Below are 54,672 nucleotides of genomic sequence, written 5' to 3'. Positions count from 1 at the left end.
CCGGCCACCAGACCTGGTTCCGCCTGCCCAGCGCCTGGACGCGGGTGAATGTAGCCGGGGCGGGCGAGCCTGATGTGCAGGCCCATCTCACCGCCATGGGCAAGACGCTGATTATTGGCGCCATGCTGTCGCCCAAAGAGCGCGAGGGCCTGGCCGCCGCCGTGCGTGAAGCGCTGGAGGCGGCGCGCCGCCCCGATATTGTCCCGGACGCGCAAGAATCAGGTGGCGGCGCCCCGGCCTGACGGGCAGTTTGCCGCCATGAGCGATTCCCGTGCCCACTTCCGCCCAGACGCGCCCGCCCCGCTGGACGAGCGGGCGCGCGACTATCCGCGCATTGTCGCGGCGCTGGATTTTCTCAGCGCCCACTGGCGCGACCAGCCGGACCTGGCTGCCGCGGCTGCCGCCGCGGGCCTGTCGCCCGGCCATTTCCAGCGCGTCTTCACCCGGTGGACCGGGGCGAGCCCCAAGCGCTTCGTCCAGGCCCTGACCCATGCCAGCGCGCGGCGCCTGCTGGTGGACGGGGCCAGCGTGCTGGATGCAGCGCTGGAGACCGGCCTGTCCGGCCCGTCGCGCCTGCATGACGTGTTCATCGCCGAAGAGGCCGTGACGCCGGGCGAGGCCAAGGCGGGCGGGACCGGCCTGAGTTTTCGCTGGGGGCAGGCGCTGACGCCGTTCGGAGCGGGCGTGTTTCTCATCGCGCCGCGCGGCCTGTCGGCGCTGGCCTTTGCGTCGCCGGACGGGACGGACGACGCTTTCGCCGATCTGGCGGCGCGCTATCCCGGCGCACGGTTTGAACGTGATGACGCGCTGGCTGCCGACTGGGCGGGGCGGATATTCGATGCGCGGGCGGGTGAGGCGGCCCTGCCGCTGGCGCTCTATGGCACGCCCTGGCGCCGTCAGGTCTGGCGCGCGCTGCTGCGCATCCCGTCCGGGTGCACGGTGAGCTATGGCGATATCGCCCGCGAGGTCTGCACGCCAGCCGCCAGCCGGGCGGTGGGCGCGGCGGTGGGGGCCAATCCGGTCAGCTGGCTGATCCCGTGTCACCGGGTGCTGGCGGGCGATGGGCGCCTGACAGGCTATCACTGGGGGATCGAGCGCAAGCGCGCCATGCTCGCCTATGAGGCCGCAAGGCGCTAAAACGCCCCCATGACCGATATCAATCCCGGACTGCTCTTCATCGCCGCCGCCATTGCGGTCTTCATCCTTGTGTGTCTCGTGCGCTGGGGTCTGGCCGTGCGCGCCCTCGCCGCTGATGCCCGGGCCGAATATGCCGGGCGCCTGCGCGACAGGCCGGGCAGCGTGGCGGGCCTGAGCGAGGCGGACTTTACATCGCTGTATGTCACCAGCTTCCAGCCGCGCTGGGCGCTCTACGCCGCCATTGCAGCGGGCGCCGCGCTGGTGGTGACGCCCGTGGCGCTGACCATATCAGGCTCGGCCTATGAGTTGGTCTGGCGCGCGCTCGGGGCGCCCGAATGGGGCGGGCCCATCGGCTATGTCTATCAGTTCTCGCTGTTCTTCGGGGCCATCGCCATTCTTGCGGTGATCGCCGGGGCGGTGGCGCGCGCCTATTGGCGCCGGGCGCCGGAACCCTGGACCCATGCGCTGGCCCGGGCGCGGGGCGAGCCGATCCCGGAAGAGACCGGCTGGCGGCGCCGGCCCAAATGGGCGCGCCGCGCCCGGCCCGATGATTATGAAGCCGGTGACGACGGCGATGAAGACAGCCGGACGGACGCAGCCCGCTAGAGGAGATGGATATGGAATACCTGCACGCCATGGTGCGCATCCGTGATGTGGATGCGTCCCTGCATTTTTATTGCGACGGGCTGGGCCTCAAGGAAGTGCGCCGCAAGGAGAGCGAGGCCGGGCGTTTCACGCTGATCTTCCTGGCGTCGGCGGACGATATCGCCCGCGCCGGGCCGGTGGACCTGACCGAAGGGCCGGTGCCCGCCGGCATTCCGATGATCGAGCTCACCCATAACTGGGACGCTGAAGACTATAAAGGCGGGCGCAATTTCGGCCATCTGGCCTTCCGCGTGGCGGATATCTATGCGCTGTGCGCCCGGCTGCAGAGCCTGGGCTATGTCATCAGCCGCCCCCCGCGCGACGGGCATATGGCCTTTGTGCGCAGCCCCGACGGCATCTCCATCGAGCTTCTCCAGCGCGGCGAGAAGCTGGCGCCGGCCGAGCCCTGGGCGAGCATGGAAAACAGCGGGTCCTGGTAAGGCGTTCCGGGCGCGCGGGCGAAGGGCGAAAACCGGAACATTAAAGGAACATCCTTGACAGGCGGCCATGTTCCGCCTATGTTCTGCTCATGGAAGGAGCAGAACCATGCGCTACGCCCCTCATACCAATGGTTACGCCCGCAATGCCGGCACGCGCTGGCGAGGCGAGGATCTCGCCAGGCTGCGCACGCTGGCGCGCGACGGCGCCCCCGTCCGCCTGATCAGCCTGCGCCTCGGCCGCCCTGACAGCGCCATCCGCGCCAAGGCAAGCGAGCTGGGCCTGACCCTGTCCAACGCCGAGCCCGTGGTGGCGCCGCCGCCCGTGCGCACGTTGACCCGCACGCCCCGTGCGTCCGCGCCGCAAGGTGATCTGTTCGCCCATGCCTGACGGCAAGCCGTGCCAGGGCGCTTGCGGGCGCCGCTCGCGCATTGCCCCGGCAAGCGGCGGGGCCTAGCTTGGCGGCTCTCATGCAAGAGCCAGCCGGAGCCTGACCATGGCCGTGACCCGCCCCGTTGACGCCCAGTCCCATGTCTATCTGGTGGACGGGTCGGGGTTCATCTTCCGCGCCTATCACGCCCTGCCCGCCCTGACCCGCACCGACGGCCTGCCCGTGGGGGCGGTGCAGGGCTTTTGCGCCATGGTGTGGAAGCTTCTGAATGATCTGCGCGGCGAGGATGCGCCCACCCATCTGGCGGTGATTTTCGATCATTCGGCCACCACGTTCCGCAATGCGCTCTATGACGGCTACAAGGCCAACCGGCCCGAACCGCCCGAGGATCTGGTCCCGCAATTTGCGTTGATCCGCGAGGCCACGCAGGCGTTCAGCCTGCCCTCCATCGAGATGGACGGGTTCGAGGCCGACGATCTCATCGCCACCTATGCCCGCCTCGCTGCCGAAGCCGGCGCGCGCGTCACCGTGGCCTCGTCCGACAAGGATCTGATGCAGCTGGTCAATGACCAGGTGACGATGCTGGACCCCATGAAGGTGCGCCGCATCGGGCGCGAAGAAGTGATCGAGAAATTCGGTGTGCCGCCGGAAAAGGTCATCGATGTGCAATCGCTGGCCGGCGACAGCGTGGACAATGTGCCCGGCGTGCCGGGGATCGGCATCAAGACCGCCGCCCAGCTGATCGAAGAATACGGAGATCTCGACACGCTGCTGGCGCGCGCCGAAGAGATCAAACAGCCCAAGCGCCGCGAATCCCTGATCGAGCATGCCGACAATGCCCGCCTGTCGCGCGAGCTGGTGACGCTTAAAGTCGATGTGGATGTGGAGACAGGCCTGGATGCCTTCGGCGCCGCCGAGCCCGATGGCGAGCGCCTGCTGAGCTTCCTGCGCACCATGGAGTTCCGCACGCTGACCCGCCGGATCGAGGAAGCGCTGGGCGCCGGCCCCGCCGACGAAACCGGTGACGCCACCGCGCCGATCAATCGTTCGTCCTACAAAACCGTCCAGACTGTTGAAGAGCTCGACACCTGGATCGCCAGAGCCCGCGCCGCCCGTGTCATCGCCGTAGACGTGGAGACCGATGCGCTGTCCGCCAGCGCGGCCCGGCTGGTGGGCATCTCGCTGGCGGTGCGGCCGGGTGAAGCCTGCTACATCCCGCTGAACCATCTGGGCGGCGACCTCGCAGACGGCGGCGGGCGCCCAAAACAACTCTCTGAAGCCGATGCGCTGGGGCGGCTCAAGCCTCTGCTGGAAGACCCCGCCATCCTGAAAGTCGGCCAGAACTTCAAATACGATCTGGCGGTGTTCGCGCGCTATGGCGTGTTCCCGTCGCCGATCGACGACACGATGCTTCTGTCCTACGTCCAGCATAGCGGGCTGCACGGCCACGGCATGGACGAACTGTCCGAGCTGCATCTCGGCCATAAGCCCATGAGCTTCAAGGAGGTGTGCGGGACCGGCAAGGCGCAGAAATCCTTCGCCGATATCGATCTGAAAACCGCCACGCAGTACGCCGCCGAGGACGCGGACGTGACCTTGCGCCTGTGGGAGATTCTCAAACCCGCCCTGGCCACGGGCGGTCTCGCCACTGTGTATGAAACCCTGGAGCGGCCCCTGCCGGCGGTGCTGGCGCGCATGGAGCTTCACGGCGTCAAGGTGGATGTGGCCCAGCTCTCGCGCCTCTCCTCGGTGTTCGCCCAGAAAATGGCCGAGGCTGAAGACGCGGCGTTTGAGGCGGCGGGCACGCGCTTCAATCCCGGCAGCCCCAAGCAGATCGGCGATATTTTGTTCGGCGATATGGGCCTGCCCGGGGGCAAAAAGACCAAATCCGGCGCCTGGTCCACCGACGCCGCCGTGCTCGAAGAGCTGGCCGCCGCCGGTCACGCCTTGCCGCGCGCGCTCTTGACCTGGCGTCAGTTCGCCAAGCTGAAATCCACCTATTCCGATGCGCTGAAAGAGGCGATCAACCCGGTCACAGGCCGGGTGCACACCAGCTTCTCGTTGGCGGCGACCTCCACCGGGCGATTGTCGAGCTCGGAGCCCAATCTGCAGAACATCCCGATCCGCACCGAGGAGGGCCGCAAGATCCGCGAGGCCTTTGTGGCCGAGCCCGGCCATGTGATCGTGGCGGCGGATTATTCCCAGATCGAGCTCAGGCTGCTCGCCCATATCGCCGGGGTGGAGGCGCTGAAAGACGCGTTCCGGGCCGGGCAGGACATCCACGCCATGACCGCGTCGGAAATGTTCGGCGTGCCCATCGAGGGCATGGACCCGATGGTGCGGCGCAATGCCAAGGCCATCAATTTCGGCATTATCTATGGCATTTCCGCCTTTGGCCTCGCCAATAATCTGGGCATTTCGCGCGACGAGGCGAAGACCTATATCGACAGCTATTTCAAGAAGTTCCCCGGCATCGCCGACTATATGGAGGCGATGAAGCGCGAGGCGCGCGACCGCGCCTATGTGGAGACCTTGTTTGGCCGCCGCATCCACCTGCCCGGCATTCGCGACAAGAACCCGGCCATGCGCCAGTTCGCCGAGCGTCAGGCCATCAACGCGCCCATTCAGGGCGCCGCCGCCGACATCATCCGCCGGGCCATGGCGCGCATGGACGCCGCCATCGCGCAGGCGGGCCTGAGCGCCCGCATGCTGCTGCAGGTCCATGACGAGCTGGTGTTCGAGGTCCCGGAGAGCGAAGCCGGAGCCCTGATCGCGCTGGCGGGCCAGGTCATGAGCCAGGCCGCCGCGCCCGCCGTGGTGCTGTCCGTGCCGCTGGAGGTCGACGCACGCGCGGGCGCCACCTGGGGTCAGGCGCACTGACGCCAGCGGGCGCCGCTCAGGCGGGGCTTGTCCAGGCGATTGCGCCTGACCGCCATCATGCCTAATTGAGAGCCATGACCGGGTTTCCTCCCACCCACACCACGTCTCTGGCCGAGCTCGACGCCCGCTCGCGTGATATTTTCCGCGAGCTGGTCGAGGCGTATCTGGACACCGGGGAGCCGGTAGGCTCGCGCACCTTGTCCAAGCGCTCGGCCCTGAACCTGTCGCCGGCCTCGATCCGCAACACGCTGGCCGATCTGGCCAGCGCCGGGCTCCTGTCGGCGCCTCACACCTCGGCCGGGCGCATGCCCACCCATGCGGGCCTGCGCCTGTTCGTGGATGGCCTCCTGCAGATCGGCGATCTCGACTCCGATGACCGCAAGGAGATTGACGACCGGGTAGCCGCCGTCGGCCGGCGCACCGAGGACGTGCTCAGCGAAGCCTCCACCCTGTTGTCAGGGCTGGCGGGCGGCGCCGGGCTGGTGGCGGCCACGGCCAGTGAAGCCGCCCTGCGGCACGTGGAATTCGTCGCCCTCTCCCCCGGCGAGGTGCTGGCCGTGCTGGTCAGCGAAAATGGCTCGGTGGAGAACCGGCTGATGCGCGCCCCGGTGGGCATGCCGCCGGCGGCGCTGATCGAGGCGGGCAATTTCCTGTCGGCGCGTCTGCGCGGCCGCACGCTGGCCCAGGCGCTGAGCGAGATCCAGACCGAAATCGCCGAACGCCGCGCCCAGCTGGATGAGGCCGCGTCCGAGCTGGTGCGTCAGGGTGTGGCCGACTGGACCGGGCCGGAGACCCGCCAGCTCATCGTGCGCGGCCAGGCGCGCCTGCTGGAATCGGTCCAGGCGGTGGAGGATATCGAACGCATCCGCATGCTGTTTGATGATATCGAGCGCAAGGAAGGCCTTCTGGCCCTGCTGGACGAGGCCCGCGCCGGCCAGGGGGTGCGCCTGTTCATCGGCTCGGAGAACCCGCTGTTCTCTCTGTCCGGCTCCAGCGTGATCGTCTCGCCCTACCGCAACAGCGATAACCGCATCATTGGCGCCATCGGCGTCATCGGCCCCACCCGGCTCAATTACGCGCGGGTGATTCCGCTGGTCGACTACACCGCCCAGGTGGTCGGCCGGCTGCTCGGCGCGCGCTGAGGCGAAACCTTGACCTTGATCCAAGCTGACGTGAAGACCTGACCCATGACCGATAAAGACCAGACCCATTCCGACGACGACGCGCGCCTCAATGAGGCCGCGCAGGCCGAATTTGACGCGGCTCAGGCCGAGGCTGATGAGTCCCGCACCGAAGCGGACGCCCAGATATCGCCCGAAGCGGTGATCGAGGGCCTGCGCGATCAGCTCCTGCGCGCCCTGGCCGAACAGGAAAATACCCGCAAGCGCGCCCAGCGCGATGTGAAGGATGCGCGCGACTATGCCGTCACCGGCTTTGCGCGCGACATGCTGGACGTGGCCGACAACCTGGCCCGTGCGCTGGCCGCCGTCAGCGACGAGGCGCGCGCCTCGGCCGGGCCGGCGCTGGCCAATCTCCTGGAAGGCGTGGAGCTGACCGAACGCCGCCTGGCCGCCACGCTGGAGCGTCACGGAGTGAAGAAGCTGTCGCCCGCGCCCGGCGATCCGCTCGACCCCAACCGCCATCAGGCCGCCGCACAAGTCCCCGCCCCCCAGCCCAAGGGCTCAATCGCTCATGTGATGCAGCCGGGCTACGTGATCGGCGAGCGCACCTTGCGCGCCGCCATGGTGGTGGTCAGCGCAGGCCCGGCTGACGGCGCGGGGCCCGACAGCGCGGCGGCCAAGCCGCAAGCCAATAACGGCGCCGCAAAGCCGGGCAGCGGTCTGGACGTCGAGGCCTGAAATCCTGCGTCCGGGCCCTGTCCGCGCGTCAATACCGATTGCCGGAATGACCCGCCGGGCGTAAGGATTCACGCGCCGCCCCGCGGCTTATCGCGCGTGCGGTTTTCAGGAGATTATCCCCATGTTCACCCGCATCGCTGCCGGCGTGTTCGCATCTGCCTGCCTCGTTCTCGCGCCCGCCTATGCCGAGGACATCAACTACGCGCTCCACAACGAGACATCGTATGTGGTCACCGAGTTCTACACCTCGCCCGCCAATGACAATGAGTGGGGCGGCGACCTGCTCGGCAACGGCGTCCTGGGCGCCGGCGAGAGCGCCAGCGTGACCATCGCCGATGGCAGCGACCAGTGCGTCTACGATTTCCGCTTCGTCTTTGAAGATGGCGATGTCGTGGAAGATTTCGGCGTCGATATCTGCGAGCTGGCAGAATACACGCTGACCGAATAGGCCGGCCCATACCGGTTGCAATAAAAAGGGCGGCCCGGATGGGCCGCCCTTTCCTGTTCAGCCTGACCCTAAAGCCTAGCGGCGGCGCGGCGCGGTGCGCGGCTCGCCGTTCTGCCAGTAGGTCGCGCCGGTCTCGTAGTCTTCGTACCAGTAGCGGCCCGAATACTGGTCGTAATACAGCTCGGAATGGCGGTTATTGTTCGGGTTGTGACGGCAGCCGCCCGCGCGGTTGCAGGCGATGGCTGCGCCGGCCAAAGCGCCGCCAATGCCGCCGATGATGGCGCCGGTGCGCGCGTCGCCGCTGCCGGTGTTATTGCCGATGATGGCGCCGCCGACGGCGCCGGCCGCGGCGCCGGCCGCTGCGCCGCCCACAGCCGGGGACGTGGTGGCGCAGGCGGCGAGGGCGAAGGGGGCGATGACGGCGAGAGCAAATGTGCGGATCATGATGTGGACCCTTTCCATTGAATGGTTGTCTGGCTCGACCGGATGCGCCCGGCCTGTGTCTCACACTGTAGCACTCGGAAGGCTGAATTGAGGCTGAACGAGATCAGCCTATTCAATGTTTCCACAGGCGATCGGTTCCCCGGGCCTCAATTCACGCGGCGCAGGGTGAGATTGATCCGCCCCGGCCGCCAGGCGTCGGGCAGCAGGCGCGAGGCGCCGGGATAAATGCGGTCCACGCCATGAAAACAGCGCCGCGCCGGACCGCTGAGCACCACCACATCGCCTGAACCAAGCTTCAACGATCCCGAGGGATCCCCGCGCTGTGGCCCGCCGATCCGGAAGCGGGCGGGATCGCCCAGAGAGACCGAGACCACCGGCGCGTCGCGCGCCGATTCATCGGCGTCCACATGCAGACCCATGCGGCTCGTCTCGCGATAGAAATTGATCAGGCAGGCCTGCGGCGGCTGCGGCCAGCCCGACACCGCCTCCCACAGCGCCAGCAAAGCCTCGGGCATCGCCGGCCAGGGCCGGCCCGTCACCGGATGGGCCGGCTCATAGCGATAACCGCGATCCTTGTCGGTCACCCAGCCCAGCGGCCCGCAATTGGTCATGGTCACGCTCAAAGGCGCGCCGGTGCGCGGCATGCACGGCTGGTAGAAGGGGGCCTGCGCCTCGATGGCGCCTACGGCGTCGATCAAAGCACGCTGGGCGTCCGGGCTGAACCAGCCGGGCAGGACGCGAAAGCCCTCTGGCGCGGTGAAGGGCTGGCGGGGGCGGGGCGTGGTGGCGGAAACCATGACGTTCCGATCAGCGCGGTGTCTGGAGGACAGTCGGCATGCTCGCCCGCCGCGCGCCCTGCGGCAAGCGCGCCTGTGTGCTGGCGACGCCGAATCACGCCTGCGCCCTTGCGCCCACCGCCGCGCCTCCCTAAATCGCCGCATGACGCGCATGGGTATCACACCACTGTGAGCTCAGGCGCTGTAACACCAAACGCGAGCCCAACCGGGGGGTGGCTCCCGGCCGGCCGAGAGCGCTTCGGGCTCTCGTAACCGGCGCCACCCCGCCGCAACAATCAGGAGATACGCACGCGATGAGCAAGGTAATCGGCATTGACCTCGGCACCACCAATTCCTGTGTGGCGGTCATGGAGGGCGGACAGGCCAAGGTGATCGAGAACGCCGAGGGCATGCGCACCACCCCGTCCGTGGTGGCCTTCAGCGAGGATGGCGAGCGCCTGATCGGCCAGCCCGCCAAGCGCCAGGCCGTGACCAACCCTGATCACACCTTCTTCGCCATCAAGCGCCTGATCGGGCGCAATATGGCCGACCCCATGGTCAAGAAGGACAAGGACATGGTGCCCTACGCGATCGTGGAGGGCTCCAATGGCGACGCCTGGGTGAAGGGCCGCGACAAGAATTATTCCCCGTCCGAAGTCTCCGCCTTCATCCTGCAGAAGATGAAAGAGACCGCCGAGAGCTATCTGGGCGAGAAGGTCGAAAAAGCCGTCATCACGGTGCCCGCCTATTTCAACGACGCCCAGCGCCAGGCCACCAAGGACGCGGGCAAGATCGCCGGCCTTGAAGTCCTGCGCATCATCAACGAGCCCACAGCCGCTGCGCTGGCCTATGGCCTGGACAAGGACGTGAACAAGACCATCGCGGTCTATGATCTGGGCGGCGGCACGTTCGATGTGTCAATCCTGGAGATTGGCGACGGCGTGTTCGAGGTGAAGGCCACCAATGGCGACACCTTCCTGGGCGGCGAAGACTTTGACCTGCGCATCGTGGATTATCTCGCCGACGAGTTCAAAAAGGACAACGGCATTGATCTGCGCAAGGACAAGCTGGCCCTGCAGCGCCTGAAGGAAGAGGCCGAAAAGGCCAAGAAGGAGCTGTCGAGCGCCACGTCCTACGAGGTCAACCTGCCCTTCATCACCGCCGACGCGTCGGGCCCCAAACACCTGACCATGAAGCTGTCGCGCGCCAAGCTGGAAAGCCTGGTCGAAGACCTGATCAAGCGCACCATCGACCCGTGCAAGGCCGCGCTGAAAGACGCCGGCCTGTCGCCGAGCCAGATCGACGAAGTTGTGCTGGTCGGCGGCATGACCCGCATGCCCAAGGTGCAGGAGGCGGTGAAAGCCTTCTTCGGCAAGGAGCCGCACAAGGGCGTGAACCCGGACGAGGTGGTCGCCATGGGCGCGGCCATCCAGGCCGGCGTGCTGCAGGGTGATGTGAAGGACGTGCTGCTGCTCGACGTGACCCCGCTCTCGCTGGGCATCGAGACGCTGGGCGGTGTGTTCACCCGCCTCATCGACCGCAACACCACCATCCCGACCAAGAAGGGCCAGACCTTCTCCACCGCCGATGACAACCAGACTGCGGTGACCATCCGCGTGTTCCAGGGCGAGCGGGAAATGGCGGCGGACAACAAGCTCCTGGGCCAGTTCGATCTGGTGGGCATCCCGCCCGCCCCGCGCGGCATGCCGCAGATCGAGGTCACGTTCGACATCGACGCCAACGGCATCGTGAACGTGTCGGCGCGCGACCAGGCCACCGGCAAGGAGCATGCGATCCGCATCCAGGCTTCGGGCGGTCTGTCGGACGCCGATATCGAGAAGATGGTGAAAGACGCCGAGGCCAATGCCGACGCCGACAAGAAGCGCCGTGCGCTGGTCGACGCCCGCAACAATGCCGAGGCCCTCGCCCACCAGACCCGCAAGCAGGTCGAGGAGTTCGGCGACAAGGTCTCGGCCGAGGACAAGGGCGCGATTGAAACCGCCCTGACCGATCTGGAAAGCGTCAAGGATGGCGAGGACGTGGAAGCCATCCAGCAGAAGACCCAGGCCCTGATGCAGGCCGCCATGAAGCTGGGCGAGGCCATGTACGCCGCCCAGCAGCCGGGCGCCGGCGATGACAGTGACGGCGGCGGCCCGTCCAAGACCGAAGACGGCGTGGTCGACGCCGAGTTCACCGAGGTCAAGGACGACGACGAAAAGAAGAGCGCGTAAGCGCGGTATCGAGCCGAGGAACGCGGCCCCGTCCCTTCTGGGGCGGGGCCGCACCCTTTCAGTCGCCGGTTTGAGCGGACGGATTTATGAGCAAGCGTGATTATTACGAGGTTCTGGGCGTGGCCCGGGATGCCGATGCCAAGGCGATCAAGAGCGCCTATCGCAAGCTGGCCATGCAGCATCACCCCGACCAGAACCCCGGCAATCCCGAGGCCGAAGCCAAGTTCAAGGAAGTCGGCGAGGCCTATGCCGTCCTGTCCGACGCCGACAAGCGCGCCGCCTATGACCGCATGGGCCATGCCGCCTTCCAGAATGGCGGCGGCGGACGCGGGCCCTTCGGCGCCGGCGCCGGGTCGGCGGCGGATTTTGCCGATATCTTCGAGCAGGTGTTCGGCGACGCCTTCGGCATGGGCCGCCGCGGCGGCGGTGGCGGGGCGCGGCGCGGCGGTCCCGCGCGCGGCTCGGACCTGCGCTATGACATGGAAATCACGCTGGAGGACTCCTTCCACGGCAAGGACGCCATGATCCGCGTGCCCACCACCGTGACCTGCGAGCGCTGCGAGGGATCGGGCGCCGAGCCCGGCACCGGCGTCACCAATTGCGAGACCTGCTCCGGCACGGGCCGTATCCGGCGCACCCAGGGCTTCTTCACCATGGAGCAGACCTGCCCCACCTGCGGCGGGCGCGGCGCCTATGTGGAATCGCCCTGCCAGGCCTGCGACGGCGCGGGCCGCGTGCGCCAGATGCGCGATCTGCGCGTCCAGATCCCGGCGGGCGTGGAGGACGGCATGCGCATCCGCCTGTCCGGCGAGGGCGAGGCGGGATCCCAGGGCGGGCCGCGCGGCGATCTCTACATCTTCGTCTCGGTGCGCCCCCACGATATTTTCGAGCGCGACGGACCCAATCTCTATTGCCGCGCGGCTGTGCCCATGGTCACGGCGGCGCTGGGCGGCACGATCGATGCGCCCACCATTGATGGCGGCAAGGTGCAGATCAAAATTCCCGAAGGCGCCCAGACCGGCGAGCGCATGCGCCTGAAACAGAAGGGCATGGTGCGCCTCAATGGCGGCGGCGCGCGCGGCGACATGTATGTGGAAGTGTTTGTCGAGACCCCGCGCAAGCTCACCGAACGCCAGAAGGAAATCCTGCGGGAGTTCTGCGACATTTCCGGCGAAGGCTGCAATCCCGAAAGCGACGGCTTCTTCCGCAAGGTCCGCCGCTTCTGGGACGAAGTGCGCGGCGACGATCACCCGGACGGGCCGCGCCCGGGGGCGTGAGGCAGCACGTGAGGCCGGACGGGATACGGTTTCTTCACCGTATCGGCGCATGAACGCGCTCTGGACCAAAGAGGGCCGCCATGTCTGATACGCCATTGAAAGTCTGCGTCGCCGGGGTGTCGGGCCGGCTGGGCCGGACCATCGCCCATGAGCTGCTGCGCCGCCTCGATACCGCGCTGACCGGTGCACTGGTCAGCGCCGATTCCGTTCACCTCGGCGCGGACGCCGGCGAGATCGCCGGGCGCGGCTATATCGGGCTGGAAGCCGGCGTGTCGCTGGAAGCGGCCTGCGCCGGCGCCGATATGGTGATCGATTCCAGCCAGCCCGCCTTCACCGCCGCCATGGCTGAACGCCTCGCCGCCGCCGGCGGGCCGGGCCTGGTCACCGGCGTCACGGGGCTTTCAGGCGAGCAGCAACAGGCCGTCGAAGCCGCAGCGCGCTCGATCCCGGTGCTGCAGGCGAGTAATTTCTCCCTGGGCGTGGCCGTGCTGGAGCGCCTGGTGGCGCAGGCGGCGCGGCTCTTGCCCGAGGGCGAGTTCGATCTGGAAATTGCCGAGACCCATCACCGGTCCAAACCCGACGCCCCGTCGGGCACCGCCCTGTCGCTGGGACGCGCGGCGGCGCGCGCCCGGGGCGTGGAGTTCGATGCAGCGGCCGCCTTCAGCCGGCCGCGTACAGGCGGCGTGCGTCCCGCCGGCCAGATCGGGTTCAGCGCCGTGCGCGGCGGCGGCGTGGTGGGCGAGCATGAGGCGCGCTTTCTGGCCGCGTTCGAGGAGATCAGCGTGAGCCACCGGGCCTTTGACCGTTTCATCTTCGCGCGCGGCGCCGTGACCGCCGCCCTCTGGCTGCGCGGCCGCCCCGCCGGGCTCTATTCCATGCAGGATGTGTTGGGGGCGTCGTGACCGGACGGCTGCGCCTCTATCATTTCGCGCTCGATCCCGGCTCGCGCCAGGTGCGTCTGGCGCTGGCGGAAAAATCAATCGCCTTTGACCTGATGGACGCCTCGCCCTGGGACCCGGACGGGCCGCTGGCCTCGCGCAATCCGTCCGGCCTGCCGCCCGTGCTGGAGCTGGCGGACGACAAAGGCGTGCGCGTAATCGCCTGCGGCGCCCGCCCGATCCTGGAATATCTCGAAGAAGTCAGCCCCGACCCGGCGCTTCTGCCGGGCGGTCCCGTCGAGCGGGCCGAGGCGCGCCGGCTGATGGACTGGTTCGACACGATTTTTGATTCCGAAGTGAACGCCTTCCTGCTCCACGAGAAGATCGAGAAGCGCCTGCAGGGGCTGGGGCCGCCGGAGCCGGTGAATATCCGCGCCGGGCGCGAGGCGTTGCGCTGGCATCTGGCCCATATCGACGCCCTGCTGGACGCGCGCGAGGGGCTGGCGGGGCCGCGCTTTTCGCTGGCCGATATCGCGGCGGCGGCGCATCTGTCGTGCGTGGATTATATTGGCGAGGCGTCCTGGGAGTCGCACCCGGCGGCCAAGGCGTGGTATCAGCGCATCAAATGCCGCCCCTCCTTCCGCGCCATCCTGGCCGACCGCCTGCCCGGCCTGCCGCCCTTGGACGGCTATCAGGATCTGGATTTCTGACCCGTCCCCTTGTTTTCCCGGAATGGGCGCAGCCCATATCCGGGAGCCATCCCGGCGCATCTCCACCGCTCCGGCGGCGGAGCGTTTCGGGGGATGGATCCCGGGTCTCGCTCCGCTCGCCCGGGAAGACAGATCGGGTTGATTTCAGTGACGCCCATGACCGCTGACCCTCAATCCCTCGCCGCCCGCGCCCGCGCCCTCGCGCTGGAGGCCGGCTTCTCCACCGCCCATATCGCGCGGGCGGACGAGCCGTGGGATGCCGGCGACCATTTGCGCGCCTTTGTCGAGGCGGACCGGCACGGCACCATGGACTGGATGGAAGAGACGCTGGAGCGGCGCGTCCACCCCACCGCCATGTGGCCCGGGGCGAAATCATCGGTGGTGGTGGGGCTCGATTACGGCCCGGACAGCGATCCGCTCGAGGCGCTCGCCCGCACCCGCGAACCGGCGATCTCGGTCTATGCCCAGAACCGCGATTATCATGATGTCATGAAAAAGCGCCTCAAGGCGCTGGCGCGCGCCTTCCACGCCGAGACCGGCTCAGCCGTGAAAGTGTTTGTCGACACCGCGCCGCTGATGGAAAAGCCGCTGGCCGGGCGGTCGGGGCTGGGTTGGCAGGGCAAGCACACCAATCTGGTCAGCCGGAGTTTCGGCTCCTGGCTGTTTCTCGGCGTCATGTTGACCGAGGCCGATCTGGCGCCCGACGCGCCCGAGGCCGATCATTGCGGGTCGTGCCGGGCCTGCCTCGATATCTGCCCCACCCACGCCTTCCCCGCGCCCTATCAGATCGATGCCCGGCGCTGCATCTCCTACCTCACCATCGAGCACAAGGGCCCGGTGGCGCGCGATCTGCGGCCCCTCATGGGCAATCGTATCTATGGCTGTGATGACTGCCTGGCGGTGTGCCCGTGGAACAAGTTCGCGCAGGCCAGCGCCGAGATCGCCTTCCATCCGCGCGACAGCCTGACGGGACTGACGCTGGCCGGGCTGAGCCAACTGGATGACGCGGCGTTTCGCGCCCTGTTCACAGCCTCGCCGGTCAAGCGGATCGGGCGGGATCGCTTTGTGCGTAATGTGCTCTACGCGCTGGGCAATTCCGGCGCGCGCGATCTGGCCCGGGCGGCGGTGGAGCGGCTTGAGGATGACAGCGCGCTGGTGCGCGGGGCGGCGGTGTGGGCGCTGGCAAGGCTGGACCCGGCCCGGTTCGAGGCCGAACGCGACGAACGCGCTGCGTCAGAGCCCGACCCGGATGTGCGCGAAGACTGGGCGCTGGGCGCGTCTCCAGGCCCTCAGTGCGCCTGATCAGCTCGGTCCGGTGCGGTCCATCCGGCGCGGCGGGGGCGCATCATCGAACTGGTCCGGCGCGGGCGAGATCACCCGGAACTGACCGCTCTGGATGGTGTAAACCGACAGCGCCCGCTCGATCGTGCCGTCGGGGCGGAAGCGGAACAGCCCGTCCACGCCAAAAAACCCGCCCGGCTGCTCGATGAAGCGCTGCGCATCGCCGCGTCCCGGCTCGCGCGCCAGCATCGCGGCCAGCGCCACCGCGTCATAGGCCAGACCCGCCAGGCGCGAGGGCGAGTCGCGGTAGACGCCCTCATAGGCCTGTTCGAAGCGTCCCCGGGCGCCCGGCTCCGCGCTGGCGAACCAGCCATGGGCCAGCGCGGGCTCGCGCGCCAGGCTGCCGTCACGCCACAGGCCGGTGCCGATGAATTTCACCAGCAGCGGGTCGATATCTTCATACAACAGAACCGGCGCCAGCATGCGCAGCCGGTCGCCGCCTTCGGGCAGCAGCACCACCTGGAAAGGCGAGCCCGGCGAGGGCTGCCAGTTGGCGCCGTTCATGGTCGCCGCCTCGCGCGGGTCAAGTGTTTCCACCCCAAGGCGCGCCAGGCGCCGCGCCGCCTGGGTCATGGAATCCACGCCGCCGTCATAGGTCTCGCTGCCCACCAGACCGGTGCGGAAGCTGCGCTCTACCGTGCGCGGCGCCGTTCCTTCGGGCGCGCCGTCCGGCACGGGCAATTGCACAGACGAGACTTCGGGCAGCGGATCAAACCCCAGCCGCGCGCCAAGGGTCGCCGCATAGGTGTCGCGCGCCAGCTGGCCATAGGCGCTGTCCGGCGTGATGGCGGCAAAGCGCGTGGCGCCCTGATCGAGCGCATATTCCGTCACGCGGCGCACTTCTTCCTCGGGCGGGAAGCTCAACAGATAGAGCCCGTCCCCGGCGACCGCGGCGTCGGTGGAAAACGCGATGACCGGGATGCGCGCCGCGCGGGCGATCTCGCCCACCGCGTCTGCGGCGGCGCTGAACAGGGGTCCGATGATCAGGTCCGCGCCGTCCGCCACGGCCGATTCCGCCGCCTCGCGCCCGCCTTCCGCCGTGCCGCCGGTATCCTTGGGCAGCAGCAACATGGTGGCGTCGCCCTGATCGAACAGGGCGAGCTCGGCGGCGCGCAGGAGGTGGGACGCCTCGGCGCGGGCGCCGGCATTGCGCGCCCCGAAGGGCAGAAGCAGGCCGACCCGCACCAGCTCGCGTTCGCGGCCGGCCAAATGCGCGGGCGTATAGACGCGCTGGCTCATATCCGCCGCGGCCGTCGCCGGTTCGGGCGGATCGCCGACCACCGGGCGCGACGGCCCGGTGGGGATCTGGCTGGAGGGCGTGGTGGCGCCGCAGGCCGACAGCGCGAGCGCGGCGATCGTGACCAGCGCGCCGGCAAGGCTTGGCCGCAGGCGCGCTGTGATGGAAACTGGCGCTGTCATGATGCTTGATCCGTCCTGTCTGTCCGCCCGCCTGACGGCGCGCCCCTCGCGGCTCGAAACTACCCGCGCGGCGCGGGCGGGGCAACCGTTCGCGCGCGGGGAGGGCGGGTTTTGAGCCGTACCCGCCGCCGCGCCGCCGAGCGCCGGGGCCGCCGGGCCGAGGCGGTGGCCGCGCTGTGGCTGCAGCTGTCCGGCTGGCGCATTCTCGATCGCCGCGCACGCACGGCGGCGGGCGAGCTCGATCTGGTGGCGCGGCGCGGGGAGGTGCTCGCCTTCATCGAGGTCAAGGAGCGCGCCAGCCTGGAAGCCGGTCTGGAAGCTGTCAGCCCGCGCCAGCGCATCCGCCTGATCCGCGCCGGTTCGCTCTGGCAGGGCCGCCGCGCCGATCTGGCGCATCTGCAGCCGCGCCATGATCTCATCGTCATCACGCCCTGGCGCTGGCCGGTCCGGCAGGCCGGGGCGTTCGACGCGGACGCGCCGGGCCTGCGCAATTTGCTGTGAGAGGGCGCATGGTCAACAGGGCGTTAACGGGTTTTTGGCGAAACCTGCGGCAAGGTCCTTGGCGGGGGGCGTGCGCCATGCCCCCGAAAAGGTCTGATCACCATGACGCTTCGCCAGCTTTGTGTCTTCGCCGCCTGCCTTGTCGCTCTGCCGGCCTGCGCCGCCACCCAGGACCAGCGCGCCGTCGGGCGCCAGATCGACGACACCAACGCTTCCATCTCGGTCAAGGCGGCCATGCTGCGCGCCGAAGGCTTTGATCTGTCCGGGGTGGATGTGGAGATCACCGAAGGCGTCGCCCTTCTGGTCGGCACGGCGCCACGCGATATCGACCGTCAGTATGCTGAATGTCTCGCCTGGTCGGCGCCCGCCGTGCGCAGCGTCGCCAATCATATCGAGGTGGGCGACCGACGCGGCATGCGCGACGGCGCTGGCGATGTCTGGATCACCCAGCGCGTGCGCGCGAGGCTGGCCGGCGACCGCTCGGTGCGTTCGGTGAACTATAATATCGAGACCCATAGCGGCGTGGTTTACCTGCTGGGCTTCGCCCGCGACGCCAATGAGCGCGCGCGCGCCGCCCAGCATGCCGCCTTGGTCAATGGTGTGGAGCGCGTGGTGGTGCTGGTGCGCACGGGCGGCGAGGCGCCCGATCTGCCCCCGCGCGGAGAGCGGCGCGCAGAGTTGTGCGACGCCGTCGCCCGCGGCGAGCCGGTTCCGGACGATCCGCAGATCGCCCCACAGGATGATCGTTAGGAAACTTACGCCTGATGGTTGACGGCGCGCCGCTCTTGTTCCAATAATGTTCCTGCTTTGATCGCCCTTCGTCGGGCGGGCTGTGGATATCTGCCCTTGCGCAGATGGCTGGAGGCAGGTGCGTCATGAGTTTCAAGACCTATTCAGCGGCGTTTGAGGGCGCGGTCGCCCGTCCTGTGGATGTGCAGGTGCAGATTGCGGGCGGGCAGGCGAATTTTTCCGTTGTGGGGCTCGGCGACAAGGCGGTGGCTGAAAGCCGCGAGCGCATCCGCGCCGCCTTCGCCGCCATCGGGCTGGCCCTGCCGCACAAGCGCCTCATCGTCAATCTCGCCCCGGCGGACCGGCCCAAGGAGGGCGCCCATTACGATCTGCCCATCGCCATGGGGCTGATGGCCGCCGTAGGCGTGCTGCCCCGCGACGTGCTGGAGGGACATCTGGTGATGGGGGAGCTGGGGCTCGACGGCTCCATCGCGCCCTGTCCCGGCGCCTTGCCGGCGGCCATGCTGGCCAGCGAGATGGATCTGGCCTTCATCTGCCCGGAAGCCTGCGGGCCGGAAGCGGCCTGGGCGGGGGGCGATCTGGCGATCCTGGCGCCGGCCTCGCTCATTCAGCTGGTCAATCATTTCAAGGGCGGGCAGGTGATCGCGAGGCCTGCGCCCGGCGATCTCATCGAGGGCGGCCCGGTCCCGGACCTGCGCGATGTGCGCGGACAGGAAACCGCCAAGCGGGCATTGGAGATCGCGGCGGCGGGCGGGCATAACCTCCTCATGATCGGCCCGCCCGGCGCAGGCAAATCCATGCTGGCGGCGCGCGCGCCGGGCCTGTTGCCGCCGCTGGATGCGCGCGAGCTCCTTGAAGTGTCCATGATCCAGTCCGTCGCCGGTCTGGTAGAGCGGGGACGGCTCTCGCGCACGCGGCCGTTCCGGGCGCCGCATCATTCGGCCTCCATGGCCGCCATGGTGGGCGGCGGCTCGCGCATCAAGCCGGGCGAGGCCTCGCTGGCCCATCATGGCGTGCTCTTCCTCGACGAGCTGCCCGAATTCCACCCCCAGGTCCTCGACAGCCTGCGCCAGCCGCTGGAGACCGGAGAGATCGCCGTGGCCCGCGCCAATCAGCGCGTCACCTTCCCCGCCCGGTTCCAGCTCATCGCCGCGATGAATCCCTGCCGCTGCGGCTGGGCCGGGCAGAATGGCCAGGCCTGCGGGCGCGGTCCGCGCTGCGTGGACAGCTATCAGGCGCGGGTGTCGGGACCGATGATGGACCGCATCGATCTTCAGATCGACGTGCCCCCCGTCACGCCCGCCGACCTCGCCTTGCCGCCGGCGCCCGAGGGCACGGCGGAGGCTGCGGCCCGGGTGGCCCGGGCCCGCGCCGCCCAGACCGCACGCGGCGGGCTCAATGCCCGCCTGTCGGGCGACCGGCTGGACAGCGCCACAGCGCCCGATGCGGCCGGGCGCGATCTGCTGGCGCGGGCGGCCGAGGCCATGGGCCTCACGGCGCGAGCCTATCACCGCATCTTGCGCGTGGCGCGCACCATCGCCGATCTCGACGGGGCGGACGCTGTGCGCCGCATCCATGTGGCCGAAGCGCTCAGCGCCCGCCGGGTGCGCGCCGCCACCGAAGCGGTGTCACGCCCCGGCGCGCGCAGCGCCTCGTCCGCCCTCGGGCTGGGCTAGCGTCGGGGCCCGGGAGCAGGCGGACGCTATGGAGGCAGTGTGGTCAAAGGCAGGCTCACAAGCGGCGTCAAAGGCAGCGATACACTGCTTCGATCAGCGCCTGGGCGCGGGCGTCGCCGACCAGAACGTCCATCTGCCGGTTCATCACATAGGCGCCAGACAGGCCGCGCACCGGATCGGCGAACACGCAGCTGCCGCCAAAGCCGTAATGGCCCACTGTGCGCGGTTCCGGCCCAAACGCGCCGTTGTCGCGGTTGATCATGACGCCGGCGGCGAAGCTCAGATCAAAGGGCAGCACCCGGTCGGGTCCCGCGGTGCGGGGCTTCAGGGCGGCGGCGAGCGTGTCGCGCCCTAGAAACGCCTCGCCATCCAGCCGGCCGTCACAGGCAAACGGCGCCATGAGCCGCGCCAGCGCCGGGGCGGTTGCGTGGGCGTTGGCCGCGGGCAGCTCGGCGCTGCGCCAGGCCGCGGCGCCCTTGCGCCCCGGGGAAGAGCCGGGATTGAGGAAGGCGGCTTTCGTCTCCGGCGTGATGGTCCCGAGATCCGGTGCGCGCGGCGGCAGGACATGCTCGGCGGCGCGGGCGTGCTCGGCGTCCGGCAGGCCGATATGGCAGTCAATCCCGCGCGGACCCGCGATCTCCTCGCGCAGGATTCCGCCCACGGAACGATGTTTCACATCGGCCCGCCGGGCGAGGGCGTCGGCGATCACGCCAAAGCTCAGCGGGTGGTAGCCGGACCCGTCTCCGGGCGTCCACATCGGCGCCATGGCGGCGAAATGGGCTTCCATTTTGTCCCGGTCAAACCAGTCAGCGGGCTCGATCCCCGACACAGGCCCCGGTACGCCGGCCTGATGGGACAGGGCCTGCGCAATGGTCACATCGCCTTTGCCATGCGCGGCGAACTCCGGCCACAGCGCGCTCACCGGCGCGTCATACTCAAGCCGGCCCTGATCGGCGAGCCAGGCCATGACCAGCGCCGTCACCGCCTTGCCGCTGGAGAACACCGGGACCAGCGTGTCTTCGCCCCACGCCCTTGTGCGCGCCCGGTCGGCCCAGCCGGCACGGAGGTCGCACAGCACCTCGCCATCGCGGATCAGCGCAAACGCCGCGCCCAGCTCGCCGCGTTCGGCGAAATTCCCTTCGAAGGCTTCACGCACCGGCTCGAAGCCGGGCGCCAGCGCGCCATGGATGTCGATGCTCATGGGGCCGGGCTAGCGCGCCCGCGCGCCCAGCGCAAGCAGGTGTGCAAGCGCTCTTACGCCCAGATCGCCATGCGCAGACCCCGCCCGTCGCGCGGCGGGTCGTCCGGCAGGCACAGCGCCGTCCCCGCCGCAATGCGCTGTGCCGTGAGGAGGCACAGTCCAGCGTCGATGAGGTCATCGGGCAAAGCCACGCCTCTCTTGAACGGATGCGGTTCGAACAGCGCCTCCGCCAAGCCGTGGGCTGCCAGCAGCGTCAGCCGCTCCGCCCGGCCTTCAGATGTCTTCTTGTTGTGGGCGGCCGGCGCACCGGTGAGGGCGGCGATGATGGTCTCGGGATGGGTCTCGAACACGCACCCGTCCAGCATCGGCGTCATCGCCGCGTCGATCTCGAGAATCTTTCTGAACAGGGCGAAGGACTGGGCGGCCACGCCCTTGCCCCCGGCGGCGCGGCTCAGGGCATCGGCCTCGGCGCGGGTGCGCCCGTCAAACGCCGCGCGCAGGGGCGTTGGAAAGATGGCGCTGCGCCGCGCGCCCAGCATCGCCTTGGCCGCCCGCTCGCAGGCGCGCCCGCCCGGACCCACAGGATCGGGCCGTTCAGGAAGACCGATAGGCATGTCCACGGCGATGATCTGGGCGTCGGTGGCCAGCGCCTCGGCGAAATGGGCGAAAATCTCCACCCGTGGCGGCTTGATTGCGTTGAGATCGACCATCACCGCGATCCAGCCGCCCGGGCAACCATCCAGCCCCATGGCCCAGGCGGGCCTGCGTGCCCCCGCGCGACCGGTCTGCACGGCGGGCGCGGGCATGAAGGGAGCCGCGCCTGTCAAACTGCCCTGCGAAATCGCCAGCGCCGTCGCGCCCGTCGCGGTTCGGCTCAGCACATGGCTGACCCGCCCGGCGGCGTCACGGGCGGCCTGCGCCCAGCGGGCGCCGGACAGGCGCGCCGCCAGCGCACTCGCCGCGAACAGATCGCCCGTGCCGTTCGGTGTGCGCGCACCCCCGCCCAGACGCGCCGTCTCGAAGCTCGCCGGAGGCTGGCCGCCATCCAGCACCAGCACGCCCAGCCGGTCTTGTCCGGCGGGCGCCGAGGTGACCAGGGCCGCCGGCGCCAGCCCGCGCGCGGCCGCCTCGGCGTCCTGCATGGTGGTGATGGATCGCCCGGCGAGCCAGGCGAGTTCGAACAGATTGGGCGTGATCACGTCGGCCAGCGGAATCAGGCGCGTGGCGATTCCCATGGCCGTGGCGCGCGGCACATACAGCCCGCCATCGCCTCCGTCCGGGGCGCCGTCGCCCAGAATCGGGTCCACCATGACCAGAAGGCCGGGGTTCGCCGACCGCGCCGCCGCGATGAAGCGCGCCGCCGCCTCCACCTGTCCCGCGCTGGCCATATAGCCGGTCAGGATGGCGCGGGCTGCGCCCGGCGCCCCGGTGGCGGCCAGGGCGTCGAGCAGGCTGGCGAAATCACCATCGACCAACGCGCCGCCGCCCGTGGGGCCCAGTCCGGGATGACGGCCAAAATTGACCGTGGGCGCCAGGCAGGTCTCGATCCCCGCCCCATGCAGCACCCGCACGCTCAGCGTCCCGCCCACCTGGCTGCCGGCCAGCTGGGAGCTGATCACGATCACCGGGCCGGTGCCGTGACGGGCGGGGGCGGGCTGAGGCGGGCGGCTGGCGCGGGTCATCTGTGTCTTGTAAGGCTTGGAGCCATGACTGGCGAGCGATCATCCGTTCTTCATCCGCGGCCATTGCGCTCGGCGCTGTACACGCCCGGCGACCGTCCGCGCGCCATCGCGAAAGCCGCGGAGCTGAACGCCGACGCCCTGATTCTCGATCTGGAAGACGCCGTGGCGCCCGATCGCAAGGCCGCCGCCCGCGCGGCCGCGCCGGACGCCCTCGCCGCGTTTCGTGAAGCCGGGCGCTATGGCGTGCTGCGCATCCACGCGCCGGGCGAAACGGAGACGCTCAGCGATCTGCCCTGCGTAGGCGCAGGCCAGCCTGACGCCGTGCTGGTGGCCAAGGCCGAAGACACCGGCGCGCTGGCCGGTCTGCGTTCAGGCCTGACATCCGCCGGCTGGTCCGGCCCGCTCTGGCTGATGATTGAAACCCCGCGCGGCGTGTTCCTGGCCGAGCAATTGGCCACAGCGCCGGGCCTGGCGCAGGCGCTGGGCGTGGCGGTGCTGGTGGCGGGCGGCAATGATCTGGCCGAAGGCCTGCGCCTGCCGCCGGGACCGCACCGGCGCGCCGGCCTGACGCCGTATCTGGCCCGGCTGGTGCTGGCGGCGCGGGCGGCGGGCCTGGCCGTGCTGGACGGGGTGTACAACGCCCATACCGACGCGGCGGGTTTCACCGCGGAGGCGCAAGAAGCGCGCTTGCTGGGTTTTGACGGCAAGACGCTGATCCATCCCGCCCAGATCGATCCGTGCCACGCAGCGTTTAGGCCCGGCGAAGTTGAAATCGCGCACGCGCGCGCCATCATCGCCGCCTTTGACGATCCGGCGCATGCCGGGCGCGGCGCTATCGCGGTGGATGGCGTGATGGCCGAGCGCCTGCATCTGGACGCCGCCCGCGCGACGCTGGCTGCGGCGCAACTCGGCGAGAAAGGCTGATAACCCATGGAAATCTGGCACAATCCGCGCTGCTCGAAATCGCGTCAGGCGCTGGCGATCCTGCGTGAAAACCGCATTGAGCCGGACGTGCGCCTCTATCTCGACCGGCCGCCCACCGCGGCGGAACTGGACTCCGTCATCGCCGCGCTGGGGCTGGCGTCCGCCCATGACCTCATCCGCACCTGCGAGCCCGAGTACAAAGACGCGGGCCTGTCGCGCAATACCCGTGAATCTGCGCTGATCGCCGCCATGGCCGCCCACCCCAAACTCATCGAGCGCCCGGTGGTGATCGATGGCGGCCGCGCCGTCATCGGCCGCCCGCCGGAACGGGTGCTGGAGCTGGTTTAGGCTCGCTCCTGGCAGGCCGGGAAACCAATACGTTTGTTTTCCCGGCCGACCGCAGGGAGCGCCGGGACCCATCCACCGATCATCTCCCCTTGTCGAGGCGGCTCAATCCTGTGGGGATGGGTCCCGGGTCGGCTGCGCCGCCCGGGAAAACAGGATTGCAGCGAACAGGAGCAGCCCCCTCACCCCGTCCCGCACGCCTTGCAGCCCGGATCGCGTTGCACCCGCACCGTCCGCGCCCGGCCTGACAGGCCGTCATAAATCACCAGCCGCCCCACCAGCGCCTCCCCCGCGCCGGTGATCAGCTTGATGGCTTCCAGCGCCATCAGCGACCCGATAACGCCCGTCAGCGCCCCGACAATCCCGGTCTCAGCGCAGGTTTCGGCATCGGGCGGAATGTCCGGAACCCAGCATTGATAGCACGGCGCATCCGGCCCCAGATGCGGTGCAAACACGCCAACCTGCCCGTCCCAGCGCCCCACCGCGCCAGACACCAGCGGGATGCGCGCGGCCAGGGCGGCGCGGTTCACGGCAAAGCGCGTGGCGAAATCATCGCACCCGTCCAGCACCAGATCAGCGCCATCCAGCAGGCCGGGCAGAGAGGCGTCATCGGCGGCGAGGACGCGCGCCTCAATGTCCAGCGACGGGTCCAGGGCGGTCAGCGCCTCAGCGGCGCGCTCGGCCTTGGGCCGCCCCACATCTTGCGTGCGGTAGAGGATCTGGCGCTGGAGATTATCGAGGCTCACCACATCGGGCTCGGCGATGCGGATGGCGCCCACGCCTGCTGCGGCCAGATACAGCGCCGCTGGCGCGCCCAGCCCGCCTGCGCCGATGATCACGACCCGCGCACGCGACAGGCGCTGCTGGCCGGGCCCGCCGATGTCTTTGAGCAGGATATGGCGGGCGTGGCGCACGGGATCGACGGTCAATGTGTGTCTCCTGACAGGGCCGGGCGCCAGTCAGCTTGGGTTCAGCCTTGCTGTCTAGGCTCATGATGGCGATAACATAGTCCATAGCCTTCAGGAGAGGTCCCATGCGTCACATTCTGATCCTCGCGGCGAGCGCGCTGGCGCTGGCAGGCTGCGCAACCTCGGAAGGCTACCGCCAGCAGACCGAGCAGTTTCTGGGCGCCCATTCCGACACGCTGGTCCTGGAATACGGCTCGCCGCGCTCGCGCGACCGGCTGTCGGACGGGTCGGAAGTGTGGACCTATCTGTCGCGCGAACAGCGCTATCAGTCGGGCGGCTACCGCTCCATCCCGCGCGAGCGGCGCGTCACCTATCGCGACTCCGAAGGCCGCGTGCGTGAGCGTATCGAGCAATACACCGAGACGGTCTACGAGCCGCCGCGCGAATGGACTGTCCAGTGCGAAACCCGCTTCGTAATCGCCCCTGACCGCCGCGTGGTGGATTTCCGCTTCCAGGGCGATGGCTGCATCGCGCCGGAGATTTACTGAAGGCCTTCGCCACCTTTGGGGCGTCCGGCGGGACGGGCCGCGCGCTGCGCCCCGGCCCGCCGCGTGCGGTCAGAGCGCATCCACCGGGATTTTCAGATAGGTAAGGCCGTTATCGTCCGCCGGCGGGAAGTGGCCGGCGCGCATATTGACCTGCACCGAGGGCAGGATCAGCACCGGCATGGCCAGGGTGGCGTCGCGCGTCGTGCGCATCTTCACGAACGCCTCTTCGCTGACACCTTCATGCACATGGATATTGCCCGCCTTCTGGGCGCCGACTGTGGTTTCCCAGCGGTAATCCTCGCGCCCCTCAGGCAGGTAGTCGTGGCACAGGAAGAGGCGCGTCTCGTCAGGCAGGGCGTAGATTTTCCGGATCGACCGGTAGAGCACATGGGCGTCGCCGCCGGGGAAGTCGCAGCGCGCGGTGCCATAGTCCGGCATGAACAGCGTGTCGCCCACAAAGCCCGCATCGCCGATTACATAGGTCATGCAGGCGGGCGTGTGGCCGGGCGTGTGGATGGCATGGGCCTCGATGGAGCCGAGCTGGAAGGACTCGCCATCCTCGAACAGGCGGTCGAACTGTGAGCCGTCGCGCGCAAACTCGGTTCCGGCGTTGAACACCTTGCCGAACACGTCCTGCACGGTGCGGATATTGGAGCCGATGGCCAGCGTCCCGCCGACGATTTCCTTCAGATACGGCGCGGCGGAGAGGTGGTCGGCGTGGACATGGGTCTCCAGGATCCACTGCACCGAGAAGCCCTGCTCGCGCACATAGGCGATAACGGCGTCGGCGCTGGCCTTCGAGGTGCGCCCCGATTTGGGGTCATAGTCGAGCACGGAGTCCACGATGGCGGCCTGCCTGGTCTGCGGGTCGGAGACCACATAGCTCACCGTGTTGGTGGCCGGGTCGAAGAAAGCTTTGACGTCCGGTTTCTGGGTCATGATCAGAGGTCCTTTTGGTGGGGGGAGGGTGTCTTCAAATCAGAGGCAAAGGCCGCGCACAGGGCGGGCATCAGGAGCGCGATGCGCGAATCCTTCAGGCGGTAATGCACCGCCTTGCCGTCGCGGCGCGTCGCCACGAGGCCGGCGGCGCGCAGGCGGGCCAGATCGCGCGACAGATTGGGCTGGCGCACGCCGGTGCGCTGCTCGATCTGGCTGACATTGCGCTCGCCATCCATAAGCTCGCAGGCGATCAGCAGGCGGCCGGGATTGGCCAGCAGCTTCAAGAGCCCGCTCACCTCTCCGGCGCGCATGCGCAATTGCGCAATGTCGATTCCGGGAGATGGGGCCGCGTCCGGCGCCGCCTCGTGCGGGGTCAGTGTCTGGGCTCGGTCCATGTCAGCCTCTTCGTGCTCCGGCCTCGCATCTGCGAAGCCCCTTGCGTTTCGTCTTCATATATATCATTTATCAAAACTGATAATCAAGAGGGCGCAGCGTGGCGGGATGTCTCATCCGCTCCGCCCCCTGACGCAACACGGTCCCGCTCCAGGAAAGGATTGCCCATGGACGCTGTCACCCCCTTCACCCCGGTCTCCGCCCTGATCGGCGGCGCGCTGATCGGCCTGTCGGCCATCTGGCTGATGGCCGCCAACGGCCGCATTGCCGGGATTTCCGGCATTGCCGGCGGGCTGATCGGCCCGTCTGTGCCCGACCGGCTCTGGCGCCTGGCCTTTGTGGCCGGCCTGATCGCCGCGCCGCTGATCGTGATGCTCGCCGCCGGACCGGTGGCTGTGACCATCGAGGCGGGCCCCCTGACCCTGATCGCCGCCGGCTTGCTGGTGGGCGTGGGCACGCAGATGGGATCGGGCTGCACCTCGGGCCACGGCGTGTGCGGGCTCAGCCTGTTCTCCCCGCGCAGCCTGGTCTCCGTGGCCGTGTTCATGGCCGCGGGCGCCGTCACCGTCTTCATCACCCGCCATCTGATCGCATGAGGCCCGCCATGACCGACACACACACCACCCGCCCCGCGCCCTCCGCGCCCGCCCCGTCCGCCGCTCTGGCCCTGCCGCTGGCTGCGCTGGGGGCCGGCCTGCTGTTCGGGCTGGGCCTGGTCATCTCCGACATGATCAACCCGGCCAAGGTGCTCAACTTCCTGGATGTGGCCGGAACATGGGACCCGTCTCTGGCCTTCGTCATGGGCGGCGCCATGGGGGTGACCGCCATCGGCTACCGCCTCATCCTGCCGCGCGGCAAGCCGCTGTTCGCCGGCAGCTTCTCCCTGCCCACCGCCCGGCAGCTGGACCCGCGCCTGATCGGCGGCGCAGCCCTGTTCGGCGCAGGCTGGGGGCTCGCCGGCTTCTGCCCCGGCCCGGCCTTGTCCGCGGCGGCGCTCGGGATGGGCGAGGTGTATATCTTCCTCATCGCCATGCTCGCCGGCATGGGCGGGTGGCGGTGGCTGGTGAGGTAGGGGATTGGTGCTGCCGCGTTCAAGGATAAGTTAATCCACACACGCCCCCCAAACCCCATGCCGAGTCTCCCGCAAGGCGTCTCCGGCGCGTCAAGGCTGACCGAGCTTCGCTCGGTCACCGCATGCGGCGCCCCGGATTAAATCCGGGGCGGCCTTGACCCGCCGGAGCGCTTGCGACAATGCGCTTTCATGGGGTTGAGGGGAGTTCCTGGCATACGATCGGGCTGGGTCCCGGACATGGGCTGCGCCCATTCCGGGAAAACAAGAAATCCGCGCAGCACCACCCCTCACCACTTCCCCCCGCGACATCGCCGCCCCGCCCCGCTAGGCTCCACCCGACACTCACCGCCTGACCCGGAGCCGCCATGTCCGCCTTTGCCTTGCTGGCCGCCAACGCCGCCATCGTGATCGTTCTGTTCGCCGCGCTCTGGCTCGCCGCCCAGCGCACGCGCGACCCCAGCTTCGTGGATGCGTTCTGGGCGCTGGGCATCACGCTGATGGCGGTGACGAGCTTTGTGATGGCCGATGGCTGGGAAACTCGCCAGCTGGTGATCACCGGCCTCGCATTGGTCTGGGGCTTGCGCCTGGGCGGGTATCTGTTCTGGCGCTGGCGCCATGAGGGCGCTGACAAGCGCTACGCCGCGCTGGTGCGCCATGCCGAGGAGAAACGCGGCTGGGGCTTTGGCAAGACCACCGCCCTGTTCGTGTTCGGGCCGCAGGCGGGCCTCCTGTTCATCGCCAGCCTGCCCGTGCAGCTGGGCCAGGTCGCGGCCCAGCCTGCGGCCTTCGGCGCCCTCGCCTTCATCGGCATGGCGCTCGCCGTGTTCGGCATCGGGTATGAGACCATCGCCGACATCCAGCTCACCCGCTTCAAGGCCGACCCGGCCAAAAAGGGCAAGGTGCTCGATACCGGCGTGTGGGGCTGGAGCCGCCATCCCAATTATTTCGGTGAGGCCTGCGCCTGGTGGGGCATCTGGCTCATCGCAGCGGAAACCACGCCCGGCCTGTTCGCCGTGATCGGCCCGCTGTTCGTCACCTGGACCCTGATGCGCTGGTCCGGCGCGCCTCTCCTGGAGCGCGGCCTGAAGAAATCGCGCCCCGGATACGAGGCGTATGTGGCGCGGGTGTCGGCGTTTGTGCCCCTGCCGCCGAAGCGGGGGTGAGGGGGGTCTCATCCTCCACCCAACCCCTGTTCTCCCGGAAACCGCGAAGCGGTTATCCGGGACCTATCCCCCAATTTTTGAACCGCTTATGCGGTGGAGAGGTAGGGTGGATGGGTCCCGGTTCGCCCCGCCTCACGGCCGGGGCGCCCGGGAAAACAGCTATCAATTCACCCCTCATTCATCCCCGCCCCGCCAGCCTTCCCCCGTCATTCGCGACAAAGGAGGCGGGGATGCTCATGGGCGGCCTCAACACGCTGGCGGCGCTGGCGCTGGCGTCTGCGAACACCCACGGACACGGGGCGGACCTCGCCCCGGACTGCACCTATAACGGCCAGGCGCTGCAGGGCCGGGTGAAAGTGGTCACGAGCTTTCCCGATATCCGCGTCCAGATGGTCACCAGCTTCCCGGACCTGCGCGTGCAATGGGTGGACAGCTTCCCTGACGCGTGCGGCCGCTGGCGCGAGGTGGACAGCTTCCCCGACTTCACCATCCAGTACGTGACAAGCTTCCCTGATCTGCGGGTGCAGGCGGTGGAGAGTTTTCCAGGGTTGAGGTGACCTGACGGCGGGGCTCACCGCGCCCCCCCCCGTGTTTTCCCGGAAACCGCGAAGCGGTTATCCGGGACCCATCCCGACACAGTTGACCCGCCGTGACAGCGGAAAGCATCGGTGGATGGGTCCCGGGTCGGCTGCGCCGCCCGGGAAAGCAAGGAGCGGGTGATTTACCTCCCCTACCCCCCCTACGCCTCCACCTTCGCCGGTAAATTCGACGCCGCAGGCCGCTTGAGCAGCACGCGCAACAGATTGCCCAGCGTTTTGGGCAGGTCCTTGCGGGGGACGACCTTGTCCACCATGCCTTTGGCCAGGAGGTATTCGGAGCGCTGGAAGCCTTCGGGGAGTTTTTCGCGGATGGTTTGTTCGATCACGCGCTGGCCGGCGAAGCCGATGAGGGCGCCCGGTTCGGCGATATGGACATCGCCCAGCATGGCGTAGCTGGCCGTCACCCCGCCCGTGGTGGGGTCGGTGAGCACGACGATATAGGGCAGGCGCGCGTCTTTCAGCATTTCCACGCCCAGCGTGGTGCGCGGCATCTGCATCAGGGAGAGGCAGCCCTCCTGCATGCGGGCGCCCCCCGCGGCGGTGAACACCACCAGCGGCGTGCGCCGGGCGACGGCGGTTTCGCAGGCGCGGATGAAGGCCTCGCCCGCGCCCATGCCCAGCGAGCCGCCCATGAAGGCGAAATCCTGCACCAGCACGGTAGTTTCCACGCCGCGGATCGAGCCCACGCCGATGGCCATGGCGTCATCGCGACCGGTCTTCTTGCGCGCGGCGGTCAGGCGGCTGGTATAGGGCTTGTCATCGCGGAATTTGAGCGGGTCGCGGGGCACGTCGGGCAGGGCGATATCGGCCCAGGCGCCGTCAAACGTGTATTTGAAGCGCAGGGCCGGGCCGATGCGCATGTGATGGCCGGCGGGCGTGACATGCAGGCCCGCTTCGAGATCCTTGGTGAACACCATCTCGCCCGACAGCGGGCATTTCACCCAGAGATTTTCCGGCGTGTCGCGCTTGTCGAACATTTTCTGGACGCCCGGCGGGGTCAGTCTCTGCAGCCAGCTCATTGATGCCTCGCTCTTGTCTGATCCTGAAGCGGAGCGCCGTGACAGCGCGGCCCGCCCGGGGCGTTTATCGGTCTATGCGCGCGCCTGATGGGTGGCGTGCGCCAGGTCGCGCGCGATGGTCAGGGCGGCCTCAGCCCCGTGCACCTCCAGCGCCTCGACAATGGCCGATCCGACCACCACGGCGTCGGCGACTGTCGCGATCTCGGCGGCGCGCCCCGGTGTTTTTACGCCAAAACCCACCGCCACGGGAAGCCCGCTGGCCGCGCGCACCCGCGCCACGGCGCCGGCGATGTCGGATGTGGCGCCCGATCCGGCGCCCGTGACGCCGGTGGTGGAGACGTAATAGACAAAGCCCGAGCAGTGCGCGGCCACCTGGGGCAGGCGCGCATCATCGGTGGTGGGGGCGGCCAGGCGCACGAAGGCGAGCCCGCCGGCTTCCAGCGCCGTGCGCAGGGGCGCATCCTCCTCAGGGGGAATATCCACACAGATCACCCCGTCGGCGCCAGCGGCGGCGGCGGCCAGCGCAAACGCCTCATACCCCATGGCGTGAAACGGGTTGGCATAGCCCATCAGGATCACCGGCGTATCGGGATGGGTGGCGCGAAAGCGCGCCGTGAGGTCCAGCACGCCTGCCAGCGTCATGCCCCCGGCCAGCGCCCGGATCGCCGCGCGCTGGATCACCGGGCCGTCGGCCATGGGATCGGTGAACGGCACGCCGAGTTCCAGTATGTCCGCCCCCGCATCGGCGAGGCCGCGCATCATGGACAGCGTCGTCTCCACATCCGGATCGCCGGCCATGACATAGGCGACAAACCCGGCGCGGCCTTGCGCCCGCAACCCCTCAAACACCGCCGCCAGCCGCGTCATCCAAACCCCTTCCGGTCGTGCCTGCAAACCCCGCAACGCTCCGAGCGCGCGAGAGCGGCCAGCTTCACGATGAGCGGAGGCGGGTCAAGCGGGGGGATGCAGGGGGATGGACAATACGCGGCGGCCGCCGTCAGATTGCGCACTTGAGATTCTGACGGATGGGGGCCGTGGCGAAGTACGGAACGAATTGGAGCGACGCCGAGCTGGACGCCATCATCGGCGACTATTTCGCCATGCTCGCCGCCGAGCAATCGGGCCAATCTTACGTCAAGTCGCACCATGCCAAGGCCTTGATGGAGGCTATTGGCCGAACCCATCGCTCCGTTGAATTCAAGCACATGAACATCTCAGCGGTTCTGGGCGAACTCGGCATGCCGACGATCCGCGGTTACCGCCCGAAACCCAATTATCAGAACGCGATTTTTGATGCGGTTGACCGCTATGTCACCGCCCACCCTGAAGTTTTGGATTGGGGCCGGGTGGGAGCGGGCCTCATGGAAGCAGCCTCGCGCTCGCCCGAAAACGCCAGACTCTTTGGAATGTCCGAAGCGCAGTCGACTTTCGGCGACGAAGGTTCGCCAGCGCCTGGGCGCTCTCCCGACACAGCCGGACTCTTCGCAACGTCGGAAGCGCAAACGATTGTGGTGGACGATGACCCGCCAGAACCCGGCGCACCGAGAACGCCCCGCCCGCCGGGCCTTGAGCGTCTGGTGCGCAAATTCGATCCCGTTGCCCGGGATTTTCGCAATCGCCAGCTCGGCCTAGCTGGCGAGTCCATGCTGGTCGACTTTGAGCGCCGCAGGCTCACAGCTCTCGACCGTCCCGACCTCGCCAGAAAAGTGCGCTGGGTCTCGCAAGAGGATGGCGATGGCGCGGGCTACGACATTCATTCCTTCAACGCCCGTGGCGAAGATCGCTTGCTGGAAGTCAAAACGACGCGTGGCGCGCGCACCACGCCGTTCTTTCTCACCCGTAATGAGGTTTCACTGGCGGAAGAGAGGCCGGATAATTTCAGGCTCTGCCGCCTCTATGAAGTCGCGCAGGCGCCGCGTCTGTATCGCGTGAAGCCGCCGCTGGAGTCGGCGCTCACAATGGAGCCGGAGGCGTGGCGGGCCTCCGTTGGGTAGAAATTGACAATAGCCAACGCCTGGCCATACGATATTTTATTGCGCGTTGGTGTTGTTATTGAGCGCCGCCGCTCACGCCCCTGTGCGACAGGCGCCTAAAGCGACAAGGCCGATGTCTGTTGATCGCGATAAATTTCGAGACTGGGTGAACGCAGCGAACCAGTGCCTGCTTCGCGACTACCTGATCGATTTCGAGGATGCCGGGCTGGGATTAGACGATCTCGAGCGCTACTTCGCACATTCTGCGGAGCCGTACGACTTCGTGCAATACTTTGCTGAAAAATACGACCTTATTTGGTTTGATTGGTATGCAGGCAAAATTGGTCCAATGAAGCCCCTGTTCAAAGAGCCCCGCCCGCAAGTCCCCTAATCCTGATCCATTTTCAGCGCCGCAATAAACGCTTCCTGCGGGATTTCCACATTGCCGTACTGGCGCATTTTCTTTTTGCCGGCCTTTTGCTTGTCCAGCAGTTTGCGTTTGCGGCTGGCGTCGCCGCCATAGCATTTGGCGGTCACGTCCTTGCGCAGGGCGGCGATGGTTTCGCGGGCGATGACGCGGCCGCCAATGGCGGCCTGGATCGGGATTTTGAACTGGTGGCGCGGGATCAGGTCTTTGAGGCGTTCGCACATGCCGCGGCCGCGCATGTCGGCGCGGGTGCGGTGCACGATCATGGACAGGGCGTCCACCGGCTCCTCATTGACCAGCACCGACATGCGCACGAGGTCGCCCTCGCGGTGCTCGATGAACTGATAGTCGAAGCTGGCGTAGCCCTTGGTCACGGATTTGAGCCGGTCATAGAAATCGAACACCACCTCGTTGAGGGGCAGTTCATAGACCAGCATGGCGCGGCTGCCCGCATAGGTGAGGTCGCGCTGGATGCCGCGCCGGTCCTCGCACAGTTTCAGAACGCCGCCCAGATACTCGTCGGGCACCAATATCGTGGCCTTGATCCAGGGCTCTGAAATGGTCTCGATCTTCACCGGGTCGGGCATGTCGGCGGGGTTGTGCAGGTCCAGAACCGTGCCGTCGGTCAGCTTCATCTTGTAGATCACCGAGGGCGCGGTGGTGATCAGGTCGACATTGTATTCACGCTCCAGCCGCTCGCGGATCACCTCGAGATGCAGGAGCCCGAGGAAGCCGCAGCGGAAGCCGAAGCCCAGGGCGGCGGAGGATTCCATTTCAAAGCTGAACGAGGCGTCATTGAGCGCCAGGCGCTCCACCGCGTCGCGCAGATCGTCAAACTCGTTTGAATCCACCGGGAACAGGCCGCAGAACACCACCGGCACGGCGGGTTTGAAGCCCGGCAGGGCGGCGGCTGTGGGGCGTTTTTCCTCGGTGATGGTATCGCCCACGCGCGCATCGCGCACCTGTTTGATGGAGGCGTTGAGGAAGCCGATCTCGCCGGGCCCCAGCGCCGCCACGATTTCCTTGGCCGGGCGGAACACGCCCACCCCGTCCACGCCATAGCTGGCGCCCGCGCCCATCAGGCGCACGCGCATGCCTTTTTTCAGCGTGCCTTCCATGATGCGCACCAGGCAGATCACGCCCAGATACGGATCATACCAGCTGTCCACGAGCAGGGCTTTGAGCGGCGCGTCCGGATCGCCGGCCTTGGGCGGGGGCAGGCGGGTGACGATGGCTTCCAGCACGGTGTCGATCCCCAGCCCCGTCTTGGCGGAGATTTCCAGCGCGTCATGGGCCTCGATGCCGATCACGTCCTCGATCTGCTCGCGCACCCGGTCGGGGTCGGCGGCTGGCAGGTCGATCTTGTTGAGCACCGGCACGATTTCCAGATTCACGTCCATGGCCTGATAGACATTGGCCAGGGTCTGGGCCTCCACGCCCTGGGCTGCGTCCACCACCAGCAGCGCGCCCTCGCAGGCGTAAAGCGAGCGCGAGACCTCGTAGGCGAAGTCCACGTGTCCGGGCGTGTCGATCAGGTTGAGCACATAGGTCTTGCCGTCTTTGGCCGGGTATTCCAGCCGCACGGTCTGGGCCTTGATGGTGATGCCGCGCTCTTTCTCGATATCCATGTTGTCGAGGACCTGTTCGGTCATCTCGCGCGCGGTCAGCCCGCCCGTCGTCTGGATCAGACGGTCGGCAAGCGTGGATTTGCCGTGGTCGATATGGGCCACGATGGAGAAATTGCGGATCAGGGCGGGATCTGTGCTCATGGCGCGGGAGTTAGCACTGGCGCCGCCCCGCGCCAAGCGGAACAGGCGGTGAGGCGGGTGCGATACGTGACTCTGCCAACTCTGGGCTTGGCCCAAGGGGCCCAAGCGATGCCCCGTGGGCGGCTCTGGCCTGAAAACCCGGAGGTCAAACCTCCCCATCGTTCCATGCTGGAAGATCACGCAAGGCGATCGCAGACTGTCAAGGACGGCCCTGCGGGCCGCCGCCCTGCGGCGACCGAGCCAGGCTCCGTCGTCCTTGACAGCCTGCGACGCTTGCGAAAATGGCCCGGCAAGGATCGACGGCGAGGTAAGGTCAGATATCGCTGAAGAGCCCCGCCCGTTAACCCCTCGCTAACCCTTGCGCCCAAAGCCTGCCGTAATCCTGCGCGACGGTGGCCGGGTAAGCCATCGCGCGCTGCCGCGCCGAGTTGAGGACCGCCCTGATGACCTTTTCCCTCCCCCTTCGCGCCGCCGCTGCCCTGGCGATTGCGGCCATGCTGGGCGCCTGCAGCGCCACAGGTTCGGGCCAGTCCAGCGCCCGCGCCGAGGCCGGGCCGCGCGGTGATCAGCCTGAATACGGACAGCCCAGCGAATACCAGTCAGACATCGACACCTATTCCCAGGACGAGCTGGTGGAGGCGGCAGCTGATTTCTTCGGCGTCACTGCGGAAGCCGCCGCCAGCGCGCTGGAGCGCGTGTTCTCCGATCTGGGCCGTCCCGTGGGCTATATCGCGGGTGAAGAGCTGTCCGCCGCTATCGGTGTGGGCCTGCGCTATGGCGAGGGCTATCTGGTGATGAAATCGGGCGAGCCGCGCCGCAAGGTGTACTGGCAGGGTCCGTCGGTGGGGTTTGACGCCGGCGGCAATGCCAGCCGGGTGTTCACCTTGGTCTATAATCTCTACGACACCGATCTGCTCTATCAGCGCTTTCCCGGCGTGGAGGGCTCAGCTTACTTCGTGGCGGGTCTGGGCGTGAATTATCAGCGCGCCGACGACATCACCCTGGCGCCGATCCGCTCGGGCGTGGGCTTCCGGGCTGGGGCGAATGTGGGCTATCTGGCCTATTCGCGCCAACGCAATTGGGTGCCCTTCTGACCCTGAGCGCGATTTAAGGGTTAACGCCCCTCGCCCCCGCGCCCGCGCCGGGCTAGAGTGAGCGCCACACGCGTTGCGCAAGGCCTGAGGGGGCGGCAGCGCCGGCTGGTGGGGAGAGCGCGCCCATGGGCGAGAGCCTGTCTGTGACAACCTGGTTTGCCGCCGGCCTCGCCGCCGGGCTGATCCTGGCGCTGATCGTGTTCATCGCGCGCGCCAGCGCGCGGCCCCTGATCAGCGCCATCCTGCGCGCGGCCACCTTCCCCTACCGGCTGATCCTGCGCCTGCTGGGCGCCGGGCGGCGCACGGCGGCGAATGTGGGTGATGAGGCGGTGGAAGCCGTCGCGGCGGCGGCGGTGTCCGGCCACCACACCCTGACCGAAACCGCGCTGGGCAATGATTTCGCCCACGAGGAAAGCTTCATTTCGCGCCGGGGCGTGTTCTTCAACTGGATGTCGGTGCGCGTGGGATACATGCGCATGCCCGAGGAGCTGACCGACGATCTGGCCAAAGACTACGCCAAGCTGGCCAACACATTCCTGGCCGGCCGGGTGCCCATCGAGGCCGACCCGCGCGCCCTGTTCGAGGATGTGGAAGGCGCGGTGATCGCGCGCCAGTTCCACGACTCCGACAGCGGGGTTCTGTATCTCCTCAATGAGAGCCGCAAGCTGATGAACGCCAATGTGCGCAAGCTGGCGATCTGGTTCTCGCTCATTCTGGGCGGGGTGCTGCTCATCAATATCGTCCTGAACGACACCGGCGTGATTGCAGCCCTGAGCCCGATTTCCGACGAGGCCGCCGGGCCGATTACCGGCGCGCAGCTGTCCTCGCTCATTGCAGGCGCGGGCTCGTGCGCGCTGGCGGCGCTGGTGATGTGGGCGCTCTATTATGCCGAATACAGCCCGTACCAGCGCAACACCGCTCGCGAGACGGCCAATTTCCTCACCCGCTATCTCGCCCGGGTGAACGACCATTACCGCACCGCCATCGGCAAAGCCAAATCGGTCACGGTGGGTCAGGAGCGCGATTCCAAACAGCTCGCCGACGAGGCCCGGCTGTGGGCGCTGAACATCAACTGGTTCGCCCTGCGGGTCTTTTTCATCGAGACCTATGTGCGCAACATCGTGTTCCAGATCCGGCGCAATTCCAGCTATTACCTGATCTTCGTGCCGGCGGCCTTTCTGGGCGCGCTGGCGGGATTGCTCGCCATCCTCGCCTCCTTCACCGGCCTCAGCCCGTTTGACACCATTGCGGCGCTGGGCTGGGTGTTCATCATCCTCTTCATCCTGGTGGCTGCGCTCTACGCGTTTTTCCTCACCAGCTCGATGAAATGCCTCGATGAAATCGACCAGGGCGAATGGATCAGCTTCCACACCCTGCGCCTCAACGCCGTGCTGGGCGAGGTGGTGGGCAAATACGCCGAGGATGTGGGCTATTGGAAGAACCGCGTCGGCGGCGGGCTTTAGGGTGATCGAAGCGTCCTGCCATTGCGGCGATGTCCGCCTGCGCATCGAGACAGCGCCGGAGACGGTGAATAACTGCCAGTGTTCGATCTGCCGGCGTTATGGCGCGCTGTGGGCGTATTATCATCCCTCGCAGGTGCAGATCGCGCTGAGCGGGGCGGCGACCGACACCTATATCTGGGGTGATCGCGAGATCATGTTTCACCGGTGCGCGCGGTGCGGCTGCGTGACCCACTGGTCCGGCGTCCCGCCCGAGCCCAAGCCCGAACGTCTGGGCGTCAACGCCCGCCTGATGGCGCCCGACGTGCTGGCCGGCGCCGTCGTGCTGCGCAATGGCCAGCCGGTCAGCGGGCCGCAGACACCCCCCTGAGCTTGCACTGGACGCGGCGATGGCGTAGATACGCGCGCGCTTCCGGCCCGCCGGAGCTCACTCGCCGGGCGGCCTTGGCCGTCCATGTCATCCACCCGCGCCTGACCGCCCGCAAGACCGGGACGGACAGCGCCAGACCCCGCGTTTGCGCCGCCGCGCTGCCCAGCAGCCCCGCGCGCCGCCCTTGAAGGGGCGGCTTCTTTCGCAAACCGAAACCGTCTCACGTTAAGAAAGCAATCCATGTCTCAAACCTCCACCGCGGCCCCGAGCCGTGAAGACTTTTCCCAGATGCTGGAAGCGAGCCTCGCCGGCCGCGACCTGATGGAAGGCTCGGTCGTTCAGGGCCGCGTCACCTCTGTTGAAAACGACATCGTCATCATCGATGTCGGTCTGAAGACCGAAGGGCGCATTTCCGTGCGCGAATTTGCAGGACCCGGCGGCGGCGCTCCCAAGGCGGGCGACACGGTCGAAGTGTTCCTGGAGCGCATCGAGAACGCCATGGGCGAAGCGGTCCTGTCGCGCGACAAGGCGCGCCGCGAAGAGGCCTGGGATCGTCTGGAGCAGCAGTTTGAAGGCAAGGAGCCGGTCACCGGCGCCATTGTCGGCCGGGTCAAGGGCGGGTTCACCGTCGATCTGGGCGGCGCCAGCGCCTTCCTGCCGGGCAGCCAGGTGGACATCCGCCCCGTGCGCGACGTCACCCCGCTGATGAACAAGGAACAGCCCTTCGCGATCCTGAAAATGGACCGTCCGCGCGGCAATATCGTGGTGTCGCGCCGCGCTGTTCTGGAAGAATCCCGCGCCGAGCAGCGCGCCGAGCTGGTCGGTCAGCTGGCCGAGGGCGAAGTGCGCGAAGGCGTGGTCAAGAACATCACCGATTACGGCGCGTTCGTGGATCTGGGCGGCATTGACGGCCTGCTCCATGTCACCGACATGAGCTGGAGCCGCGTGGGCCACCCCAGCGAAGTGGTCGAAGTCGGCCAGACGATGAAAGTCCAGATCATCAAGATCAACAAGGACACCCAGCGCATCTCGCTGGGCATGAAGCAGCTGCAGTCCGACCCCTGGGAAGGCGTGGGCGCCAAATATCCGGTGGGCGCGACCTTTACGGGCCGCGTGACCAATATCGCCGAGTACGGCGCCTTCGTGGAGCTGGAGCCGGGCGTGGAAGGCCTGGTCCACGTCTCGGAGATGAGCTGGACCAAGAAGAACATCCACCCGGGCAAGATCGTCTCCACCTCCCAGGAAGTGGAAGTCATGGTGCTGGACGTGGATTCGGAAAAACGCCGCGTCTCGCTGGGCATCAAGCAGACCCAGCGCAATCCGTGGGAAATCTTCGCTGAAACCCACCCGGCGGGCGCCGAGGTCGAGGGCGAGGTCAAGAACATCACCGAGTTCGGCCTGTTCATCGGCGTGGACGAGGAGATTGACGGCATGGTGCACCTGTCGGATCTCGACTGGGACCGCGCCGGCGAAGACGCCATCCAGGACTACAAGAAGGGCGATATCGTCCGCGCCAAGGTGCTCGACGTGGATATCGAGAAGGAGCGCGTCTCCCTCGGCGTCAAGCAGCTGGCCGGCGATCCGATGGAAGACGGCGCCTACAAGCGCGGTCAGACCGTCACCTGCACCGTGACCGAAGTCACCACCGGCGGCATCGAAGTGGCGCTGGGGCCCGACAATCAGGTCAAGGCCTTCATCCGCAAGTCCGATCTGTCGCGTGACCGCGCCGAACAGCGCCCCGAGCGCTTTGCGGTGGGCGACAAGGTGGACGCGCGCGTCACCCAGATCGACAAGGCCACCCGCCGGGTGTCGGTGTCGGTCAAGGCGCTCGAAATGGCCGAGGAAAAAGACGCCGTGGAACAGTACGGTTCGTCGGATTCCGGCGCCTCGCTGGGCGATATCCTGGGCGCCGCGCTGAAAAAGCAGGAAGCCACCAAGAAAGACGGCGAATAGCGCCGGCGCGCCATCGTTGTTGATCCTACAGCCCCCGGCGCGGACCCGCGCCGGGGGTTTTTCTTTACCGGGATCAATTTTTGGCGATTGACGCGACTTGTCCGGACTCCCTAAAGTCGTATCCGGCAAGGGGTCTTCTCATGATCAAATCCGAACTCATCGACCAACTCGCACAGGCGCATCCTCATCTCTACCAGAAGGATCTGGAGCGCGTTGTGAACACTGTTCTGGAAGAAATCGCCGCCGCGCTCGAACGCGGCGACCGGGTGGAGCTGCGCGGCTTCGGCGCCTTCTCCGTCCGCCACCGTCCGCCGCGCGAGGGCCGCAACCCGCGCACCGGCGAACAGGTGTCGGTCAAGGAAAAGCACGTGCCCTTCTTCAAGACCGGCAAGGAATTGCGCGAGCGGGTGGACGGCAAGGGCTGAGGGCCTGCGGCGTGAGCCACGACGCCAAACTCGCCCTGCTGCCGCATCTCGATCACGCGGCGATACTCAAAGTGTATCAGGACGCACCCGGCGACGAGCTGGGATCGGGCAAGTTCAACAACCCCGCCTCATCGGCTGCGCTGGCGGCGAATGTCTTCGGCTATTTCCTGACCGACCCTTCGGCGTGCGACCTGTCCATTGCGGGCGCGCCGGGAGAGGGCGTTCGCACGGTTGCGCTGGAGGCCGTGGTCCGTTTCGGCTGGAGGGGCGGGCGCCATCCCTGTCTGGACGCTCTGGTCGCCGGTGACGACTGGCTGGTCGGCGTCGAGGCCAAGCGATACGAGCCCTTCCGAGCCAAGTCCGCGGCGCGCTTTTCCAGCGCCTTTGACCGGGACGTCTGGGGCGCGCTGCCGGGCTGGAATGACGTGCGGCGCAAACTCCAGGGCGGCGATCTTCGCTTCGCCATGCTGGACGCGGCCCAGCTGATCAAGCACGCGCTGGCGCTGAGCGAAGAGGGCCGCAGAACCGGGCGGGACTGGCGCCTGATCTACACCTATGCCGAGCCCGGCGCCTGGCCTGACGGCCGCCTGATCGACGCACGGCGTCATCACGCCCACCGCGCCGAGATTGACCGCTTCGCCGCTGCGCTGGGCGCGGACGCCGCGCGCTTCCACGCCGTCAGCTATCGCGCCCTGCTGTCGTCTTGGGCGGATCAGGAGTTACGCGCCGGGAAGCACGCCCGCGCCGTGCTGGAGGCTTTTGATCTGTAGGGAATTTTCGTTGCGGGCACGGATTGATCAGGCGATCATGGCGCCAGTCCTGGCTGAGGGAGGATGCCCCCATGTTCAATGAATTCAAAGCCTTCGCCATGCGCGGCAATGTGGTCGACCTGGGTGTCGGCTTCATTCTGGGCGGGGCGTTCACCAGCATCGTCACCTCGTTCGTGAACGACATCCTGATGCCGCCCATCGGGCTGGCGCTGGGCGGGGTGGATTTCGCCAACCTGTTTCTGGCGCTGGACCGGGCCGAGTACGCCAGCCTGGCCGCCGCGCGCGAGGCGGGCGCCGCGACGATCAATTATGGCCTGTTCATCAATGCGGTGATCAGCTTTGTCATCGTTGCGTTCGCCCTGTTTCTGCTGGTGCGCGCCATGAACCGGCTGGCGGCGCTGGGCAAGGCCGAAGAGGCCGAGGCCAAGACCCCCGAAGCGCCCGCCAAGCCCGCCGATGTGGCGCTGCTGGAAGAGATCCGCGACCTGCTGGCCCGGCGCGCAGACCCATAGCGCGTCGCAGGGCCGCAGCCGCCAGGCGCGCGAGCGATCTTGCCCCGGCGGGTGCGGACCGCTAGGTCAGCACACATGTGGAGCTATCTGGCCAATCCCGAACGCTTCGAGCGCCTGGCGCGCGTGCTGACGCCCGTCATGTGGGCGCTGGCGCTCGTTCTGTTTCTGGCGGGCATCCCCTGGGCGCTGGTGATCTCGCCGCCGGACTATCAGCAGGCCGACACCGTGCGCATCATGTATGTCCACGTGCCGGCCGCATGGCTGGCCATGGCGGCCTATGCCGGCATGGGCGCGGCGAGCTTCGTGTATTTCATCTGGCGCCATAACCTGGCGGACCTCGCCGCCCGGGCGCTGGCGCCGGTGGGGGCCGTGTTCGCCTTTCTGTGCCTGGTCACCGGCGCGATCTGGGGCCGGCCCATGTGGGGCGCCTGGTGGGTGTGGGATGCGCGCCTGACCTCCATGCTGGTGCTGTTTTTGCTGTTCCTCGGCTATATCGCCCTGCGCGCCGCCATCGAGGACGAGCGCCTGGCCGCCCGTTCGGGGGCCATTCTGGCCATGGCCGGGCTGATCAATCTGCCCATCATCAAATTCTCCGTGGACTGGTGGAATACGCTGCACCAGCCCGCCAGCGTCATTCGCTTTGACGGGCCGACCATTCACGCCAGCCAGCTCTGGCCGCTGCTCGTGATGGCGCTGGCGTTTACCGCCCTGATGACCGCGCTGGTGCTCACCGCCATGCGCACGCTCATTGCGCAGCGCCGCGCCGATGTCCTCCTGCGCCGGCGCGAACAGCGCCTGGAAGCCGAGGAGCTGGCGTTATGAGCGCGGTCGCTGATTGGGCCGCCATGGGCGGCTATGCCGGCTGGGTCTGGGGGGCGTGGGGCGTCACGGCGCTGTGCGTGGGCGCGCTCACAATTTTCACCCTGCGCCGCAGCGCGCAGACGCGCGCAAGACTGGCGGCGCTGGAGGCCGAGATGGCGCGCGCCCCCGGGCATGATGACAGAGCGCCATGAACCGGCTGATCGTCTGGGCGCCGCTGGCGGTGATTGCGCTCATTCTGGCGGCGCTGGCCGTCGCCCTGCTGGCGCCCTCGCCCGGTCACGACATTCATGAAGGCCGGCCCCTGCCCCAAATGGCGCTGGAAGAGTTTCGCGGCGGACGCGGCGCCTACGATCCGGCGGCGGTAGAGGGTCCGTACCTGCTCAATATCTGGGGATCGTGGTGCCCGCCCTGCCGGGTGGAGCATCCGGTGCTGATGGCGCTGCACGCGTCCGGCGCGCCCATCTACGGCATTGTCTATCGCGACCGGCCCGAGCGCGCACGCGCCTTTCTGGCCGAGCTGGGCGATCCGTTCCAGGGGCTGGCCGATGATCCGGAGGGCCGCGCCGCGTTCGAGCTGGGCGTCACCGGCGCGCCGGAAACCTTCGTGATCGATGGTGAGGGCCGCATTCGCGCGCGCTGGCGCGGGGCGCTGACCGACATTGTCTGGATGCGGCATCTGGAGCCCGCCTGGCGCGAAGCCGGGGGCGCGCCGGTGGACCCTGAGGCCCTGCGCGAGGCGTCGCGCTGGTAGGACTATTTGTCCTTTTTCTTCTTCTTTTTCTTCTTCTTGTCGCCGGCCTTCTTGTCCGACTTGGCGTCCTTGGCTTCGGCCCTTGCCGCCTCGGCGCCCAGATCCACGGCGCGGGAAATCCGTGCGAGCGCCTCGGCGAAGCTGGCGCGCTTGTTCTTGGGCAAAGCCGACAGGATCGCGTCGTCAGCGGCGCGCGCGCCGTCAATGGCGGTCTGGTACAGGGCGCGGCCTTCATCGGTGAAGCGCACAGCGTTGGCGCGTCCGTCGCCTTCGGCCTTTTCGCGCAGCAACAGGCCCTTGGCCGCCATGCGCGACACCAGCTCGGCGAGCGTGGAGCGGTCAATCCCGGTGGCCTGCACCAGCTGGGTCTGGGTCAGGCCTTCGGCGTCATGCACCGCGCACAGCACGGCGAACTGGCGCTGGGTCAGCTCCACGCCGCCGGTCGCCTCGGAAAACCGCTCGGATGCGAATTGCTGGGCGCGATGAAGCAAGTGCCCCGGAGAGGCGGTAAGGTCGAACCTCAACGCCTCTGATTTGCTAGATTGCCCCATGCTTGACCTGCCCTCAGACCACGGATTGTGTGCACTCTACGCGAATTTCGTGACGATTCAATTATATCCCGCTCCTTGTACGGATGAAGGACGCGGCGCGCCGCCGCTTTCGGAGAGCCCCGCCATGACAGACCGCGCGCCCCGGTTCGAATTGAAGACCCCTGACGGCGAGGACCGCGCGCGGCGCGTGTGCGCCGAGTGCGGCTTCATCGACTACGTCAATCCCAAGATCGTGGCGGGCGCGGTCGTCACGGATGATCGCGGGCGTATCCTGATCTGCCGCCGGGCGATTGAGCCGGGCAAGGGCCTGTGGACCCTGCCGGCCGGCTATATGGAGACCGGTGAAAGCGTGGAGCAGGCTGCGATGCGCGAGGCGCGCGAGGAGGCTATGGCGGAGATCGCGCTGGAGGGCCTGATTGCGGTCTATTCGGTGCCGCGCATTTCCCAGGTGCAGATATTCTTCCGCGCCCGGCTTCTGTCATCCATTGCTCCGGGTCCGGAAAGCCTGGAGGTGAGCCTTCGCCGGTGGGACGATCTGCCGATGGATGCGCTGGCCTTTCCCTCGGTGCGCTGGGCGCTGGATGACTGGCGCGCGGCGCAAAGCCAGACCGCGCCGGTTCCGGTCATGCGCACGCAGATGGCTGATGGAAGCGCTGCCTGACATCGTCCGGCCCGTCGGACGCCGGAACGCTGAGCACGGACAGATTGGCGGCCGCGAAGGCGAGGCGCGCGGACAGCTCCATGGGCCCGGCGCGCTCCCAGCTGGTGGCGGCGTCGGCGGGCAGCGGCGCGGCGGCGGCGTCCATGAAGGCCATGGACCAGTTGTCGAACATGCGCGTGGACGCCGGGGTGCGCCACAGAATCTGGAACATCCCGTGGCGTACATCCACCTCGATATTGTCCAGCAGGATATCCACCGAGGCGGCTGTGCCTTCCAGCAACTGGATGAACCGCCCCCGGTCATAGATCAGCACGCCTGTGATTCCGAGTTTCGGATTGGTCCGGGCGCACGATTCCAGGATCGAGGCGAGCTCGGCTCGGAACGCGCCTTCCATGCGGCTGATCAGGCTGGTCGACTGGTAGACGACGCGGATCAGCGGTTCGGCGGATGGCGTTGTCATGAGGACATCCTTTTTTGCGGCGCCGCGGCCAAATTGGCCTCGGCAGCGAGGTCGAAGCGATAGGGCGCACGCATCGTGCGCGTCTCAGAGCCCACGAGGGGCCCTGTAATGTAATGGCCGCCGGCGTCAGCGCAGCCATCAGCTGGTCGGCGCGGGTGCACTGGCTGACCGCGCATCGGGCGCCCAGGCGGGCGGCGTCGGCGTGCAGGCGCGCCATCGCGTCCTGAACCCGGGCATTGATGAGCGCGGGCGCGCGATATTCAAACACATCCACGCGCGCATCCACAAACCGGTCGAGCCGGACCTGTTCCAGATCAATCTCGAAAATCACCCGCCAGAACACCGCCTTGGCGCTGCGGCAGACTTCGGTGAGGCGGGTATAGGGCGCGCCCGCCGGGGCGCCGCGCACAATCAGCATCAGGGCGCCGCGCGCGCCGGACGACAGCGTGCTGAACGCCGCCAGATAGGGAAGGCGGTATTTGAGCGTGGCCAGCGTCTCGTAATGCACCGGAACGGCCAGCACGCCGCGCGGGCGGGCGGGCGCCTCGCACCAGGCCCGCCCCGCCGCCTGGAGGACGCGCCGGTCCAGCTCCATGCGCATGGCCGGCCCGCCCTGGGACGGGGCGAGAGAGGCGCCGCGCAAGGTGACGCCGTTTGACGGCGTGCGCGCTTGCGGCGTGACCTCGTGCAGCGCCACAAAGCCGCTGGCCGCCGTCCATACCGGCTCATAGGTCAGACGGAAGGGTGGCAGCCTGGGCGGCTCGGCCGGGCGAAGGGCGCGCGGCGCTTCGGGTTCGTCAGGCGCGGCTTCTATGGCTTCGTGAGCGGCAGCGGCGGCCGCCATAGCGGGCGATTCCACGGCGGAAAACAGGCTGGACGCCGGCAGGGACGCGACAGAAGCCGCGACGCTCAATCCGTCAAAATCCTCGACGCCGAGGAAGAAGGCTTTCAATTCGCTCTGGATGCGTTCTGTAAAGACATGGGCCGTCTCGTCCCGGTCCGGTCCGGGCAGGACCATGAAACCGGTGGCGGCGCGCATGACCATGTCGCCCGGTCCGATGCGGCGCTGGATAAAGGCCTGGCACACATCGAAAATGCGCTCGCGGACCTTGGGCCAGCGTTCGCCATAGCGTTCACGCAGCGGGTCGAGATTGATGAACTCGATCCGCGTGGTTTCCAGCGGATCGCGGCCCTTCACAGAGGCGCGGTAAGACGCGAGGGCTGCCAGCAGATCCATCCTTCCACGCGCCACCCATTTCCGCTTCTGGCCGGGGCGGTGATACGCGCCGGCACAGGGTCTTTGTGCAACGTGACGGGTTAATGACGCTCTGCGCACCTGTGCAAGCCGCCCTGCAAGGCCATCCCGTCAAAGGCGCCGAATTGAAGCGCGTCAGGCTTCTCTTTCACGGCAAAGAGTCATAAATAGCGGCGACCCTCTTCGCCCGCGCGCCCCGGGGCGCGTCTTCCGTTCGCGGACACATGGTTTTTATGGCTGACGCACGCTCCTCCCAGAATCAGACCTTTCTCGACACCGCCTTCCTGTTCGGCGGCAACGCCGCCTGGCTTGAACAGATGGCTGCACAATACGCCGAGGACCCGGCGTCCGTGCCGGCGTCCTGGCGCGCCTTCTTTGACGAGATGGGCGACGCGGCCACGGACCAGACCCATGCCGCCGACGGGCCGGCCTGGCGGCGCAAGGACTGGCCGCGCCGCGCCAATGGCGATCTGATCGGCGCGCTGGGCGATATCGAGGCGGTCATGCCCGCCCTGCCCGACGCCATTGCGAAACGCTCGGGGCCCGCAGCCTCTCCCGCCGACGTGCACAAGGCGGTCAAGGATTCCATCGCCGCCATCATGCTGATCCGCGCCTACCGCATGCGCGGCCATCTGGCGGCCGATCTCGATCCGCTGGGCCTCACGGACTTTGGCCCCCAGCCGGAGCTGGAGCCGGAAACCTACGGCTTCACCGAGGCCGATATGGACCGGGAGATTTTCATCAATGGCTATCTGGGGCTGGAGACCGCCACGGTCCGCCAGATGCTGGAGATTCTCAAACGCACCTATTGCTCCACCTTCGCGGTGGAGTTCATGCACATCTCCAACCCCGAAGAGAAAGCCTGGCTGCAGGAACGCATCGAGGGGCCGGACAAGGGCGTGGCCTTCTCCAAAAAGGGCAAGCGCGCCATCCTGCGCAAGATCATCGAGACCGAAGGCTTCGAGCGCTTCCTGCACAAGCGCTATCCCGGCACCAAGCGCTTTGGTCTGGACGGCGGCGAGTCGCTGATCCCGGCGCTGGAGCAGGTGATCAAGCGCGGCGGCGCGCTGGGCGTGGAAGAGATCATTATCGGCATGCCGCACCGCGGGCGCCTGAACGTGCTCGGCGCGGTGATGGCCAAGCCGTATCACGTGATCTTCCACGAGTTTCAGGGCGGGGATTCGCTGGGCAATGCCGACTACGCTTCGGGCGACGTGAAATACCATCTGGGCTCGTCATCGGACCGCGAGTTTGACGGCAACAAGGTCCACCTGTCGCTGAGCCCGAACCCGTCCCACCTGGAAGCCGTCAATCCGGTGGTGCTGGGCAAGGCGCGCGCCAAGATGAGCAAGCTCCTGCGCGAGACCGGCGAACCGTCGAGCCACAAGGTTTTGCCGCTGCTGCTGCATGGCGACGCCGCCTTCGCGGGCCAGGGCATCGTGGCCGAGTGCTTCGGTCTGTCGGGCCTCAAGGGCCACCGCACCGGCGGGGCCGTGCATTTTGTGGTCAACAACCAGATCGGCTTCACCACCGATCCGCGCGATTCGCGCTCTTCGCCCTATCCGTCCGACGTGGCGCTGATGGTGCAGGCGCCGATCTTCCACGCCAATGGCGATGATCCCGAAGCGGTGGTCTACGCCGCCAAGGTGGCGGCCGAATACCGCCAGCTGTTCGGCAAGGACGTGGTGGTGGACATGTTCTGCTACCGCCGCTTCGGTCATAATGAAGGCGACGACCCGTCCTTCACCCAGCCCATCATGTACCGCGCCATCGCCGACCACGCGACGACGCTGGAGCTGTATGGCCAGCGCCTGATCGACGAGGGCATCGTCAGCCGCGACGATATCGACCGCTGGGTGAAAGAGTTCGCCGACTTCCTCGACGCCGAGTTCGACGCGGGCAAGGACTACAAGGCCAACAAGGCCGACTGGCTGGACGGGGTCTGGTCGGGGCTGGGCCTGCCGGAAGAAGATGACCGGCGCGGCCAGACCGCCGTGGACATGGACACGCTCAAGGCGGTCGCCGACGGCATGACCACGATCCCTGAGGACATCAATATCCACCGCACCCTGAAGCGCGTCATCGAAGGCCGGCGCAAGGCGTTGCTGGAGGATGGCGACGGCATTGACTGGGCCACGGCCGAGCATCTGGCCTTCGGCACGCTGCTGACCGAAGGCTTCCCGGTGCGCCTGTCGGGCCAGGATTCCGGGCGCGGCACCTTCTCCCAGCGCCATTCCCACATCATCGACCAGGACACCCAGGAGCGCCACACCCTGCTCAACGCCATGAGCAACGCCAAGGCGCGCTATGAGGTGATCGACACCATGCTGTCCGAAGAGGCGGTGCTGGGGTTTGAGTATGGCTACGCCACCTCGGCGCCCAACACGCTGGTGATGTGGGAGGCCCAGTTCGGCGATTTCGCCAACGGCGCCCAGATGATCGTCGACCAGTTCATCTCCTCGGCCGAGCGCAAATGGCTGCGCATGTCCGGCCTCGTCATGCTTCTGCCCCACGGCTATGAGGGTCAGGGTCCCGAGCACTCCAGCGCGCGCCTGGAGCGCTATCTCCAGCAATGCGCCGAAGACAATATGCAGGTGGCCAATTGCTCCACCCCGGCCAACTACTTCCACATCCTGCGCCGGCAGATCCATCGGGGCTTCCGCAAGCCGCTGATCCTGATGACGCCCAAGAGCCTCTTGCGCCACAAGCGCTGCGTCAGCGCGCTGGCCGAGTTCGGTCCGGGCTCCAGCTTTCACCGCGTGCTGTGGGATGACGCCGACGCCAAAGTGCGCGAAGGCCGCGATGACATCGCGCCGGGCCGCACCGAGATCACGCTGCGTCCCGACGAGGAGATCCGCCGCGTCGTGCTGTGTTCGGGCAAGGTGTATTATGATCTTCTCGAAGCGCGCGAGGCGCGCGGGCAGGACGACGCCTATATCCTGCGTGTCGAGCAATTCTATCCCTTCCCGGCCAAATCGGTGATTGACGAGCTCAAGCGCTTCCCCAATGCCGACGTGGTCTGGTGCCAGGAAGAGCCCAAGAATATGGGCGCGTGGACCTTCGTCGAGCCCTATATCGAGTTCTGCCTGGACAAGTCCGATACCCGCAGCGCGCGTCCGCGCTATGCCGGCCGGGCGCCGTCCGCCTCCACCGCCACCGGCCTTCTGTCGCGCCACCAGGCCCAGCAGAAAGCCCTGATCGAATCCGCCCTGGGCGACGACCCGTCCTGATCCGCCGCACACCCCGCCGCACACCCCCTCGTGTGAAGAAAGACCTGACATGACCGAGATCAAAGTCCCGACCCTGGGCGAATCCGTTTCCGAAGCCACTGTCGGCGCCTGGCAGGTGTCCGAAGGCGACGCCGTGAAGCGCGACGACGTGCTGGTGGAGCTGGAGACCGACAAGGTCGCCGTGGAAGTGCGCGCCGAGGAAGACGGCGTGATCTCCAAAATCACGGCCAAGGAGGGCGAAACCGTCGAGATCGGGGCGGTGCTGGGCGAGCTGGACGCCGGCGCCTCGGGATCATCCGGGAAGGCCTCTGAGGAGACAAAGCCCGAAGCGGCAAAGCCGGAGCCGAAGCCCGTAGAGACAAAGTCCGATGACAAGAAGCCTGAGGACAAGACGGCCGGGGACAAACCGGCCGAGAGCGCGGTGTCCGGCGACGGAAACAAGGCCATGCCGGCCGCCCGGCGCGTGGCGGAGGAAAACGATCTCGATCTGAACACCGTCGAGGGCACCGGCAAGGATGGCCGCGTGACCAAGGGCGATGCGCTCAAAGCGCTGGAAGGTGGCGGCGCCGCGCCGGCGCCGGCCAAGGCTGAGGCGCCCAAAGCCGAGGCGCCCAAAGCCGAGGCGCCCAAAGCGCAAGCGTCCAAGCCGCGCGAACCCGGGCCGCGCGAAGAGCGGGTGAAGATGACCCGCCTGCGCCAGACCATCGCGCGCCGGCTGAAGGACGCCCAGAACACCGCCGCCATGCTGACCACGTATAACGAGGCGGACATGAGCGCGATCATGACCCTGCGCAAGCAGGTCCAGGATGACTTCACCGCCAAGCACGGCGTGAAGCTGGGCTTTATGAGCTTCTTCGTGAAGGCCTGCGTCGCAGCGCTCAAGGACGTGCCGGCGGTCAATGCCGAGATCGACGGGACCGACATCATCTATAAAAACTACTATGACATCGGCGTGGCCGTGGGCACCGACAAGGGCCTGGTGGTGCCGGTGGCGCGCGATTGCGACGTCAAATCCCTGGCTAGAATCGAATCTGACATCGGCGAGCTGGGCAAGCGTGCGCGCGACGGCAAGCTGGCCATCGAGGACATGCAGGGCGCCACCTTCACCATCTCCAATGGCGGCGTGTACGGCTCGCTGATGAGCTCGCCCATATTGAATGCGCCCCAGGCCGGCATTCTGGGCATGCACAAAATCCAGGACCGCCCGGTGGCCATCAATGGCGAGGTGAAAATCCGCCCGATGATGTATCTGGCCCTGTCCTATGACCACCGCATCGTCGACGGCAAGGAAGCCGTCACCTTCCTGGTGCGCGTGAAAGAGAGCCTGGAAAACCCGCAGCGGCTGTTGCTGGATATTTAGGGGCGCCCTGACACCCCCCCTGTGGCCGCGCCGCCACGCTGGCCCGGACTCGTTCGCGCAACCCGTTGAACTGCGCGCGCCTTTAGCGCCATGGTGCGCGGCGAGGGCCGGAGGGGATATGGCCAAGGACAAACCCGAGACGCGCTTCGCGGCGCTGTATGATGGCGAGCGCGCCGAGCTTGCGCATGCGGATCTGGCGCGCCCGGATCCCGCGCAGCCGGACGGCGCGCGCCGGGCCGGGTCCAGCGGCGTGGATCTGCTGGCCGGCTTGCTGGCGCGTTTTGCGCTGGGGGCGCAGTTCTGGACCTGGGGCCGCGCCAACGCCCTGCCGCTCGCCGACGCCATGGACTGGCGCGCCTGGATCGCGCCGGAACCCGGGCTGGTGGCGGCGGCGCGCATCTGGACGCAGAACCAGATCGACCCGCAGCTGACGGCCATGGCGCTGCTGGCGCTGGCGCTGGCGATCACGGCGAGCCTGGCGCTGGGCTTTCTGACCCGGCTGGCCGGGCTGACGGCGGCGGTAGGCGCGCTGTGGCACATCCTGTTCATCCTGCCCGAGGCCTGGCCCACCACGCTCGCCTGGGGGGCGCTGGGACTGTATCTGGCGCTGCGCGGCGCCGGACCCGCCTCGCTGGACTGGATGACCGCGCGCCTGGCGCGCCTCGGTTAAGCGCGCCTCAGATAAGCGCAGCCGGGCGGACCCGGCGGGTTGCGCCGCAGCGGGGTCCGTGATGTGTTGCGCGCGTCTGTTCGCACCGCCCGAGCGAGGCCCCGCCCGCCATGCCTATCTATCGCAATGTCGCCACGGTCATGGCCGCCACCTTGCTGTTGCAGGTGGCGCTGGGCGCGCTGGGCGTGGCCCTGCCGCTGGTGATGAACGCGGCTGAGTGGTCGGCCCTGTCCATCGGCGCCGTGATCGCGGGCTATAGCGCGGGCTTCATGGCGGGCGCGTTCACCGCGCCGCGCATCATCCGCTCCATCGGTCATATCCGCGCCTATGCCGCCTATGCCGGGGGCGCGGCGGCCACGACGCTGGCGCTGGCGCTGGGCTCCGATTTCACCTGGTGGCTGCTGTCGCGCTTCGCCTTCGGGATTTGCGCGGCGGGGATTTTCGCCGTGGCCGAAAGCTGGATCGCCGACGCCACCCCGTCCGAACGGCGCGGGACGGTGATCTCGGCCTATCAGATCGTCGGCCGCTTCGGCCTGATCCTGGGGCCGTTCGTGATTGCGCTGAGCGGGCTGATGCTGGGCGACACGTTTGTGGTGGCCGGGATTTTCCTGTCGTTGGCGCTCATCCCCATCGTGTTCACCGGGCGCGGCCAGCCTGCCCTGCCCACCGGCACGACCGTATCGCCCCTGCGCCTTCTGACCATCGCGCCGGCCGCGGCGGCGGCGGTGTTCTTCGCCGGCATCGTCAATACCGGCACGCTCGCCTTCATGCCGATCTGGGCTGAAACCCTGCAGGCGGACTCGCCCGCGGGCGCCGCCGCGCTGGTGCTGGCGGTGATCTATACCCTGGCCATGCTGGTGCAGTGGCCGGCGGGCTGGATTTCCGACCGGGTCGACCGGCGCCTGGTGATTGCGGGCCTCGCCGGTCTGTCGGCCCTGTTCGCGCTTCTGCTCGCGGTGCTGCTCAATCCCGGCCTTGTCGGCGGGGCGGTGCTGGCGGGACTGTGGGGGGCTGCGAGCCTGGCCTATTACGCCGTGGGCGTCGCCCATGCCGCCGACCGGTCGCGGGTGGAGGATCTGCCCGCCATCGCGTCGGGCACGCTGCTCGTGTGGGCCGCCGGCGCGGTGCTGGGCCCGATCCTGTCGGGCATCGCCTATGCCGGCCCGCTGGGCGCGCGCGGCCTGTTCCTGTTCGCCGCCGTGTTCAGCGCCATTCTGGCCGCCGGCATGCTGTGGCGCCGTTCGGTGCGCAAGCCGGTGCGCGAGGACGAGCGCGAGCCTTTCGTCTATCTCAGCGCCACCTCGGCGGGTCTGGCGGAGATCGACACCCCCGAAGCGGCGGAACCCGAGCCCGCGCCAGCATCCGGACCCCGGCCATGACCGTTCTCGCGGTTCTGGCGATCGTCATCCCCGCGGCGCTCGGCGTGGGCGCAGCGCTGTGGCTGCGCGCCCGGCTGAAAGCGCTGAGCTTCAGCGCCTGGATCGGTTGGACCCTTCTGGGCGCAGGCCTGCCGGTGCTGGCCGGGCAGCTGGCCGCACTGGTTCTGGCCTCAGGCATCGAGCGCGCGCTGGAGGCGTGTGAAGCGGCTGATGGCGCCGGCGCCTGCACCGGCGATCCTTTGCCCGTGATCCTCGCCCTCACCGCCGGGCTGGCGGGCGGGCTGGGCTGGGCCGCGGGCGCTGTCAGCACCCGCCTGACGGGCGCGCGCGACTGAGCGCTGTCACAGACAGGTGCGTTGCCAGCGCGGGGCGCAGTGTTATAACCGCGCCCGACGATGACGCCGCTGCGGACAGCCTGTCCGCGCCCCCGATTTCTCCTCCAAGACAAAGAGTGTCCGGCCCCATGAACATCCACGAGCACCAGGCCAAGGCCCTGCTGAAATCCTTTGGCGCCCCTGTCGCCGACGGCGTCGCCGTGTTTTCCGCCGAAGAGGCGCGCAAGGCCGCTGACCAGCTGCCCGGCCCGCTCTGGGTGGTGAAATCCCAGATCCACGCCGGCGGGCGCGGCAAGGGCAAGTTCAAGGAACTGCCCGCCGACGCCAAGGGCGGGGTGCGGCTGGCCTTCACCAAGGAGGATGTGGAGCGCCACGCGCGTGAGATGCTGGGCAATACGCTGGTCACCCACCAGACCGGCCCGGCGGGCCGCCAGGTCAACCGGCTCTATATCGAGGACGGCGCGGACATTGCGCGCGAGCTTTACCTGTCCCTGCTGGTCAATCGCGATACCGGCCGGGTGGCCTATGTGGTCTCCACCGAGGGCGGGATGGACATTGAAGAGGTCGCCGAGCACACGCCGGACAAGATCATCACCCTCAATATCGATCCCGAAACCGGCGTCACGGACGCCGATGCGGGCGCGATTTCCGATGCGCTGAACCTCGACGGCGCGGCGCGCACCGATATGGCGGCGCTGGCCCCGATCCTCTACCGGGCCTTCACCGAAAAAGACATGAGCATGCTGGAGATAAACCCGCTCATCGTCATGGAGAACGGCCGCCTGCGTGTGCTGGACGCCAAGGTCAGCTTTGACGGCAACGCCCTGTTCCGCCACGACGATGTGCGCGCCCTGCGTGACCTGACCGAGGAAGACGACAAGGAGATCGAAGCCTCCAAATATGACCTGGCCTATATCGCGCTGGACGGCGAGATCGGCTGCATGGTCAACGGGGCGGGCCTGGCCATGGCGACCATGGACATCATCAAGCTCTATGGCGCGGAACCGGCCAACTTCCTCGATGTGGGCGGCGGCGCCAGCAAGGAGAAGGTGACCCACGCCTTCAAGATCATCACCGCCGACCCGAACGTCAAAGGCATTCTGGTCAATATTTTCGGCGGCATCATGCGCTGCGACGTCATCGCCGAGGGCGTGGTCGCCGCGGTGAAGGAAGTGGGGCTGAAAGTCCCGCTGGTGGTGCGCCTGGAAGGCACGAATGTCGAGCGCGGCAAGCGCATTCTCGACGAAAGCGGGCTCGACATCACCTCGGCCGATGATCTTGATGACGCCGCGCAGAAGATCGTGAAGGCGGTGCGGGGGTAGGGGCGAAACAGACTCGCTGTTCATTTTATGTTCTGGTATAATTGTGGTGCCTCAGATTCGGAGCACCAACGATGAGCCGGAAGAAAGATCAGCATGTAGTCCCCCACCCAGAAGGATGGGCGGTTAAAACCGCCGGTGCGTCCCGGGCAGGGTCTGTACACCGCACTCAAGCAGAAGCGATTGATGTCGCACGAGAGCGGGCAAAGGGAAACGAATCGGAAATGTTCATTCACGGTAAGAACGGGCAGATTCGAGAACGCAACACCTACGGCAAAGATCCCTATCCCCCGGAGGGTTGAGTTAGATCTGAGCTCCACGTATTATGTGTAACACAGGATACGTGGAGCTAAGGATTTCGTGACCAAAAACCTCACCCTGGCCATCGACGATGATCTGCTGGACCGTGCGCGCGTGGTGGCGGCCATGAAGCGCACCAGCGTCAACGCCATGATCCGCGAATATCTGGAGCGGCTCGTACAGGCTGAACTGGACGCTGACGAGGTGACGCAGGCGCTTTTGAAGCTGTCGC

General features: G+C 67.7%; 59 protein-coding genes (2 of these 59 running past the window's edge). 45 read left to right on the top strand and 14 right to left on the bottom strand.

The genetic code is table 11. The annotated features are described in order from the left end of the window. The 9 genes from L2D01_00615 to L2D01_00575 all read left to right on the top strand — a co-directional run. On the top strand, positions 1 to 242 hold the final stretch of the coding sequence (locus tag L2D01_00615) for a DUF2244 domain-containing protein (GenBank protein WBQ10288.1). The gene continues 331 nt to the left of window position 1, outside the view; 242 of the gene's 573 nt are visible here — the last part of the coding sequence; its start codon lies off the left edge, out of view; it ends in the stop codon at positions 240 to 242. 16 nt (positions 243 to 258) lie between these two features. Then, the gene (locus tag L2D01_00610) at positions 259 to 1,137 is read left to right on the top strand and encodes a methylated-DNA--[protein]-cysteine S-methyltransferase (protein ID WBQ10287.1); all 879 of its coding nucleotides are present in this window, start codon (positions 259 to 261) and stop codon (positions 1,135 to 1,137) included. Between the two features lie 9 nt (positions 1,138 to 1,146). Then, positions 1,147 to 1,743, top strand: a complete 597-nt coding sequence (locus tag L2D01_00605; protein ID WBQ10286.1) for a hypothetical protein — start codon at positions 1,147 to 1,149, stop codon at positions 1,741 to 1,743. Positions 1,744 to 1,754: 11 nt separating this feature from the next. After that, positions 1,755 to 2,222 carry a VOC family protein gene (locus L2D01_00600; protein WBQ10285.1) on the top strand — a complete coding sequence of 156 codons (468 nt, stop codon included), beginning with the start codon at positions 1,755 to 1,757 and terminating at the stop codon, positions 2,220 to 2,222. A 106-nt stretch (positions 2,223 to 2,328) separates the two neighbouring features. Next, complete coding sequence (locus tag L2D01_00595; GenBank protein ID WBQ10284.1) at positions 2,329 to 2,610, top strand: hypothetical protein; 282 nt, start codon at positions 2,329 to 2,331, stop codon at positions 2,608 to 2,610. 106 nt (positions 2,611 to 2,716) lie between these two features. Next, positions 2,717 to 5,491, top strand: a complete 2,775-nt coding sequence (gene polA / locus L2D01_00590) for a DNA polymerase I (GenBank protein WBQ10283.1) — start codon at positions 2,717 to 2,719, stop codon at positions 5,489 to 5,491. 74 nt (positions 5,492 to 5,565) lie between these two features. Next, the gene (gene hrcA / locus L2D01_00585; protein ID WBQ10282.1) at positions 5,566 to 6,633 is read left to right on the top strand and encodes a heat-inducible transcriptional repressor HrcA; all 1,068 of its coding nucleotides are present in this window, start codon (positions 5,566 to 5,568) and stop codon (positions 6,631 to 6,633) included. A 45-nt stretch (positions 6,634 to 6,678) separates the two neighbouring features. Beyond that, positions 6,679 to 7,350 carry a nucleotide exchange factor GrpE gene (gene grpE / locus L2D01_00580; protein WBQ10281.1) on the top strand — a complete coding sequence of 224 codons (672 nt, stop codon included), beginning with the start codon at positions 6,679 to 6,681 and terminating at the stop codon, positions 7,348 to 7,350. Positions 7,351 to 7,471: 121 nt separating this feature from the next. Then, entirely contained in the window at positions 7,472 to 7,798 is a 327-nt protein-coding gene (locus tag L2D01_00575) for a hypothetical protein (GenBank protein WBQ10280.1), read from the top strand. 75 nt (positions 7,799 to 7,873) lie between these two features. On the opposite strand, the gene L2D01_00570 is transcribed toward L2D01_00575, so the two are convergent. Together L2D01_00570 and L2D01_00565 are read right to left on the bottom strand one after the other, a co-directional pair. Then, entirely contained in the window at positions 7,874 to 8,242 is a 369-nt protein-coding gene (locus L2D01_00570) for a YMGG-like glycine zipper-containing protein (protein WBQ10279.1), read from the bottom strand. A gap of 146 nt (positions 8,243 to 8,388) precedes the next feature. Then, a complete protein-coding gene (locus L2D01_00565; GenBank protein WBQ10278.1) occupies positions 8,389 to 9,039 on the bottom strand; it encodes an alpha-ketoglutarate-dependent dioxygenase AlkB in 651 nt (216 codons plus the stop codon). Between the two features lie 293 nt (positions 9,040 to 9,332). Between L2D01_00565 and dnaK the strand changes: the two genes are divergently transcribed. The 5 genes from dnaK (at position 9,333) to queG (ending at position 15,416) form a co-directional block, all read left to right on the top strand. Then, entirely contained in the window at positions 9,333 to 11,249 is a 1,917-nt protein-coding gene (gene dnaK, locus L2D01_00560; protein ID WBQ10277.1) for a molecular chaperone DnaK, read from the top strand. An 86-nt stretch (positions 11,250 to 11,335) separates the two neighbouring features. Then, a complete protein-coding gene (dnaJ, locus tag L2D01_00555) occupies positions 11,336 to 12,526 on the top strand; it encodes a molecular chaperone DnaJ (GenBank protein ID WBQ10276.1) in 1,191 nt (396 codons plus the stop codon). 80 nt (positions 12,527 to 12,606) lie between these two features. Next, positions 12,607 to 13,428, top strand: coding sequence for a 4-hydroxy-tetrahydrodipicolinate reductase (gene dapB, locus L2D01_00550; GenBank protein ID WBQ10275.1), 822 nt, complete (start codon positions 12,607 to 12,609; stop codon positions 13,426 to 13,428). Further along, complete coding sequence (locus L2D01_00545) at positions 13,425 to 14,114, top strand: glutathione S-transferase family protein (protein ID WBQ10274.1); 690 nt, start codon at positions 13,425 to 13,427, stop codon at positions 14,112 to 14,114. The genes dapB and L2D01_00545 overlap by 4 nt, the downstream gene beginning before the upstream one ends. Before the next feature lie 156 nt (positions 14,115 to 14,270). Continuing rightward, positions 14,271 to 15,416: a tRNA epoxyqueuosine(34) reductase QueG gene (gene queG / locus L2D01_00540; protein ID WBQ10273.1), complete on the top strand. Its 1,146-nt coding sequence runs from the start codon at positions 14,271 to 14,273 to the stop codon at positions 15,414 to 15,416. On the opposite strand, the gene L2D01_00535 is transcribed toward queG, so the two are convergent. Further along, the gene (locus tag L2D01_00535; GenBank protein ID WBQ10272.1) at positions 15,417 to 16,874 is read right to left on the bottom strand and encodes a penicillin-binding protein activator; all 1,458 of its coding nucleotides are present in this window, start codon (positions 16,872 to 16,874) and stop codon (positions 15,417 to 15,419) included. Between the two features lie 111 nt (positions 16,875 to 16,985). On the opposite strand from L2D01_00535, the gene L2D01_00530 reads away from it, so the two are divergent. The 3 genes from L2D01_00530 (at position 16,986) to L2D01_00520 (ending at position 19,801) form a co-directional block, all read left to right on the top strand. Beyond that, positions 16,986 to 17,375: a YraN family protein gene (locus L2D01_00530; GenBank protein WBQ10271.1), complete on the top strand. Its 390-nt coding sequence runs from the start codon at positions 16,986 to 16,988 to the stop codon at positions 17,373 to 17,375. 102 nt (positions 17,376 to 17,477) lie between these two features. After that, positions 17,478 to 18,125 (top strand): BON domain-containing protein, encoded by a 648-nt coding sequence (locus L2D01_00525; protein WBQ10270.1) that lies wholly within the window; start codon positions 17,478 to 17,480, stop codon positions 18,123 to 18,125. A gap of 125 nt (positions 18,126 to 18,250) precedes the next feature. Then, positions 18,251 to 19,801 (top strand): YifB family Mg chelatase-like AAA ATPase, encoded by a 1,551-nt coding sequence (locus L2D01_00520; protein ID WBQ10269.1) that lies wholly within the window; start codon positions 18,251 to 18,253, stop codon positions 19,799 to 19,801. Positions 19,802 to 19,868: 67 nt separating this feature from the next. Here the strand turns inward: L2D01_00520 and L2D01_00515 are convergent, their stop codons facing one another. Then, the gene (locus tag L2D01_00515; protein ID WBQ10268.1) at positions 19,869 to 21,002 is read right to left on the bottom strand and encodes a beta-lactamase family protein; all 1,134 of its coding nucleotides are present in this window, start codon (positions 21,000 to 21,002) and stop codon (positions 19,869 to 19,871) included. Between the two features lie 53 nt (positions 21,003 to 21,055). Then, complete coding sequence (locus L2D01_00510; GenBank protein WBQ10267.1) at positions 21,056 to 22,684, bottom strand: PfkB family carbohydrate kinase; 1,629 nt, start codon at positions 22,682 to 22,684, stop codon at positions 21,056 to 21,058. Positions 22,685 to 22,708: 24 nt separating this feature from the next. On the opposite strand from L2D01_00510, the gene L2D01_00505 reads away from it, so the two are divergent. Together L2D01_00505 and arsC are read left to right on the top strand one after the other, a co-directional pair. Beyond that, positions 22,709 to 23,608, top strand: coding sequence for a CoA ester lyase (locus L2D01_00505; GenBank protein ID WBQ10266.1), 900 nt, complete (start codon positions 22,709 to 22,711; stop codon positions 23,606 to 23,608). 6 nt (positions 23,609 to 23,614) lie between these two features. Beyond that, on the top strand, positions 23,615 to 23,956 hold the full coding sequence (arsC, locus tag L2D01_00500) for an arsenate reductase (glutaredoxin) (protein WBQ10265.1): 342 nt from the start codon (positions 23,615 to 23,617) through the stop codon (positions 23,954 to 23,956). 179 nt (positions 23,957 to 24,135) lie between these two features. Here arsC and moeB read toward each other — a convergent pair whose 3' ends face one another. After that, complete coding sequence (moeB, locus tag L2D01_00495) at positions 24,136 to 24,882, bottom strand: molybdopterin-synthase adenylyltransferase MoeB (GenBank protein ID WBQ10264.1); 747 nt, start codon at positions 24,880 to 24,882, stop codon at positions 24,136 to 24,138. Between the two features lie 104 nt (positions 24,883 to 24,986). Between moeB and L2D01_00490 the strand changes: the two genes are divergently transcribed. Beyond that, positions 24,987 to 25,409 carry a hypothetical protein gene (locus tag L2D01_00490; protein WBQ10263.1) on the top strand — a complete coding sequence of 141 codons (423 nt, stop codon included), beginning with the start codon at positions 24,987 to 24,989 and terminating at the stop codon, positions 25,407 to 25,409. A 69-nt stretch (positions 25,410 to 25,478) separates the two neighbouring features. On the opposite strand, the gene L2D01_00485 is transcribed toward L2D01_00490, so the two are convergent. After that, on the bottom strand, positions 25,479 to 26,348 hold the full coding sequence (locus L2D01_00485; GenBank protein ID WBQ10262.1) for an MBL fold metallo-hydrolase: 870 nt from the start codon (positions 26,346 to 26,348) through the stop codon (positions 25,479 to 25,481). 2 nt (positions 26,349 to 26,350) lie between these two features. Beyond that, on the bottom strand, positions 26,351 to 26,743 hold the full coding sequence (locus L2D01_00480) for a metalloregulator ArsR/SmtB family transcription factor (GenBank protein ID WBQ10261.1): 393 nt from the start codon (positions 26,741 to 26,743) through the stop codon (positions 26,351 to 26,353). A 165-nt stretch (positions 26,744 to 26,908) separates the two neighbouring features. Between L2D01_00480 and L2D01_00475 the strand changes: the two genes are divergently transcribed. The 4 genes from L2D01_00475 (at position 26,909) to L2D01_00460 (ending at position 29,533) form a co-directional block, all read left to right on the top strand. Beyond that, positions 26,909 to 27,337, top strand: coding sequence for a YeeE/YedE family protein (locus L2D01_00475; protein WBQ10260.1), 429 nt, complete (start codon positions 26,909 to 26,911; stop codon positions 27,335 to 27,337). Between the two features lie 8 nt (positions 27,338 to 27,345). Continuing rightward, positions 27,346 to 27,813, top strand: coding sequence for a YeeE/YedE family protein (locus L2D01_00470; protein ID WBQ10259.1), 468 nt, complete (start codon positions 27,346 to 27,348; stop codon positions 27,811 to 27,813). Between the two features lie 365 nt (positions 27,814 to 28,178). Continuing rightward, a complete protein-coding gene (locus tag L2D01_00465) occupies positions 28,179 to 28,976 on the top strand; it encodes a DUF1295 domain-containing protein (protein ID WBQ10258.1) in 798 nt (265 codons plus the stop codon). A gap of 230 nt (positions 28,977 to 29,206) precedes the next feature. Then, positions 29,207 to 29,533, top strand: coding sequence for a hypothetical protein (locus L2D01_00460; GenBank protein WBQ10257.1), 327 nt, complete (start codon positions 29,207 to 29,209; stop codon positions 29,531 to 29,533). 182 nt (positions 29,534 to 29,715) lie between these two features. On the opposite strand, the gene accD is transcribed toward L2D01_00460, so the two are convergent. Both accD and trpA read right to left on the bottom strand, forming a co-directional pair. Continuing rightward, entirely contained in the window at positions 29,716 to 30,594 is an 879-nt protein-coding gene (gene accD, locus L2D01_00455; protein WBQ10256.1) for an acetyl-CoA carboxylase, carboxyltransferase subunit beta, read from the bottom strand. A gap of 72 nt (positions 30,595 to 30,666) precedes the next feature. Then, the gene (gene trpA / locus L2D01_00450; protein WBQ10255.1) at positions 30,667 to 31,461 is read right to left on the bottom strand and encodes a tryptophan synthase subunit alpha; all 795 of its coding nucleotides are present in this window, start codon (positions 31,459 to 31,461) and stop codon (positions 30,667 to 30,669) included. Between the two features lie 167 nt (positions 31,462 to 31,628). Here trpA and L2D01_00445 point away from each other — a divergent pair, with 167 nt between their 5' ends. Together L2D01_00445 and L2D01_00440 are read left to right on the top strand one after the other, a co-directional pair. Then, positions 31,629 to 32,588, top strand: a complete 960-nt coding sequence (locus tag L2D01_00445; GenBank protein WBQ10254.1) for a DUF3883 domain-containing protein — start codon at positions 31,629 to 31,631, stop codon at positions 32,586 to 32,588. A gap of 112 nt (positions 32,589 to 32,700) precedes the next feature. After that, positions 32,701 to 32,958 (top strand): hypothetical protein, encoded by a 258-nt coding sequence (locus tag L2D01_00440; protein WBQ10253.1) that lies wholly within the window; start codon positions 32,701 to 32,703, stop codon positions 32,956 to 32,958. On the opposite strand, the gene lepA is transcribed toward L2D01_00440, so the two are convergent. After that, positions 32,955 to 34,763 (bottom strand): translation elongation factor 4, encoded by a 1,809-nt coding sequence (gene lepA, locus L2D01_00435; GenBank protein ID WBQ10252.1) that lies wholly within the window; start codon positions 34,761 to 34,763, stop codon positions 32,955 to 32,957. The genes L2D01_00440 and lepA overlap by 4 nt on opposite strands. Before the next feature lie 443 nt (positions 34,764 to 35,206). Here lepA and L2D01_00430 point away from each other — a divergent pair, with 443 nt between their 5' ends. The 10 genes from L2D01_00430 (at position 35,207) to L2D01_00385 (ending at position 42,920) form a co-directional block, all read left to right on the top strand. Next, positions 35,207 to 35,857 (top strand): DUF1134 domain-containing protein, encoded by a 651-nt coding sequence (locus L2D01_00430; protein ID WBQ10251.1) that lies wholly within the window; start codon positions 35,207 to 35,209, stop codon positions 35,855 to 35,857. A 125-nt stretch (positions 35,858 to 35,982) separates the two neighbouring features. Continuing rightward, positions 35,983 to 37,320: a hypothetical protein gene (locus L2D01_00425; GenBank protein WBQ10250.1), complete on the top strand. Its 1,338-nt coding sequence runs from the start codon at positions 35,983 to 35,985 to the stop codon at positions 37,318 to 37,320. Between the two features lies 1 nt (position 37,321). Then, on the top strand, positions 37,322 to 37,687 hold the full coding sequence (locus L2D01_00420; protein WBQ10249.1) for a hypothetical protein: 366 nt from the start codon (positions 37,322 to 37,324) through the stop codon (positions 37,685 to 37,687). A gap of 240 nt (positions 37,688 to 37,927) precedes the next feature. Beyond that, complete coding sequence (rpsA, locus tag L2D01_00415) at positions 37,928 to 39,640, top strand: 30S ribosomal protein S1 (protein ID WBQ10248.1); 1,713 nt, start codon at positions 37,928 to 37,930, stop codon at positions 39,638 to 39,640. A gap of 140 nt (positions 39,641 to 39,780) precedes the next feature. Next, positions 39,781 to 40,065 (top strand): integration host factor subunit beta, encoded by a 285-nt coding sequence (locus tag L2D01_00410; GenBank protein WBQ10247.1) that lies wholly within the window; start codon positions 39,781 to 39,783, stop codon positions 40,063 to 40,065. Positions 40,066 to 40,076: 11 nt separating this feature from the next. Continuing rightward, positions 40,077 to 40,835: a hypothetical protein gene (locus tag L2D01_00405; GenBank protein WBQ10246.1), complete on the top strand. Its 759-nt coding sequence runs from the start codon at positions 40,077 to 40,079 to the stop codon at positions 40,833 to 40,835. 71 nt (positions 40,836 to 40,906) lie between these two features. Then, positions 40,907 to 41,347 carry a large conductance mechanosensitive channel protein MscL gene (mscL, locus tag L2D01_00400; protein WBQ10245.1) on the top strand — a complete coding sequence of 147 codons (441 nt, stop codon included), beginning with the start codon at positions 40,907 to 40,909 and terminating at the stop codon, positions 41,345 to 41,347. 75 nt (positions 41,348 to 41,422) lie between these two features. Then, positions 41,423 to 42,169 (top strand): heme ABC transporter permease CcmC, encoded by a 747-nt coding sequence (gene ccmC, locus L2D01_00395; GenBank protein ID WBQ10244.1) that lies wholly within the window; start codon positions 41,423 to 41,425, stop codon positions 42,167 to 42,169. Continuing rightward, complete coding sequence (gene ccmD / locus L2D01_00390; GenBank protein WBQ10243.1) at positions 42,166 to 42,360, top strand: heme exporter protein CcmD; 195 nt, start codon at positions 42,166 to 42,168, stop codon at positions 42,358 to 42,360. The genes ccmC and ccmD overlap by 4 nt, the downstream gene beginning before the upstream one ends. Beyond that, complete coding sequence (locus L2D01_00385; protein ID WBQ10242.1) at positions 42,357 to 42,920, top strand: DsbE family thiol:disulfide interchange protein; 564 nt, start codon at positions 42,357 to 42,359, stop codon at positions 42,918 to 42,920. Before ccmD ends, L2D01_00385 begins: the two co-directional genes overlap by 4 nt. Before the next feature lie 2 nt (positions 42,921 to 42,922). Here L2D01_00385 and L2D01_00380 read toward each other — a convergent pair whose 3' ends face one another. Further along, positions 42,923 to 43,411: a MarR family transcriptional regulator gene (locus L2D01_00380; GenBank protein WBQ10241.1), complete on the bottom strand. Its 489-nt coding sequence runs from the start codon at positions 43,409 to 43,411 to the stop codon at positions 42,923 to 42,925. A 184-nt stretch (positions 43,412 to 43,595) separates the two neighbouring features. On the opposite strand from L2D01_00380, the gene L2D01_00375 reads away from it, so the two are divergent. Next, positions 43,596 to 44,132, top strand: a complete 537-nt coding sequence (locus L2D01_00375) for an NUDIX hydrolase (protein ID WBQ10240.1) — start codon at positions 43,596 to 43,598, stop codon at positions 44,130 to 44,132. Here the strand turns inward: L2D01_00375 and L2D01_00370 are convergent. Both L2D01_00370 and L2D01_00365 read right to left on the bottom strand, forming a co-directional pair. Beyond that, on the bottom strand, positions 44,095 to 44,526 hold the full coding sequence (locus L2D01_00370; GenBank protein ID WBQ10239.1) for a BLUF domain-containing protein: 432 nt from the start codon (positions 44,524 to 44,526) through the stop codon (positions 44,095 to 44,097). The two genes, L2D01_00375 and L2D01_00370, sit on opposite strands and share 38 nt — an antisense overlap. Then, positions 44,432 to 45,829 carry a hypothetical protein gene (locus L2D01_00365; protein ID WBQ10238.1) on the bottom strand — a complete coding sequence of 466 codons (1,398 nt, stop codon included), beginning with the start codon at positions 45,827 to 45,829 and terminating at the stop codon, positions 44,432 to 44,434. The genes L2D01_00370 and L2D01_00365 overlap by 95 nt, the downstream gene beginning before the upstream one ends. A gap of 251 nt (positions 45,830 to 46,080) precedes the next feature. Here L2D01_00365 and L2D01_00360 point away from each other — a divergent pair, with 251 nt between their 5' ends. From L2D01_00360 to L2D01_00325, 8 genes are all read left to right on the top strand, one after another. Then, positions 46,081 to 49,077, top strand: a complete 2,997-nt coding sequence (locus L2D01_00360) for a 2-oxoglutarate dehydrogenase E1 component (GenBank protein ID WBQ10237.1) — start codon at positions 46,081 to 46,083, stop codon at positions 49,075 to 49,077. 49 nt (positions 49,078 to 49,126) lie between these two features. Continuing rightward, a complete protein-coding gene (odhB, locus tag L2D01_00355) occupies positions 49,127 to 50,437 on the top strand; it encodes a 2-oxoglutarate dehydrogenase complex dihydrolipoyllysine-residue succinyltransferase (protein ID WBQ10236.1) in 1,311 nt (436 codons plus the stop codon). A 118-nt stretch (positions 50,438 to 50,555) separates the two neighbouring features. Next, positions 50,556 to 51,107, top strand: a complete 552-nt coding sequence (locus L2D01_00350) for a hypothetical protein (protein ID WBQ10235.1) — start codon at positions 50,556 to 50,558, stop codon at positions 51,105 to 51,107. Between the two features lie 110 nt (positions 51,108 to 51,217). Further along, positions 51,218 to 52,486, top strand: coding sequence for an MFS transporter (locus L2D01_00345; protein WBQ10234.1), 1,269 nt, complete (start codon positions 51,218 to 51,220; stop codon positions 52,484 to 52,486). Further along, positions 52,483 to 52,821 (top strand): hypothetical protein, encoded by a 339-nt coding sequence (locus L2D01_00340; protein WBQ10233.1) that lies wholly within the window; start codon positions 52,483 to 52,485, stop codon positions 52,819 to 52,821. Before L2D01_00345 ends, L2D01_00340 begins: the two co-directional genes overlap by 4 nt. 128 nt (positions 52,822 to 52,949) lie before the next feature. Then, entirely contained in the window at positions 52,950 to 54,143 is a 1,194-nt protein-coding gene (sucC, locus tag L2D01_00335; protein ID WBQ10232.1) for an ADP-forming succinate--CoA ligase subunit beta, read from the top strand. 71 nt (positions 54,144 to 54,214) lie between these two features. Beyond that, positions 54,215 to 54,442 (top strand): DUF2188 domain-containing protein, encoded by a 228-nt coding sequence (locus tag L2D01_00330; GenBank protein WBQ10231.1) that lies wholly within the window; start codon positions 54,215 to 54,217, stop codon positions 54,440 to 54,442. Positions 54,443 to 54,500: 58 nt separating this feature from the next. Next, positions 54,501 to 54,672: the 5' portion of a DUF6364 family protein gene (locus L2D01_00325; GenBank protein ID WBQ10230.1), read on the top strand. The gene runs 80 nt beyond the window's last position; 172 of the gene's 252 nt are visible here — the first part of the coding sequence; it begins with the start codon at positions 54,501 to 54,503; its stop codon lies beyond the right edge, outside the window.

The sequence above is a fragment of the Hyphomonadaceae bacterium ML37 genome, assembly GCA_027627685.1.
Taxonomy (GTDB): Bacteria; Pseudomonadota; Alphaproteobacteria; order Caulobacterales; family Maricaulaceae; genus Oceanicaulis.
The sequence above is the reverse complement of the archived record's forward strand: the minus strand, read 5'-3'. Positions and strand labels throughout refer to the sequence as shown.

What these genes read in the sequence shown, in the direction of transcription:
- L2D01_00330 (WBQ10231.1), top strand. Translation starts at nt 54,215, where the DNA reads ATGAGCCGGAAGAAAGATCAGCATGTAGTCCCCCACCCAGAAGGATGG.
- L2D01_00610 (WBQ10287.1), top strand. Translation starts at nt 259, where the DNA reads ATGAGCGATTCCCGTGCCCACTTCCGCCCAGACGCGCCCGCCCCGCTG.
- odhB (WBQ10236.1), top strand. Translation starts at nt 49,127, where the DNA reads ATGACCGAGATCAAAGTCCCGACCCTGGGCGAATCCGTTTCCGAAGCC.
- L2D01_00370 (WBQ10239.1), bottom strand. Translation starts at nt 44,526, where the DNA reads ATGGAAGGCGCGTTCCGAGCCGAGCTCGCCTCGATCCTGGAATCGTGC.
- L2D01_00340 (WBQ10233.1), top strand. Translation starts at nt 52,483, where the DNA reads ATGACCGTTCTCGCGGTTCTGGCGATCGTCATCCCCGCGGCGCTCGGC.
- polA (WBQ10283.1), top strand. Translation starts at nt 2,717, where the DNA reads ATGGCCGTGACCCGCCCCGTTGACGCCCAGTCCCATGTCTATCTGGTG.
- L2D01_00485 (WBQ10262.1), bottom strand. Translation starts at nt 26,348, where the DNA reads ATGACCCAGAAACCGGACGTCAAAGCTTTCTTCGACCCGGCCACCAAC.
- lepA (WBQ10252.1), bottom strand. Translation starts at nt 34,763, where the DNA reads ATGAGCACAGATCCCGCCCTGATCCGCAATTTCTCCATCGTGGCCCAT.
- L2D01_00350 (WBQ10235.1), top strand. Translation starts at nt 50,556, where the DNA reads ATGGCCAAGGACAAACCCGAGACGCGCTTCGCGGCGCTGTATGATGGC.
- L2D01_00535 (WBQ10272.1), bottom strand. Translation starts at nt 16,874, where the DNA reads ATGACAGCGCCAGTTTCCATCACAGCGCGCCTGCGGCCAAGCCTTGCC.
- accD (WBQ10256.1), bottom strand. Translation starts at nt 30,594, where the DNA reads ATGAGCTGGCTGCAGAGACTGACCCCGCCGGGCGTCCAGAAAATGTTC.
- dnaK (WBQ10277.1), top strand. Translation starts at nt 9,333, where the DNA reads ATGAGCAAGGTAATCGGCATTGACCTCGGCACCACCAATTCCTGTGTG.
- L2D01_00490 (WBQ10263.1), top strand. Translation starts at nt 24,987, where the DNA reads ATGCGTCACATTCTGATCCTCGCGGCGAGCGCGCTGGCGCTGGCAGGC.
- L2D01_00575 (WBQ10280.1), top strand. Translation starts at nt 7,472, where the DNA reads ATGTTCACCCGCATCGCTGCCGGCGTGTTCGCATCTGCCTGCCTCGTT.
- L2D01_00595 (WBQ10284.1), top strand. Translation starts at nt 2,329, where the DNA reads ATGCGCTACGCCCCTCATACCAATGGTTACGCCCGCAATGCCGGCACG.
- L2D01_00365 (WBQ10238.1), bottom strand. Translation starts at nt 45,829, where the DNA reads ATGGATCTGCTGGCAGCCCTCGCGTCTTACCGCGCCTCTGTGAAGGGC.
- L2D01_00430 (WBQ10251.1), top strand. Translation starts at nt 35,207, where the DNA reads ATGACCTTTTCCCTCCCCCTTCGCGCCGCCGCTGCCCTGGCGATTGCG.
- sucC (WBQ10232.1), top strand. Translation starts at nt 52,950, where the DNA reads ATGAACATCCACGAGCACCAGGCCAAGGCCCTGCTGAAATCCTTTGGC.
- L2D01_00460 (WBQ10257.1), top strand. Translation starts at nt 29,207, where the DNA reads ATGCTCATGGGCGGCCTCAACACGCTGGCGGCGCTGGCGCTGGCGTCT.
- L2D01_00475 (WBQ10260.1), top strand. Translation starts at nt 26,909, where the DNA reads ATGGACGCTGTCACCCCCTTCACCCCGGTCTCCGCCCTGATCGGCGGC.
- L2D01_00480 (WBQ10261.1), bottom strand. Translation starts at nt 26,743, where the DNA reads ATGGACCGAGCCCAGACACTGACCCCGCACGAGGCGGCGCCGGACGCG.
- L2D01_00600 (WBQ10285.1), top strand. Translation starts at nt 1,755, where the DNA reads ATGGAATACCTGCACGCCATGGTGCGCATCCGTGATGTGGATGCGTCC.
- arsC (WBQ10265.1), top strand. Translation starts at nt 23,615, where the DNA reads ATGGAAATCTGGCACAATCCGCGCTGCTCGAAATCGCGTCAGGCGCTG.
- L2D01_00525 (WBQ10270.1), top strand. Translation starts at nt 17,478, where the DNA reads ATGACGCTTCGCCAGCTTTGTGTCTTCGCCGCCTGCCTTGTCGCTCTG.
- ccmD (WBQ10243.1), top strand. Translation starts at nt 42,166, where the DNA reads ATGAGCGCGGTCGCTGATTGGGCCGCCATGGGCGGCTATGCCGGCTGG.
- L2D01_00510 (WBQ10267.1), bottom strand. Translation starts at nt 22,684, where the DNA reads ATGACCCGCGCCAGCCGCCCGCCTCAGCCCGCCCCCGCCCGTCACGGC.
- L2D01_00385 (WBQ10242.1), top strand. Translation starts at nt 42,357, where the DNA reads ATGAACCGGCTGATCGTCTGGGCGCCGCTGGCGGTGATTGCGCTCATT.
- ccmC (WBQ10244.1), top strand. Translation starts at nt 41,423, where the DNA reads ATGTGGAGCTATCTGGCCAATCCCGAACGCTTCGAGCGCCTGGCGCGC.
- L2D01_00605 (WBQ10286.1), top strand. Translation starts at nt 1,147, where the DNA reads ATGACCGATATCAATCCCGGACTGCTCTTCATCGCCGCCGCCATTGCG.
- L2D01_00410 (WBQ10247.1), top strand. Translation starts at nt 39,781, where the DNA reads ATGATCAAATCCGAACTCATCGACCAACTCGCACAGGCGCATCCTCAT.
- L2D01_00565 (WBQ10278.1), bottom strand. Translation starts at nt 9,039, where the DNA reads ATGGTTTCCGCCACCACGCCCCGCCCCCGCCAGCCCTTCACCGCGCCA.
- L2D01_00505 (WBQ10266.1), top strand. Translation starts at nt 22,709, where the DNA reads ATGACTGGCGAGCGATCATCCGTTCTTCATCCGCGGCCATTGCGCTCG.
- L2D01_00570 (WBQ10279.1), bottom strand. Translation starts at nt 8,242, where the DNA reads ATGATCCGCACATTTGCTCTCGCCGTCATCGCCCCCTTCGCCCTCGCC.
- L2D01_00515 (WBQ10268.1), bottom strand. Translation starts at nt 21,002, where the DNA reads ATGAGCATCGACATCCATGGCGCGCTGGCGCCCGGCTTCGAGCCGGTG.
- rpsA (WBQ10248.1), top strand. Translation starts at nt 37,928, where the DNA reads ATGTCTCAAACCTCCACCGCGGCCCCGAGCCGTGAAGACTTTTCCCAG.
- queG (WBQ10273.1), top strand. Translation starts at nt 14,271, where the DNA reads ATGACCGCTGACCCTCAATCCCTCGCCGCCCGCGCCCGCGCCCTCGCG.
- L2D01_00465 (WBQ10258.1), top strand. Translation starts at nt 28,179, where the DNA reads ATGTCCGCCTTTGCCTTGCTGGCCGCCAACGCCGCCATCGTGATCGTT.
- hrcA (WBQ10282.1), top strand. Translation starts at nt 5,566, where the DNA reads ATGACCGGGTTTCCTCCCACCCACACCACGTCTCTGGCCGAGCTCGAC.
- L2D01_00520 (WBQ10269.1), top strand. Translation starts at nt 18,251, where the DNA reads ATGAGTTTCAAGACCTATTCAGCGGCGTTTGAGGGCGCGGTCGCCCGT.
- L2D01_00440 (WBQ10253.1), top strand. Translation starts at nt 32,701, where the DNA reads ATGTCTGTTGATCGCGATAAATTTCGAGACTGGGTGAACGCAGCGAAC.
- L2D01_00470 (WBQ10259.1), top strand. Translation starts at nt 27,346, where the DNA reads ATGACCGACACACACACCACCCGCCCCGCGCCCTCCGCGCCCGCCCCG.
- grpE (WBQ10281.1), top strand. Translation starts at nt 6,679, where the DNA reads ATGACCGATAAAGACCAGACCCATTCCGACGACGACGCGCGCCTCAAT.
- dapB (WBQ10275.1), top strand. Translation starts at nt 12,607, where the DNA reads ATGTCTGATACGCCATTGAAAGTCTGCGTCGCCGGGGTGTCGGGCCGG.
- L2D01_00375 (WBQ10240.1), top strand. Translation starts at nt 43,596, where the DNA reads ATGACAGACCGCGCGCCCCGGTTCGAATTGAAGACCCCTGACGGCGAG.
- dnaJ (WBQ10276.1), top strand. Translation starts at nt 11,336, where the DNA reads ATGAGCAAGCGTGATTATTACGAGGTTCTGGGCGTGGCCCGGGATGCC.
- mscL (WBQ10245.1), top strand. Translation starts at nt 40,907, where the DNA reads ATGTTCAATGAATTCAAAGCCTTCGCCATGCGCGGCAATGTGGTCGAC.
- L2D01_00425 (WBQ10250.1), top strand. Translation starts at nt 35,983, where the DNA reads ATGGGCGAGAGCCTGTCTGTGACAACCTGGTTTGCCGCCGGCCTCGCC.
- L2D01_00360 (WBQ10237.1), top strand. Translation starts at nt 46,081, where the DNA reads ATGGCTGACGCACGCTCCTCCCAGAATCAGACCTTTCTCGACACCGCC.
- L2D01_00345 (WBQ10234.1), top strand. Translation starts at nt 51,218, where the DNA reads ATGCCTATCTATCGCAATGTCGCCACGGTCATGGCCGCCACCTTGCTG.
- trpA (WBQ10255.1), bottom strand. Translation starts at nt 31,461, where the DNA reads ATGACGCGGCTGGCGGCGGTGTTTGAGGGGTTGCGGGCGCAAGGCCGC.